General features: G+C 68.5%; 52 protein-coding genes and 1 tRNA gene (2 of these 53 cut by a window edge). 16 read left to right on the top strand and 37 right to left on the bottom strand.

Annotation, left to right across the window (positions count from 1 at the left end; translation table 11 throughout):
• Positions 1 to 751: the start of an NAD(P)/FAD-dependent oxidoreductase gene (locus tag AC5WS7_RS37255; protein WP_495959346.1), read on the bottom strand. The gene continues 923 nt to the left of window position 1, outside the view; the window shows 751 of its 1,674 coding nt (coding positions 1–751); the start codon lies at positions 749 to 751; its stop codon lies off the left edge, out of view.
• A gap of 148 nt (positions 752 to 899) precedes the next feature.
• On the bottom strand, positions 900 to 1,091 hold the full coding sequence (locus AC5WS7_RS37250) for a hypothetical protein (protein WP_495959345.1): 192 nt from the start codon (positions 1,089 to 1,091) through the stop codon (positions 900 to 902).
• Between the two features lie 236 nt (positions 1,092 to 1,327).
• On the opposite strand from AC5WS7_RS37250, the gene AC5WS7_RS37245 reads away from it, so the two are divergent.
• Together AC5WS7_RS37245 and AC5WS7_RS37240 are read left to right on the top strand one after the other, a co-directional pair.
• Entirely contained in the window at positions 1,328 to 1,774 is a 447-nt protein-coding gene (locus AC5WS7_RS37245; protein ID WP_495959344.1) for an SRPBCC family protein, read from the top strand.
• A 61-nt stretch (positions 1,775 to 1,835) separates the two neighbouring features.
• Complete coding sequence (locus AC5WS7_RS37240; protein WP_495959343.1) at positions 1,836 to 2,537, top strand: SIMPL domain-containing protein; 702 nt, start codon at positions 1,836 to 1,838, stop codon at positions 2,535 to 2,537.
• 84 nt (positions 2,538 to 2,621) lie between these two features.
• Here AC5WS7_RS37240 and AC5WS7_RS37235 read toward each other — a convergent pair whose 3' ends face one another.
• Complete coding sequence (locus AC5WS7_RS37235; RefSeq protein ID WP_495959342.1) at positions 2,622 to 3,650, bottom strand: beta-ketoacyl-ACP synthase III; 1,029 nt, start codon at positions 3,648 to 3,650, stop codon at positions 2,622 to 2,624.
• Positions 3,651 to 3,918: 268 nt separating this feature from the next.
• On the opposite strand from AC5WS7_RS37235, the gene AC5WS7_RS37230 reads away from it, so the two are divergent.
• Both AC5WS7_RS37230 and AC5WS7_RS37225 read left to right on the top strand, forming a co-directional pair.
• Entirely contained in the window at positions 3,919 to 4,635 is a 717-nt protein-coding gene (locus tag AC5WS7_RS37230) for a phosphatidylserine decarboxylase (RefSeq protein WP_495959341.1), read from the top strand.
• Positions 4,632 to 5,531, top strand: coding sequence for a CDP-alcohol phosphatidyltransferase family protein (locus tag AC5WS7_RS37225; RefSeq protein ID WP_495959340.1), 900 nt, complete (start codon positions 4,632 to 4,634; stop codon positions 5,529 to 5,531). Before AC5WS7_RS37230 ends, AC5WS7_RS37225 begins: the two co-directional genes overlap by 4 nt.
• 264 nt (positions 5,532 to 5,795) lie before the next feature.
• Here the strand turns inward: AC5WS7_RS37225 and mnhG are convergent, their stop codons facing one another.
• The 13 genes from mnhG to napA form a co-directional block, all read right to left on the bottom strand.
• Entirely contained in the window at positions 5,796 to 6,143 is a 348-nt protein-coding gene (gene mnhG, locus AC5WS7_RS37220; RefSeq protein ID WP_495959339.1) for a monovalent cation/H(+) antiporter subunit G, read from the bottom strand.
• Positions 6,140 to 6,400 (bottom strand): monovalent cation/H+ antiporter complex subunit F, encoded by a 261-nt coding sequence (locus tag AC5WS7_RS37215; RefSeq protein WP_495959338.1) that lies wholly within the window; start codon positions 6,398 to 6,400, stop codon positions 6,140 to 6,142. The genes mnhG and AC5WS7_RS37215 overlap by 4 nt, the downstream gene beginning before the upstream one ends.
• Before the next feature lie 56 nt (positions 6,401 to 6,456).
• Positions 6,457 to 7,008 carry a Na+/H+ antiporter subunit E gene (locus AC5WS7_RS37210; RefSeq protein ID WP_495959365.1) on the bottom strand — a complete coding sequence of 184 codons (552 nt, stop codon included), beginning with the start codon at positions 7,006 to 7,008 and terminating at the stop codon, positions 6,457 to 6,459.
• A 14-nt stretch (positions 7,009 to 7,022) separates the two neighbouring features.
• Positions 7,023 to 8,639, bottom strand: a complete 1,617-nt coding sequence (locus AC5WS7_RS37205; protein ID WP_495959337.1) for a Na+/H+ antiporter subunit D — start codon at positions 8,637 to 8,639, stop codon at positions 7,023 to 7,025.
• Complete coding sequence (locus tag AC5WS7_RS37200; protein ID WP_495959336.1) at positions 8,636 to 9,019, bottom strand: Na(+)/H(+) antiporter subunit C; 384 nt, start codon at positions 9,017 to 9,019, stop codon at positions 8,636 to 8,638. Before AC5WS7_RS37200 ends, AC5WS7_RS37205 begins: the two co-directional genes overlap by 4 nt.
• On the bottom strand, positions 9,016 to 11,907 hold the full coding sequence (locus AC5WS7_RS37195) for a Na+/H+ antiporter subunit A (RefSeq protein WP_495959335.1): 2,892 nt from the start codon (positions 11,905 to 11,907) through the stop codon (positions 9,016 to 9,018). The genes AC5WS7_RS37200 and AC5WS7_RS37195 overlap by 4 nt, the downstream gene beginning before the upstream one ends.
• Before the next feature lie 104 nt (positions 11,908 to 12,011).
• Complete coding sequence (locus AC5WS7_RS37190) at positions 12,012 to 13,337, bottom strand: hypothetical protein (protein WP_495959334.1); 1,326 nt, start codon at positions 13,335 to 13,337, stop codon at positions 12,012 to 12,014.
• Between the two features lie 654 nt (positions 13,338 to 13,991).
• Positions 13,992 to 16,214, bottom strand: coding sequence for an AAA family ATPase (locus tag AC5WS7_RS37185; protein ID WP_495959333.1), 2,223 nt, complete (start codon positions 16,212 to 16,214; stop codon positions 13,992 to 13,994).
• A gap of 266 nt (positions 16,215 to 16,480) precedes the next feature.
• The gene (locus tag AC5WS7_RS37180) at positions 16,481 to 17,872 is read right to left on the bottom strand and encodes a phosphatase PAP2 family protein (protein WP_495959332.1); all 1,392 of its coding nucleotides are present in this window, start codon (positions 17,870 to 17,872) and stop codon (positions 16,481 to 16,483) included.
• Between the two features lie 84 nt (positions 17,873 to 17,956).
• Positions 17,957 to 19,102 carry a glutamate--cysteine ligase gene (locus tag AC5WS7_RS37175; protein WP_495959331.1) on the bottom strand — a complete coding sequence of 382 codons (1,146 nt, stop codon included), beginning with the start codon at positions 19,100 to 19,102 and terminating at the stop codon, positions 17,957 to 17,959.
• A 10-nt stretch (positions 19,103 to 19,112) separates the two neighbouring features.
• Complete coding sequence (gene sodC / locus AC5WS7_RS37170; RefSeq protein ID WP_495959330.1) at positions 19,113 to 19,796, bottom strand: superoxide dismutase[Cu-Zn]; 684 nt, start codon at positions 19,794 to 19,796, stop codon at positions 19,113 to 19,115.
• Positions 19,797 to 19,940: 144 nt separating this feature from the next.
• Positions 19,941 to 20,501 carry a LytR C-terminal domain-containing protein gene (locus AC5WS7_RS37165; protein ID WP_495959329.1) on the bottom strand — a complete coding sequence of 187 codons (561 nt, stop codon included), beginning with the start codon at positions 20,499 to 20,501 and terminating at the stop codon, positions 19,941 to 19,943.
• Positions 20,502 to 20,540: 39 nt separating this feature from the next.
• Positions 20,541 to 20,885, bottom strand: coding sequence for a nucleoid-associated protein NapA (gene napA, locus AC5WS7_RS37160; protein ID WP_495959328.1), 345 nt, complete (start codon positions 20,883 to 20,885; stop codon positions 20,541 to 20,543).
• Positions 20,886 to 21,011: 126 nt separating this feature from the next.
• Between napA and AC5WS7_RS37155 the strand changes: the two genes are divergently transcribed.
• Genes AC5WS7_RS37155 through AC5WS7_RS37145 form a run of 3 tightly spaced genes read left to right on the top strand, consistent with a single transcriptional unit; the run spans position 21,012 to position 23,419 of the window.
• Positions 21,012 to 21,602, top strand: coding sequence for a peptide deformylase (locus tag AC5WS7_RS37155; protein ID WP_495959327.1), 591 nt, complete (start codon positions 21,012 to 21,014; stop codon positions 21,600 to 21,602).
• Positions 21,592 to 22,554, top strand: a complete 963-nt coding sequence (locus AC5WS7_RS37150; RefSeq protein WP_495959326.1) for an N-acetylglutamate synthase, CG3035 family — start codon at positions 21,592 to 21,594, stop codon at positions 22,552 to 22,554. Before AC5WS7_RS37155 ends, AC5WS7_RS37150 begins: the two co-directional genes overlap by 11 nt.
• Positions 22,555 to 22,603: 49 nt before the next feature.
• Positions 22,604 to 23,419 carry an exodeoxyribonuclease III gene (locus AC5WS7_RS37145; RefSeq protein WP_495959325.1) on the top strand — a complete coding sequence of 272 codons (816 nt, stop codon included), beginning with the start codon at positions 22,604 to 22,606 and terminating at the stop codon, positions 23,417 to 23,419.
• A 10-nt stretch (positions 23,420 to 23,429) separates the two neighbouring features.
• Here the strand turns inward: AC5WS7_RS37145 and AC5WS7_RS37140 are convergent, their stop codons facing one another.
• The 3 genes from AC5WS7_RS37140 to AC5WS7_RS37130 form a co-directional block, all read right to left on the bottom strand.
• The gene (locus AC5WS7_RS37140) at positions 23,430 to 24,068 is read right to left on the bottom strand and encodes a hypothetical protein (RefSeq protein ID WP_495959324.1); all 639 of its coding nucleotides are present in this window, start codon (positions 24,066 to 24,068) and stop codon (positions 23,430 to 23,432) included.
• Positions 24,069 to 24,246: 178 nt separating this feature from the next.
• On the bottom strand, positions 24,247 to 26,073 hold the full coding sequence (locus AC5WS7_RS37135; protein ID WP_495959323.1) for an acyl-CoA dehydrogenase: 1,827 nt from the start codon (positions 26,071 to 26,073) through the stop codon (positions 24,247 to 24,249).
• A 292-nt stretch (positions 26,074 to 26,365) separates the two neighbouring features.
• Entirely contained in the window at positions 26,366 to 27,049 is a 684-nt protein-coding gene (locus AC5WS7_RS37130) for a TetR/AcrR family transcriptional regulator (RefSeq protein ID WP_495959322.1), read from the bottom strand.
• Positions 27,050 to 27,296: 247 nt separating this feature from the next.
• Here AC5WS7_RS37130 and thiC point away from each other — a divergent pair, with 247 nt between their 5' ends.
• Together thiC and AC5WS7_RS37120 are read left to right on the top strand one after the other, a co-directional pair.
• On the top strand, positions 27,297 to 28,937 hold the full coding sequence (thiC, locus tag AC5WS7_RS37125) for a phosphomethylpyrimidine synthase ThiC (RefSeq protein WP_495959321.1): 1,641 nt from the start codon (positions 27,297 to 27,299) through the stop codon (positions 28,935 to 28,937).
• Between the two features lie 381 nt (positions 28,938 to 29,318).
• Positions 29,319 to 30,161 carry a DUF5995 family protein gene (locus tag AC5WS7_RS37120; protein WP_495959320.1) on the top strand — a complete coding sequence of 281 codons (843 nt, stop codon included), beginning with the start codon at positions 29,319 to 29,321 and terminating at the stop codon, positions 30,159 to 30,161.
• Positions 30,162 to 30,280: 119 nt separating this feature from the next.
• On the opposite strand, the gene AC5WS7_RS37115 is transcribed toward AC5WS7_RS37120, so the two are convergent.
• Positions 30,281 to 31,426 (bottom strand): GTP-binding protein, encoded by a 1,146-nt coding sequence (locus AC5WS7_RS37115; protein ID WP_495959319.1) that lies wholly within the window; start codon positions 31,424 to 31,426, stop codon positions 30,281 to 30,283.
• A gap of 73 nt (positions 31,427 to 31,499) precedes the next feature.
• Here AC5WS7_RS37115 and thiD point away from each other — a divergent pair, with 73 nt between their 5' ends.
• Both thiD and AC5WS7_RS37105 read left to right on the top strand, forming a co-directional pair.
• Positions 31,500 to 32,348 (top strand): bifunctional hydroxymethylpyrimidine kinase/phosphomethylpyrimidine kinase, encoded by an 849-nt coding sequence (thiD, locus tag AC5WS7_RS37110; RefSeq protein WP_495959318.1) that lies wholly within the window; start codon positions 31,500 to 31,502, stop codon positions 32,346 to 32,348.
• 116 nt (positions 32,349 to 32,464) lie between these two features.
• The gene (locus AC5WS7_RS37105; protein ID WP_495959317.1) at positions 32,465 to 33,712 is read left to right on the top strand and encodes a bifunctional glycosyltransferase family 2/GtrA family protein; all 1,248 of its coding nucleotides are present in this window, start codon (positions 32,465 to 32,467) and stop codon (positions 33,710 to 33,712) included.
• A gap of 91 nt (positions 33,713 to 33,803) precedes the next feature.
• Here the strand turns inward: AC5WS7_RS37105 and AC5WS7_RS37100 are convergent.
• The 8 genes from AC5WS7_RS37100 to AC5WS7_RS37065 all read right to left on the bottom strand — a co-directional run bounded on the left by AC5WS7_RS37100 (position 33,804) and on the right by AC5WS7_RS37065 (position 43,295).
• Positions 33,804 to 33,876, bottom strand: a tRNA-Glu gene (locus AC5WS7_RS37100).
• 150 nt (positions 33,877 to 34,026) lie between these two features.
• Entirely contained in the window at positions 34,027 to 34,656 is a 630-nt protein-coding gene (locus AC5WS7_RS37095) for a TetR/AcrR family transcriptional regulator (protein ID WP_495959316.1), read from the bottom strand.
• A gap of 6 nt (positions 34,657 to 34,662) precedes the next feature.
• Positions 34,663 to 35,451: an enoyl-CoA hydratase family protein gene (locus tag AC5WS7_RS37090; protein ID WP_495959315.1), complete on the bottom strand. Its 789-nt coding sequence runs from the start codon at positions 35,449 to 35,451 to the stop codon at positions 34,663 to 34,665.
• A 9-nt stretch (positions 35,452 to 35,460) separates the two neighbouring features.
• Positions 35,461 to 36,624: an acyl-CoA dehydrogenase family protein gene (locus AC5WS7_RS37085; RefSeq protein WP_495959314.1), complete on the bottom strand. Its 1,164-nt coding sequence runs from the start codon at positions 36,622 to 36,624 to the stop codon at positions 35,461 to 35,463.
• A 3-nt stretch (positions 36,625 to 36,627) separates the two neighbouring features.
• Positions 36,628 to 38,616 (bottom strand): acetyl/propionyl/methylcrotonyl-CoA carboxylase subunit alpha, encoded by a 1,989-nt coding sequence (locus AC5WS7_RS37080; RefSeq protein WP_495959313.1) that lies wholly within the window; start codon positions 38,614 to 38,616, stop codon positions 36,628 to 36,630.
• 8 nt (positions 38,617 to 38,624) lie between these two features.
• On the bottom strand, positions 38,625 to 40,250 hold the full coding sequence (locus tag AC5WS7_RS37075; RefSeq protein WP_495959312.1) for an acyl-CoA carboxylase subunit beta: 1,626 nt from the start codon (positions 40,248 to 40,250) through the stop codon (positions 38,625 to 38,627).
• Between the two features lie 20 nt (positions 40,251 to 40,270).
• Positions 40,271 to 41,419 carry an acyl-CoA dehydrogenase family protein gene (locus AC5WS7_RS37070; RefSeq protein ID WP_495959364.1) on the bottom strand — a complete coding sequence of 383 codons (1,149 nt, stop codon included), beginning with the start codon at positions 41,417 to 41,419 and terminating at the stop codon, positions 40,271 to 40,273.
• A gap of 160 nt (positions 41,420 to 41,579) precedes the next feature.
• Complete coding sequence (locus tag AC5WS7_RS37065) at positions 41,580 to 43,295, bottom strand: acyclic terpene utilization AtuA family protein (protein WP_495959311.1); 1,716 nt, start codon at positions 43,293 to 43,295, stop codon at positions 41,580 to 41,582.
• Positions 43,296 to 43,499: 204 nt separating this feature from the next.
• On the opposite strand from AC5WS7_RS37065, the gene AC5WS7_RS37060 reads away from it, so the two are divergent.
• Positions 43,500 to 43,658: a hypothetical protein gene (locus AC5WS7_RS37060; RefSeq protein WP_495959310.1), complete on the top strand. Its 159-nt coding sequence runs from the start codon at positions 43,500 to 43,502 to the stop codon at positions 43,656 to 43,658.
• A gap of 6 nt (positions 43,659 to 43,664) precedes the next feature.
• On the opposite strand, the gene AC5WS7_RS37055 is transcribed toward AC5WS7_RS37060, so the two are convergent.
• The 6 genes from AC5WS7_RS37055 to thiO form a co-directional block, all read right to left on the bottom strand.
• Positions 43,665 to 44,513: an adenylate/guanylate cyclase domain-containing protein gene (locus AC5WS7_RS37055; protein WP_495959363.1), complete on the bottom strand. Its 849-nt coding sequence runs from the start codon at positions 44,511 to 44,513 to the stop codon at positions 43,665 to 43,667.
• A gap of 509 nt (positions 44,514 to 45,022) precedes the next feature.
• Entirely contained in the window at positions 45,023 to 45,841 is an 819-nt protein-coding gene (locus AC5WS7_RS37050; RefSeq protein ID WP_495959309.1) for a DUF2705 family protein, read from the bottom strand.
• The gene (locus AC5WS7_RS37045) at positions 45,841 to 46,812 is read right to left on the bottom strand and encodes an ABC transporter ATP-binding protein (RefSeq protein WP_495959308.1); all 972 of its coding nucleotides are present in this window, start codon (positions 46,810 to 46,812) and stop codon (positions 45,841 to 45,843) included. The genes AC5WS7_RS37050 and AC5WS7_RS37045 overlap by 1 nt, the downstream gene beginning before the upstream one ends.
• Before the next feature lie 77 nt (positions 46,813 to 46,889).
• Positions 46,890 to 47,675, bottom strand: a complete 786-nt coding sequence (locus tag AC5WS7_RS37040) for a thiazole synthase (RefSeq protein ID WP_495959307.1) — start codon at positions 47,673 to 47,675, stop codon at positions 46,890 to 46,892.
• Positions 47,668 to 47,880 carry a sulfur carrier protein ThiS gene (gene thiS, locus AC5WS7_RS37035; RefSeq protein ID WP_495959306.1) on the bottom strand — a complete coding sequence of 71 codons (213 nt, stop codon included), beginning with the start codon at positions 47,878 to 47,880 and terminating at the stop codon, positions 47,668 to 47,670. The genes AC5WS7_RS37040 and thiS overlap by 8 nt, the downstream gene beginning before the upstream one ends.
• 3 nt (positions 47,881 to 47,883) lie before the next feature.
• Positions 47,884 to 48,996, bottom strand: a complete 1,113-nt coding sequence (thiO, locus tag AC5WS7_RS37030) for a glycine oxidase ThiO (protein WP_495959305.1) — start codon at positions 48,994 to 48,996, stop codon at positions 47,884 to 47,886.
• Between the two features lie 145 nt (positions 48,997 to 49,141).
• Here thiO and thiE point away from each other — a divergent pair, with 145 nt between their 5' ends.
• A complete protein-coding gene (thiE, locus tag AC5WS7_RS37025) occupies positions 49,142 to 49,846 on the top strand; it encodes a thiamine phosphate synthase (RefSeq protein ID WP_495959304.1) in 705 nt (234 codons plus the stop codon).
• Positions 49,847 to 50,012: 166 nt separating this feature from the next.
• Here the strand turns inward: thiE and AC5WS7_RS37020 are convergent, their stop codons facing one another.
• Positions 50,013 to 50,678 (bottom strand): NUDIX hydrolase, encoded by a 666-nt coding sequence (locus AC5WS7_RS37020; RefSeq protein ID WP_495959303.1) that lies wholly within the window; start codon positions 50,676 to 50,678, stop codon positions 50,013 to 50,015.
• A gap of 158 nt (positions 50,679 to 50,836) precedes the next feature.
• Here AC5WS7_RS37020 and AC5WS7_RS37015 point away from each other — a divergent pair, with 158 nt between their 5' ends.
• From AC5WS7_RS37015 to AC5WS7_RS37005, 3 genes are all read left to right on the top strand, one after another.
• Positions 50,837 to 52,177 (top strand): GlnX family signal transduction membrane protein, encoded by a 1,341-nt coding sequence (locus AC5WS7_RS37015; RefSeq protein ID WP_495959302.1) that lies wholly within the window; start codon positions 50,837 to 50,839, stop codon positions 52,175 to 52,177.
• Complete coding sequence (locus AC5WS7_RS37010) at positions 52,174 to 53,199, top strand: glutamate ABC transporter substrate-binding protein (RefSeq protein ID WP_495959301.1); 1,026 nt, start codon at positions 52,174 to 52,176, stop codon at positions 53,197 to 53,199. Before AC5WS7_RS37015 ends, AC5WS7_RS37010 begins: the two co-directional genes overlap by 4 nt.
• 872 nt (positions 53,200 to 54,071) lie before the next feature.
• Positions 54,072 to 56,357 carry a serine/threonine-protein kinase gene (locus AC5WS7_RS37005; RefSeq protein ID WP_495959362.1) on the top strand — a complete coding sequence of 762 codons (2,286 nt, stop codon included), beginning with the start codon at positions 54,072 to 54,074 and terminating at the stop codon, positions 56,355 to 56,357.
• 16 nt (positions 56,358 to 56,373) lie between these two features.
• On the opposite strand, the gene AC5WS7_RS37000 is transcribed toward AC5WS7_RS37005, so the two are convergent.
• Both AC5WS7_RS37000 and pta read right to left on the bottom strand, forming a co-directional pair.
• Positions 56,374 to 57,570, bottom strand: a complete 1,197-nt coding sequence (locus AC5WS7_RS37000; protein ID WP_495959361.1) for an acetate kinase — start codon at positions 57,568 to 57,570, stop codon at positions 56,374 to 56,376.
• 29 nt (positions 57,571 to 57,599) lie between these two features.
• Positions 57,600 to 57,671: the end of a phosphate acetyltransferase gene (gene pta / locus AC5WS7_RS36995; protein ID WP_495959300.1), read on the bottom strand. It continues 2,004 nt past the right edge of the window; only the last 72 of its 2,076 coding nucleotides appear in the window; its start codon lies off the right edge, out of view; its stop codon occupies positions 57,600 to 57,602.

The following is a 57,671-nucleotide window of genomic DNA, read 5'->3' as shown; positions in this document are numbered from 1 at the left end:
CGCCGTAGACGGCCGCGCCGAGTCCGGCCGGGCCGCCGCCGATCACGATCAGATCGTAGAATTCGCCGGTCGGGTCGGTATTGAGCCCGACGCTCGCGGCCAATTCGCTGTCCGAGGGAGCCAGCAGCGCGTTCCCGGCCGCGTCGATGATCACCGGGCAGTTGTCCGCGGACGCGCCCGCGGCCTGCAACAGCCGCGAGCCCTCCGGCTCGTCGGCCAGATACCAGCGATAGGGCAGCTGATTGCGGGCCAGGAATTCCCGCACCTGCGAACTGCGCGCGGACCAGCGGTGACCGATCACCTTGGTCTCGTGCACCGGGCGATGTTCATCGCCGCGCCAGGCCTCGAGCAGCGCGTCGACCACCGGATACAGCTTCTCCTCCGGCGGATCCCACGGCTTGAGCAGGTAATGGTCCAGATCGACGACATTGATCGCCTCGATGGCGGCGTTGGTGTCGGCGTACGCGGTCAGCAATACGCGCCGCGCGTGCGGATGCAGGTCCATGGCCTGCTCCAGGAATTCGATGCCGTCCATTCCCGGCATCCGGTAGTCGGCGATCAGCACGGCGACCGGCTGACCGCGCAGCTTCAACTCACGAAGCGCGTCGAGTGCCGAGGCGCCCGATTCCGCGCGCAGAATCCGGTAGTCCCCGCCGTACCGTCGCCGCAGATCACGCACGACCGCCCGGGAGACGCCCGGGTCGTCGTCGACACTGAGGATTGCCGGTTTGGCGGCAGCTGGTGAAGTCACTGGATCTTTGGCCTCCGCTTCGCTCCGGCTGTTCTTCCGCGCGGAGTGTCCTGCCGAGCCTATCGCTTCGCCGGCGACTTTCAGCCGACGGAGACGCTTCGCCGCCGGGCACCCTGGGGGTCGTATCGACTACGACGGCTTCGTCCGGCTACGACGATCCTCGACGGGGCTGCCGGACGATATCGAGTTCGGTCGGCGTGAGCAGTCGCTCGAGTCGTTCTTCCAGATCGGCCCGCGCCCGTTTGCCGTGCATGCGCGGAAGATGGATGTGCTCGGTCTCGGAAACCGGAAGTAGCGGAACGGAATCCGCCTGTCGGTGCAGGAGGGTACGCAAATTCACGGCCGATCACCTCACATGAGACGGGACATACTCCGGTCGGTTGCTTCGTTGCCTGCCGCTATCTCTATCTGCCATTGTGCGTCGGTTATTACCGATTGGGACAGCGTTCACATCGGAATGTGATCCAGCTGATCTTCACCCTGGAAGTGGCCGTCGTCACCGATTGCGGCCGCACGCCGCGCCAGTAGGATTTTGCCGGTACCGACAGTCACACCGTCACACGCCCGGAGGCGACGTTGCCGAAACCCCTGGAAGCCACCATCGAGATCGCCGCGCCGCCGGAGCGGGTCTGGGCGGTGCTGACCGACCTGAAGCGGATGCCGGAATTCAGCCCGAACACCGTCCGGATGATCCCGCTCGGCGCCGTTCGCGCGGGCACCTGGACGGTCAACCTCAACCACGACACGTACTACTACCCGACCACCTCCCGCATCGTGCGCTTCGAGCCCGACCGGGCATTCGCGTTCCGGATGAACGAGAACCGCACGGTCTGGAGCTACACCCTGGAACCCACCGCGTCGGGCACTCGCCTCACCGAGCGCCGCGACGTTCCCGACGGCGTCCGCAAGCCGGTCCGGGTCCTGATCGACACCTTCCTGGGCGGTGAGGAGAAGTTCGAAACCCATTTGATCGCCGGTATGAACGAAACCCTGACCAAGATCAAGAACGTCGTCGAGAGCTGAACCTCCGCGTTGCCCAGCTGAAGCGAAGCGGCGCGACCCGCGCTCAGCGTAAGTTTCGTGGATGCGACGACGAATTATCGGCCCGGTTGCCGTGCTGACAGCGGCTGTTGCCCTCGTAGCGGGTTGCGGGAGTTCGGATTCCGCGCCCGCGCCCGGCCGGGACGTCACCGTGATCGGGTCCGGCCAGGTGCAGGGAACGCCCGACACGCTGAACTCCGATCTCGGTGTCGAGGTGACCGCGCCGGACGTGTCCACGGCGATCTCGACGGCGAGCAGCAAGGCCGCGGCGGTCGCCGACGCCATGGTCGGCGCGGGAGCCAAGCGGGAGGACATCCGCACCACCGACGTCTCGGTGCAGCCGCAGTACGGCGCCGACCAGACGATCACCGGTTACCGATCCGGCAATACCGTGCACGTCGTGGTCCGCGATCTGACCAAGGCCTCGGCCATCCTCGGCGCGGCGACGCAGGCCGGCGGCAACGACACCCGCGTCGACTCGGTCTCCTTCGCGCTGGACGACAACGCCAAACTGCTCGCCGACGCGCGCGCCCGCGCCTTCGCCGACGCGAAGTCGCGCGCCGAGCAGTACGCGGTGCTGTCCGGGCTGAAGCTGGGGACGGTGAAGACCATCCACGAAACCAGCAGCGGCGACACAAGTCCCGCACCCTCACTGCACAAACAGGCTGCGGTGCCGGACATTCCGCTGGAACCGGGAACGCAGACGGTGACATTCACGGTCACAGTCACCTGGAACCTGAACTGAACCGAACAGAAAGGAGGCCACCAAGTTCCGCCCACCTCCTGCAACCCCGCCGCAGCGAAGCGGAGGCCGAAATTCCAGCCGAAATTACTGCCAGTTGGGCAGTTTCACGACCTGTGCGGCATAGGACAATCCGGCGCCGAAGGCGACCAGCAGCGCGTCGGCTCCGGGTTTGGTCTCTCCCGACCGCAGCAGGGCCTCCATCGCCAGCGGGATCGAGGCGGCCGAGGTGTTCCCGGTGTGCTCGATATCGTTGGCCAGCGCGGTGTCCTGCGGCAGTTTGAGCTCGCGGGCCATGATCTCGATGATGCGCCCGTTGGCCTGATGCGGGACCATCGCGTCGATATCGCCCGGGGTGAGTCCGGCGCGGCCGATGGCGTCCAGGCAGACGGTCTTCAAAGAGTGTGCGGCCCAACGGAATACCGCGGTGCCCTCCATCGCCAGATAGGGCCGCGCCGCGTCGGCGCCCTTCTCCTCGATCTCGTGGAAGAACTCCATCCAGTCCTTGTCCTGCCGGATCGCGTGATGCTGGGTGCCGTCCGAACCCCAGACCGTCGGGCCGATCCCCGGCTCGTCGGACGGGCCGATCACCACCGCGCCCGCGCCGTCGGCGAACAGGAAGGCGGTGCCGCGGTCGGCCGGGTTGATCGCATCGGTGAGCCGTTCCACGCCGATCACCAGCGCGTGCCGGGCGGTACCCCCCTTGACCAGGTCCGAAGCCACCGCGACGGCGTGACAGAACCCGGCGCATCCGGCGGAGATGTCGAAGGCGGCGGGATGGTTCATCCCCAGTTCGGTCGCGATCTGCGGGGCCGCGGCGGGGGTGAGCAGCAACCAGGTGGACGTCGCCACGATGACGCAGTCGACCTGTTCCGGCGAGACGCCGGCCGCGGCCAGCGCATCGCGTCCGGCGGCGGCGCTCATGCCGATGATGGTCTCCGCATCCGAGGCGAATCGCCTGGTCCGGATGCCGGAACGGCTGTGTATCCATTCGTCGCTGGAGTCGATCGGTCCGGCGACCTCGTCATTGGTGACGACGCGGGCTGGGCGGTACACGCCGAGCCCGAGCATCGCCGTGTGCTCAGCCCCTTCGACCTGGGCGAGTCGAGCAGCCATCGTGCTTCTCCTCCGTGTACCTGCGTGGCTTCCTTCGTCGGGCCTCGGACAACCGATCGCAAGGCGGTAGACATGAGGCCCCCTCATATTATCCCGAACTGTAGCGCCACGTTGAGAAAAGGCACAATCGATTCCGGTAAGTCCCGGTCGCCGTGGATTCGCGGCCTGCCACGGGGCGGACCTGTTCCCGTAAGGTGTGAGCGCGGTCCGAGACCGAATGCGTCCCGGATACCCGCGACACCCCTGTCCATGCACGAAAGAGGAGCCCGTGGCCCGCCGCCCCACCCCGCCCGGCACGCCCGAACAATCCGGCCTCGGCCATATCGCCGACCTGGTTCGCGCTGCGATTCCGCCGCTGCACCCCGCCGGCCTGCCCTTCGTGGCGACGCCGCTGGCGGTGGCGCTGGTGGCGCGGCGGCGCAAGTGGGTGCGTCGCGCGGGGATCACCGTGGCCGCCGCCTCGGCCGCGTTCTTCCGGCATCCGCACCGGATCCCGCCGAACCGGCCCGGCGTCGTGGTCGCACCGGCCGACGGTGAGGTCGCCCTGGTGGATACCGCCGTTCCACCCGCCGAACTGCATCTGGGCGAGGGCGAGGTGCCGCGCGTCAGCATCTTCCTGTCCGTGCTGGACGTGCACGTGCAGCGCATGCCGGTTTCCGGGATCGTGCGCGAGATCGCTTATCGGCGTGGGAAATTCCACTCCGCGGATCTGCCCGAGGCGAGTTCGGAGAACGAGCGCAACACGATGGTCGTCGAAACCGCGACCGGGCAGTTGATCACGGTCGTGCAGATCGCCGGACTGCTGGCCCGGCGGATCGTGTGCGATGCCAAGGCCGGTGACAAGCTCACCATCGGCGAGACCTACGGGCTGATCCGCTTCGGCTCCCGCGTCGACACCTATTTCCCGGCCGGAACCCGGCTGCTCGTCGAACCCGGGCAGCGCACGATCGGCGGGGAGACGGTGCTGGCAGAACTGCTGTCATGATCGAGAAGGACGCGATCGTCCAGGGACGACGCAGAACGGTTCGGCTACTGCCAAGCATCGTCACCATCCTGGCGCTGTGCGCCGGACTGTCGGCGGTGAAATTCGCCCTGGACGGCTCTCGTGAGGTCGCGCTGGCGATGATCGGCGCCGCCGCGGTGCTGGACACGCTCGACGGACGCCTGGCGCGCCTGCTCGACGCCACCACCAAGATGGGCGCGGAACTCGATTCGCTGGCCGACGCGATCTCCTTCGGCGTCGCGCCCGCGCTGGTGCTGTACGTGTCGTTCCTGCAGAAGAACAGCGTCGGGTGGATCATCGCGCTGATCTACACGGTCAGCCTCGTGCTGCGGCTGGCGCGGTTCAACACCCTGCTGGACGACGACACCCGCCCGGATTGGCAGCGCGAATACTTCACCGGCGTCCCCGCGCCCGCGGCCGCGCTGATCGCCCTGCTTCCGGTCGCGGTGCACGAGCAGTTCGGCAACGGCTGGTGGAACACGCTGCCGGCGATCGCGGTCTGGATGGTGTTCACCGCGCTGCTGGCCGTGAGCACCATCCCGACGCTGGCGATGAAGTCCGTTTCGGTCGCGCCCCAGGCCGCGGCCATGCTGCTGGTCCTGGTCGCGCTGATCGCCGCCGCGCTGGTCACCTATCCGCTGATCCTGCTGATGGTGCTGGTCGTGGTCTATCTGGTGCACATCCCGTTCGCCTGGCGTTCGGCCCGCTGGGTCGCCGCGCGTCCGGAAACCTGGCACCACAAACCGTCCGAACGCCGCGCCCAGCGCCGCGCGACCCGTCGACGTCCGGCGCTGCCGCCGCTGCGCGGTTCCAACGCCCGGCTCCGGCTGCGCCGCCCCGGCGGCCGCAACTTCCCGGAGGACCTGCCGCCCCGCTGAGCGTCGAGTCGCGGGCGCCGGGACTTCCGAAGCGGGGCGAAAACCTCTCGGAGACAATGCCGCACGGCGGCCGGCGCCGACTCGCGAACACCGGGACGACGCGGTCGATACCGCCCAGCGCGGGGTGAAAGCCATTCGGACGAAAGCGATTACGGGCTGCCCGCACCTACCCGCAGACGCCCGGAAGACCGGGTCCACGTCGCCCGGCGGGTATCGAACCGTTCGGAGGCAAGGGTTCACAGGTTCACACGAGGCCGTGCGCGGTCACTCCGTATCGTCGTCGCCGAGTTCGTTGATCAAGAGCAGTCCGTCGCGGCCGCGCTGTTCGCGATAGGCGGTGCGGCCGATCAGGTGGGCCACGGCGGGCGCGGTCAGCAGGGTGAACAGGCCGACCAGCACGAGCATCCAGATGTTGCCGTGGCCGCGCAGTTGGATGGATGCGCCGATCAGGATCAGGATCAGGCCGACGACCTGCGGTTTCGTCGCGGCGTGCATGCGGGACAGGGTGTCGGGGAAGCGCACGATCGCGATCGCCGCGGTCAGGGCCAGGGCCGACCCCAGCAGGATCAGCACGCAGGAGGACCAGCGCAGGACGGTGTCGAACCAGCTCATCGGTCGTCCCGGACGCGGAAGCGGGAGACCGCGGCGGAGCCGAGGAAGCCGACCAGGGCCAGCGCGACGATGCCGGGCAGCACGGTGGCGTCGTTGCCGTAGGCCGCCCAGACCGCCAGGCCCGAGGCGGTGATGGCGACCAGGGAGTCGACCCCGACCACGCGGTCCAGCGTGCTGGGCCCGGCCACGACCCGATATCCGGTGAGCACGGCCGCACCCGCCAGCAGTATCCCCGCCACGATCGCGACGATCGTCATGATTTCTCCTGTCTCGCTGCTCCCGGACGGTGCGCTGCGGCGTTTCGCGCGGCCATTCAGCGCTCCTCGGGAGGCAGGGGTTCGGGACGCATGGTCTCGTGCCATTCCCCGGGACGTTCGAAGGACCGGATCAGCAACCGCTCCAGCCGCCGGGTGGTGAAGTAGAACCGCTCCACGGCCTCGTCACTGCCCACGTCGAGGACATGGACCCAGATGGCGTGCGTGGCCCGGTCGATCTCCAGGACCATGGTGCCGGGAATCAGATTCAGCACGTCGGCGCACAACACCATCACCAGCGGTGAGCGGATCGACATCCGCACCCGCAGCACGCCCGAGACCGGTGCGCCGGACGGCCGCACCGCGAACCAGGCGATCTGCACACTGGATTCCAGCGCGTAGTACACGCCCACGACCACCAATTCCAGCAGCGAGAGCGGATGCAGCCGTCCCGAGACCGGCACCCGCGGCAACGGCAGCAACACCATGATCAGCGTGCCGATCACAAGTCCGGCCACGATATTGCCGACGGTGAAATCACCCCACAGCGCGGTGTAGACGATCGCCAGCCAGACCAGTCCGCCCAGCCGGACCAGCCGCTCGCGGCTCAACAGCGTGGACAGGCTCATCGCGCAGCACCCGCCCCCGCCGGATCGGGAGAATGCAGAACCGTTGTGAGATAGGCGTTTCGGTCCAACAGGTCACCCGCGGTGCGGGTGGCGATGTTCAGGATCGGCCCGGCGAATACGGTCAGGGCCAGGCCGACGGCGATCAGCGCGATCGTGGGCATTACCATCAGCCGCGGCATGCGGCCCGGGTCGGGACGTTCGTCGAACGGCATGTCGACCGATTCGTCGATCAGGGCCGACGGCGCGGCGTCGGCGAGTTCCCCCTCGGGGGCCTGGGCGCGCGGCCGCCAGAACGCCTTACTCCACACCCGCGCCATCGCGTACAGCGTCAACAGGCTGGTCAGCACCGATCCGGCGACCAGCACCCAGGACAGCGCACTTCCGTCGGCGGCACCGGCCTCGAGCAGCGTCATCTTGCCCAGAAACCCCGAAAGCGGTGGAATACCACCGAGATTCAGCGCCGGAATGCCGAACAGCACGGCCAGTGCGGGACTCGCCGCGAGCAGCCCGCCCAGGCGTTCCAGCGACGCCGACCCGGCCTGCCGCTCGATCAGGCCGACCACGAGGAACAAGGTGGTCTGCACCAGAATGTGGTGTGCCACATAGTAAACCGTTCCGCCCAGACTCAGCGCGGTGTTGAGCCCGATGCCGAACATCAGATAGCCGATATGGCTGACCAGCGTGAACGACAGCAATCGTTTGATATCGCTCTGCGCGATCGCGCCCAGAATGCCCAGCACCATGGTCAGCAGACCGCAGATCAGCAGGATCCGGTCGAAGTGCGCGGCCGGGAACAACAGCGTGTGCAGCCGGATGATCGCGTACACACCGACTTTCGTCAGCAAACCGGCGAAGACCGCGGTCACCGGCGCGGGCGCGGTCGGATAGGAATCGGGCAGCCAGTTCGACAGCGGGAACACCGCGGCCTTGATCCCGAACGCCACCAGCAGCACCGCGTAGATCGCACCGCGCGTTCCGGCGGGCACCGAACCCATCCGCTCGGCCATCTGCGCCAGATTCAACGTCCCGGTCGCGGCGTAGGCCAGGGCGATACCGGTCAGGAAGATCAGCGAGGAGACCATCGAGACCATCACGTAGGACACCCCGGCGCGTACGCGTTCCACACTAGCGCCGAGGGTCAGCAGGACGAACGAGGCGGCCAGCAGCACCTCGAATCCGACGAACAGATTGAACAGGTCCCCCGCCAGGAAGGCGATCGAAACCCCCGCGCTCAGAATGAGATACGTCGGCTGGAAGATCGAGGTCGGCTGGCGTTCGGTGCCGTCGCTGATACCCTGCCCGACCGCGAAGACGAGGACCGCGAGCAGCACGATCGAGGACACCAGCAGCATCGTCGCGGACAACCGGTCCACCACCAGGGTGATTCCGACCGGGGTGTGCCAGTTGCCGACCTGCAACGCGGCCATCCCGTTCCGGTCGGCGAGATACAGCAACATCCCCGCGACGCCCACCACCGCGCTCAGGCCGATCACCGAGATGATCTGCTGCACCCGGGGGCGGCGTCCCGCGATCAGCGTGACCGCCGCGGTGAGCAGCGGAATCAGGACGGGCAGCGGCGCCAGACGCAGGATCAGGTCGTGGGGCGGAGTCACTGTTCGGGATCCTCCCCTTCGCGACGCTTGGCCACCTTCACGTCCTCCGGATCGTCCTCGACCTGTTCGGTGGTGGTCAGGGCGTAGGAGCGGTAGGCCAGCGCGAGCACGAAGGCGGACAGGCCCATGGTGATCACGATCGAGGTCAGCACCATGGCCTGGGCCAGCGGATCGGAGGTGCCGTGATGCACCCGGTCGGTCTCGCCGAGGATCGGCGGCCGACCGTCCGCGCCGCCGACGGTCAGGATCAGCAGATTCACCGCGTTGCCGAACAGGATCATCCCCAGCAGCATCTTCGACACGGCCCGCTCGAGCAGCATGTAGACCGCGCAGGCGACGGTGACGCCGATGAGGACCAGCAGGGTGATGTTCGCGGTCATCGGGCCTCCGGCGCCGGGGCGGAGGAGAGCACCGCGGCGCTGTCGTCGACGTGCGGGGACGCGGACCCGACGGTCGGTTCCTCGGTGTCCAGTCGCGCGCCGAGACTGCGCAGCACATCCAGCACCAGCCCGACCACGATCAGGTAGACGCCCAGGTCGAACAACATCGCGGTGACCAATTTGACGTGTCCGAACAGCGGCACGGTCACCTGGATGATCGCCGAGGACAGCGGCGGGGCGCCCAGCAGCAGCGATCCGGTCGCGGTTCCGGCGGCCAGGGCCAGGCCCGCGCCGAGCAGATGTCCGGCGTCCACCGGCAGCGCCTCGGCCAATTCGTACCGCCCGCCCGCGAGGTAACGCAGTACCAGGGCCAATCCGGCGGTGAGGCCGCCGGCGAAGCCGCCGCCGGGGGCGTTGTGGCCGGAGAAGAAGAAGTACGCGGACAGGACCATGATCGTCGGGAACAGCAGCCGGGTGGTCATCGCCAGCACCATCGAACGATGCCGCCGCGCGACCAGCGGCGAGGCGGTGAGCCAGTAACTGCGATTGGGGTCGGGGGTGTAGCCGGGGGCGTCGGCCACCCGGGGCAGCGTGCCGAATCGGCGGCTGCGGAACATCAGCGAGGCGACGCCCGTCGCGGCGACCAGCAGGACCGAGATCTCACCGAGGGTGTCCCACGCGCGGATGTCGACCAGCAGGACGTTGACCGCGTTCTTACCGCCGCCGAATTCGTATGCGTACGAAGGGATCAGGTGCCAGATCGGATCGGTGTCGCGGGCGGCGACGGCGAAGGCGGCCAGGACCGAGACCGTGGCTCCGACCAGCGCCGCCAGAATCGCGCGCCGCACCTTGAATTTCGCGGCGCCGGCCGGCGGGACCTCCGCGGGGAATTTGCGCAGCACCAGCACGAAGATCACCAAAGTCAGTGTCTCGACCAGGAATTGGGTCAACGCGAGGTCGGGCGCGCCGTGCAGGGCGAAGATCGCACCGCAGCCGTAACCGGTCACCCCGACCAGCAGCACCGCGGCCAGGCGGTTGCGCATCACCGTCGCACCCAGCGCCATCATCACCATGATCCCGCCGATCACCAGCTGCCACGGCGAATCCCACAGGCGCAGCGAGACTTTCGATCGGGCGCTGGCGAAGAGCATGGCCACCGGCAGGATGATCAGGGTGATCAGGATCAGCGCCTGGTTCAGCGGAAGCGAACCGCGTTGGGTCGCACCGGTCATGCGCAGCGAGAGCTGATCCATCGCGCGCAAGGTGGCGTCGTAGACGCGGTCGGCGTTACCGAGTCGCGGCGTCGCGGATTCGCCGATGTGGTCGCGGATCTCGAACAGCAGCAGACCGCAGGCGATGGCGATCATGGACAGCGTGAGCGGTTGCCCCCAGCCGTGCCAGAGCGCCAGGTGCACGGGCTCGGGCCCCGGCAACGTCCGCGCGTAGGGCCGCAGCAGCCGGTCCAGCCAGGGCGCGCCGAGTGCGGCGGCCAGGCTGCCCAGCGCCAGCATGCTCGCGGGGGTGACGAATGCGAAACTCGGCCGGTGCCAGGCGTTCTCGGGCTCGGGAACGTCCTCGGGGTCGCCCGATCCGGACTTGGCGCCGAACGCGCCCCAGAGGAATCGGATGCTGTAGCCGACGGTGAACATCGACCCGATGACCACGCCCAGGGTTTCCGCGATCTTCACCGGCCCGGACAGATCGCTCGCTCCCATGATCGCCGCGAGCGCGCTCTCCTTGCCGACGAATCCGAACAGCGGCGGTATGCCCGCCATGCTCAGCGCGGCCAGGATCGCCGTCCCGCACAGCACCGGCGCGCGCCGGCCGAGTCCGGACAGTCTGCGCATATCGCGGGTCCCGGCGCTGTGATCGATGACGCCGACGACCATGAACAGGCAGGCCTTGAACATCGCGTGCGCCACGATCATCGTCGCACCGGCCAGGGCGGCGTCCGGCGTGCCGATACCGACCAGCACCATCATGAAACCCAGCTGACTGACCGTGCCGAAGGCCAGTACCAGCTTCAGGTCGTACACCTGGAGTGATCGCAGACCCGCGAGGATCATCGACAGCAGGCCGAGGGTGAGCAGGATCGGATGCCAGGGCGCGGCAACCGCGAACACCGGCGCCAAGCGCGCGACCAGGTACACACCGGCCTTCACCATGGCCGCGGCGTGCAGATAGGCGCTGACCGGCGTCGGCGCGGCCATCGCGCCGGGCAGCCAGAAGTGCAGCGGCACGATCGCCGATTTGCTCAACGCTCCGATCAGGATGAGCACCACCGCGACGCCGGTCGACCAGGAGTGCGGATCGGCCCGGTGCACCACCTCCGACAGGCGGTAGCTGCCGCAACTCTCGCCGATCATGATCAGCCCGACCAGCATCGTGAGCCCGCCCGCGGCGGTCACCAGCAGCGCCTGCAGGGCCGCGCGGCGGCCCGTGATCTGTTCGGCGTGATGACCGACCAGCAGGAAGGACAGCACCGTCGTCAGCTCCCAGAAGGTGAACATCAGAACCATGTTGTCGCTGGTGACCAGGCCGAACATCGCTCCGGAGAAGCCGACCATGTACCCGGCGAAGATGCCCAGGCGCTGCCGGTCGTCATCGTCGAAATAACTTGCGCAATAGGCCAGGATCAACGTCCCGATGCCGAGGACCAGCACCGACAGGATGCAGGCCAGCGAGTCGAGGCGCAGGTCGACGTCCAGATGGATGCTCGGGGCCCACTCGATGCGCACGACCTGTCCGTCGTTCCAGTGCGCGATCAACCAGAGCAGGCTGCCCAACGGTGCCAGGGCCAGTGCGTAGAAGCCGCGTCTGCCGAGGAGCCGGACACACGGCGGCGCGACGAAAGCGGCTGCGGCGTGTGCGAGCAGAACGGCGAGCAAACATCACTCCGTCGGTCGGGGGCGGGGTGGAGTGCGGTCGAGTTTACTTGGCGTCACAGGCACCCCTCCGCCACGACCGGCGGCAATCCGACCTGATATGCGCTTTAGCTATCTTCAGGCAATTCTTCCGGGCCGGTCGATTGCTGCGCCGGCCAGGCCGGTTGGCGCCAATGCCGCAGAGCCAGCAACGCCACCGCGCAGCAGGCCGTGATGGCCAGCGCCATCCAGTACGCCAGGGCCGACTGCGCCATCGGCGCGGGAGCCGAACTCCAGTGCGTGCCGCCGATGATCGCGGCGCCGAATTCCCCGCGCCCGCGCATCGCCAGCACGACCGAGGACCCCAGGATGATCGCGACGCCCAGAACCCGGGTCGGGTTGTAGCGCGGCGCCGCGCAACCGAAGCTGAATCCGGCGATGAGCGCCAGGGCCGCGCCGATCGCCACGACGTGCATGCGGCCGTGCTCACCGGAGCTCAGCGCACCCCCGAGCGCGAGCGCCGCCAGTGCGGCCATCGCCAGCATCGGCGCCGGACGCCGGAAACCCAGCAGGATCCCCACCGCGAGCAGAACCACCAGAATCCACGCCGACCAGCCCGGGATCCGAGTCGGGACGATCGCGCTGCCGACGGAGGACAGCGCCACCGCGAGCAGGACCAGGGTGCCGTCTCGACGTGGCAGCAACATGGCCGCGATCATCGCGGTGACGGCCGTTATCGCGACGGCGAGCACGATATCGACCGCCGTCGCGTTGCGCCCGGCCAGCCACTGCGCGCCGAACAGGGCCACGCCGATGTAGAGCATGCCCGCCACGATCGGCGCCATCGGCAGCTCGACCGCGCGTCGCTCGATACCGGTGCGCCGCCGGTTGACCAGGGTGCCGATGGCGACCAGCACCAGCGTCGCCTCGATCAGCCACAACGGCGGGTAGTCCACCGACGACCAGTGCGCCGGAACGGGTTCGAACGGGTTCGAGGCATGCCTCACGGGCAGGGCCGCGGAGACCACCATGCTGGTCAACGCGCCCAGCGTCCAGCCGAACACCTGCATCCGCCCGCGCAGCACCGCCGCGGCGATCCCGCCCAGCAGCAAGCCGCCCGCGATCGAATCCACGAAGTACAAGGTGGACAGCGGCGCGACCGGACTCGCGGCATGGCCCGCGAGATGGTTGATCAGCATGATCACGACACCGGCCAGGGCCGAGCCCCAGGCCGCGAGCGCGTGATTGATCGTCGTCGCGAACACCGCGACGACCACCGCGATGATGGCTCCGACCGCGATCGCCCGCGGCACGCTGAACGCGAGCATATCCAGTTGCAACGGTGTCGACTCCGATGACCACGCGAAGTCGATCGGCAGTAACAGCGACATCCCGGCAACCAGCGTGGACACGAAGGCCGTGACCATCTCCACCGCCGCATGAGGAGTGCGCACCAGGCAAAACTACCTGTGATGGGAATCATGTCCGCGAGTGGTCTGCCGGATACGCACGGTTCGCGCCGTCCGGGCGGGATGTCGCCCGCGTCCCGCACTCGGCGTCCGGCCGGTGACGCACCGTGCCGCGCCCCAGCCCACCCGCGCACAGCCGATCGGACGCCGCATGCTCACTCGGGTGTGGCGCGCCGCGACCCGACGGGCTCGCCGGGCGCAAGCCCGCGCGCCTGCGGCGGCACTCGCACCACGTCGCGGAAATCGCGCAGGCCGATTCCGACACTCGCCTCGGCTCGGACCACGCCCCCTCAGCACCGCACAGCCCCGGTAGCCCCTCGCGCCGACATCTCGCGCCGAGCCCGAACAGCGCGCGCCCGCGGGAGAGCGCCGGTTCCGGGCGTCGATTCGGGCTCGGCACCACCACCGCACGACGACTCGGGGACTCTCGAACGACACCTACACCAGCACGCATGCCGACCGCGGAGCATCTCAATTCCAACGTCGGAGATCTCGGCATGCGCGCCGCACGCAGCCCAGCACGGGCCCGGCGATCAGGCCGCCGACGGGCAGGAACGGGATTCGGTCGCCAGAACTGTCGGCGGCCCTGCGCGGTGACGCATCACACCGGCGTGGACAGTGCCGCGGCACTGGGGCAGGTCAGATATCGGTTGCGCGGCGTTCGGCGTAGGCGCGCAGGGATTCGACCTGGGCCGCGTCGAGGGAGGGATGGACCGACGCGCGGGCCGTGGCGACGTCGGCGGCGGTGACGTCGGCGGCGTCGACGTCGCGGCGCATGGCCGCCATGGCCGCTTCGCGCAGCAGGGCGGAACAGTCCGCGGCGGAGTAGCCGTCCAGCGTCACCGCCAGTTCGGTGAGGTTCACGTCGGCGGCGAGCGGGACCGAGCGGCCGGCGGTGCGCAGGATGTCGGCGCGGCCGGCGGCGTCCGGGGGCGGGACGAAGACCAGGCGTTCGAGGCGGCCCGGGCGCATGAGGGCGGGATCGATCAGTTCGGGGCGGTTGGTCGCGCCGACCACGACGACCTCGCGCAGCGGTTCCACGCCGTCCAGTTCGGTGAGCAGCGCCGCGACGACTCGGTCGCCGACACCGGAATCGCCGCTCTGCCCGCGGCGCGGCGCGAGGGCGTCCACCTCGTCCAGGAAGATCAGCGAGGGCGCGGAATCGCGGGCGCGCTGGAACAATTCGCGGACCGCGCGTTCGGACGAGCCGACCCACTTGTCCATCAGCTCCGCGCCCTTGACCGCGTGCACGCTGAGCTGGCCGCTCCCGGCCAGGGCGCGCACCAGGAAGGTCTTACCGCAGCCGGGCGGGCCGTAGAGCAGCACACCGCGCGGCGGGTCGATGCCGAGCCGGGCGAAGGAGTCCGGGTGCCGCAGCGGCCACAGCACCGATTCGGTCAGCGCCTGTTTGGTCTCGGCCATATCGCCGACGTCGTCCAGGCTGAGGCTGCCGATCGCCAATTCCTCCGCGCCCGAACGGGACAGCGGCCGGATCACCTCCAGCGCGCCGAGCAGGTCCGGCTGGGTCAGCACCGGATCGGACTTCTCCCGGCTGGCCCGCGAGGCCGCCCGCAGCGCCGCCTCCCGGCACAGCGCAGCCAAATCGGACGCCACGAAACCCGGTGTGCGCGAGGCGATCTCGTCCAGCGCCAGACCGTCGGTGGGCACCTTGCGCAGTAGTTGCGCCAGCAGATCCTTGCGGACGACCGCGGTCGGCAGGGTCAGCGCCACCTCGCGATCGCACAGTTCCGGTGCGCGCAAACGGGAATCGATACCCGCCGGATGAGAGGTGGTGGCCAGGAAGGCTACTCCGGGCGTGGCGACCGCGCCCCGGAGCTGATCCAGGATCAACGTCGCCACCGGTTCACGATCGGCCGGAAGCAGCGCGTCGATATCGGTGATCAACAGCACACCGCCGGCGCCGGAACCGATCTCGGATACCGCGAGCGCGACCTCACGCAGCCGGGTGCCGCTCTCGGTCGCCCCCACCGCGGGACCGTCGAGTTCCACGATGCGGCGCGGCGTGGACACCGCGCGGGCCAGTGTCGCCTTACCGGCTCCGGCAGGCCCGGTGATCAGGGCGCCGAGATGTGGTGGCGCACCGAGGGTTTTCAGCAGTTCGGGCTCGTCCAGGGCGAGGCTGAGCCATTCGGTCAGCTTCGCGGCCTGCGCCCGCACGCCCGCGAGTTCGGCCACCGGAACGACGGAAGGACGCTCCCGCACCGTGATTCGCGTCCCCGGCTCGGCGGACGATTCGCGCGCACCACCCGGATCGTGCGAAGCCTCCGCCGACGGAACGCCGGTGCCCCAGACGACGGCGCTGTTGGGCTGCACACTCACCGGCCGGTCGCCCGGATCCGTCGTGGTGACCGTGAGCAGCTCCGAGGTCCACGCGATGCCGAAGGTCCGGGACAGCGCCTGCGAGGCGGCCGCGGTGCTGGTGCCCGGCCCGAGATCGCGCGGCAGCAGCGAGACCGTATCCCCCACCGTGACCACCTTGCCCAGCAGAGCCTGCCGCAGCGTCGCCTCGGCAACCGACCGCATCGCCTGCGCCGATCCGGTCACCGAGATCCGGCGCGCCCCGAAAACCGTTGCGGGAGAGACCACCACGGTCGCATCCTCACGCACCCCCGCATTGGACAACGTCACGTCGTCCAGCAACAGCGCCCCCGCCGGAGTCCCCGCCGGAGCCAGACCCGCCACCGCCGCGGTCCGCCGCGACCCGATCACCGTGATCCCGTCCCACTCGCGCAACCCCAGCGCCGCCAGCGCCTCCGGATGGACCCGAACCACCCCCCGCCGCGCATCCGCGGCCGAACGATTCAGTCGGGCGGTCAGGCTGAGTTCAGGAACATCCGTCACCGTGCCATTCTGCCCCCGCTCGGCCGTGGCGGGCCGGGACCCCGGGCGCCGATTTCGCCCGCCCCGGTCCGCGGTTCCGAATCGCTCCGTCCTGTGCTCCGACGGGATGCGGCCACCCGACACTCCGGTCGTGTCCTGATCTGCGCCCTCGATCCGGAACCGCCGACGCACGCCGTGGTCGAGGCCGGTTTGTATCGGAGCGGACGAAACCCGGTTATTTCGTGGCGTCAGGAGGCCGGTAGTGATCGGCCGTACCGGACGAGGACCTACGGGCGCGAATCGGATCGACCGAGTGCGGCGTCATCCACGCCCGCGGCCGCGCCGACCGCCGGGGTGCGGGCGAACCAGACGTTGTGGAAGGCGGCGGCGTATGCGGCCACGAACAGCAGCAGGATCAGGCCCGCGGGTACGGTGTGTTGCGCCATCCACAGGGCCAGGTAGCGGAAGCTCAGCAGCAGACCGGCGAACAGGGCGGCGCCCGCGGCGACGAGTTGGACCCGGGTGCGGTCCCAGCCGCGTTCGGGGGCGCGCAGGGCCGATTCGACGGTCAGGCACAGCACCGCGCCCGCGACCAGGTCCGAGCCGTAGTGGTAGCCGAACCCCAGGGTTGCCGTCAGCGTCGCCAGCACCCAGAACGTACCGCCCCAGCGCAGCCAGCGCGGTGCGGGCGAACCGTCGGCATCGCGGCGCGAATGCAGGAATATCGATGTCGACCAGGCCGCGTGCATGGAGGGCATGCAGTTGCGCGGCGTGAACGCGTCGAACCGCAGCGCGGCGGGCGCGTGATCGAACGGCGGCGCATGATGCGGCCAGAAATCGCCGATCTGCAACCCGTGACCGTCCGGGGCGAAGGCGAACATCGGGCCCACCACGGGAAACAGCACATAGCCGATCGGCCCGACCAGCCCGAGCACCAGGAAGGTCCGGACCAGATAGTGGCTCGGCCACACCCCCGCGCGATTGGACGCCGCGGCCACGTGCCGCAGCTGCCACACCGCGATCACCATCGCCGCGACGGGCAGTTCGATATAGACCCAGTGCAGCACCGCGGGCGGCACCGAACCGAGCGAATCGAGCAGCCGCGCCACCGTCCACGCGGGCTCACCCAGTGCGCGATCGGTCAGCGCCACATAGCGGTCCAGCACATCCGGCCCGGCCATCACCGTGATGTGCAGCCAGACGTCGCCGACCTTCGTCGCCAGGATCAGCAGCGCACCGAGGGCGGCCGCGTGCAGCGCGTTGCGCTGTTCGCGCCCCTCCCAGCCCAGCCAGGCCACCAGGGCGAGCCCGGTCAGCGCGATCACCGCGCCGTTGCCGAAGGTGAACGGCCCGCCGAAAGCCACACGCGCCCCGGCGATCACCGCGTCCAGCACGAACGCGATCGCGAATGTCACGAAGCGCCGCCGCCAAGACAATCCGACCAGCGCCAGCGCGAGCCCGGCCCACGGCATCGACATCGACTTGGGCGTGCCGAAGTAGTCGTGCCACACACTCTGCAGCGGGCCTTCGAAACCATTGCGGGAGGCCACGATCTGCAAGACGAGCAACAGCAGCGGAACCGCCGCCACCGCGGCGACCGTGCGGGTCCGGCTCGACGGCCATCGGAACCGGCTGCGGCGCGAATCGCCGTCGTAACCGGCGCGATGATCGAGAAGCACCGAACCATAGTAAACACACGATGAACGCCACCCCCCTGGCCAGCTGAATCAGCGGCGTCTGGTAAGCGAAAGCCGCAGCGTCGCTCAGGTGTCGAGTTCGCGGACCAGCGCGTCCACCACGGCCACCAGATCCCCCTGCGCGGCGGCCGCCACCCGCCGTTGACGCTGATAGGACGCGCCACGCCGGGGAATGTCTGCGACCGTGGCGAGTTCGCGTTCGCAGCCCAGCAGTGCGGCCGTCGGCCGGAGCCGCTCGAGCATGTCGGACAGGTCGTCGGTCACCAGACGCTCATTGCTGTCGGCATCGGTGATGATGATCGCGTCGAGACCGTAACGGGCTGCGCGCCACTTGTTCTCCTGCACATGCCAGGGCGGCAGCACCGGCAGCGTCTCACCGGCCTCGACCCGCCGATCGATATCCACGATCAGGCAGTGGATGAGCGCCACCATCGCGGAAAGCTCGGCGCGATTGGTGATTCCGTCACAGACCCGGACCTCGATGGTGCCCCACTTCGGGGCGGGCCGGATATCCCAGTGCATTCCGCCGAGCTGTTCGAAGACGCCGGTCTTGGTCTCGTCCCGTACGAAAGCCTCGAACTGCGACCAGTTCTCGAACTGGAACGGCAGTCCCGCGGTGGGCAGCTGCTGGAACATCATCGCCCGGTTGCTGGCATAGCCGGTGTCCACCCCCGTCCACATCGGCGAGGAGGCCGACAGCGCGAGCAGATGCGGATAGGACAGCAGCAGCGTGTTCAGGATCGGAAAGACCTTCTCCGGGTGCGAAACCCCCACGTGCACATGCACACCCCAGATCAGCATCTGCCGCCCCCACCACTGGGTGCGATCGATCAGCTCGTCGTAATGCTCTGTGCGAGTGAGCAATTGGGCCGACCACTGGGCGAACGGATGGGTTCCGGCGCAGAACAGATCCACACCCAGCCGGTTCGCGGCGCGACGCACCGTATCCATGGTGCCGTGCAGATCGTCGACGACCTCACCGACGGTGTCGTGCACCCCGCTGATGATCTCGACGGTATTGCGCAGAAGTTCCTTGGTGACCTGGGGCCTGCCGTCGTGCGCGCGCAGGTCGCCGACCTCGTCGAAGACGGCCGCGGCGGTATTCGACAGATTGCGGGTCTGCTTGTCGACGAGTGCGATCTCCCACTCGACGCCGAGCGTCGGGCGAGGCGAGCCGTTCCAGGGAACCCGAGTGATGCTTGCCTCGCCCATGGCGACCTACCTAGCCGCCGATGACACCGCAGGCGACACGCGCACCCGCGTCGCCGGTCGACTGCGACTCGGCGTCCGGGCCCGGAGTGCCGTTGGCGCTGTACCGACTCGGGATGTTGCCGAAGTTGTCCGCACCCGCGTGGATGATCAGAGCCTTGCCCTTGATCTGATCCAGCGTCACCGCGTCGGTCGTGGTGACCAGGTGGGCGGTGCCGTCCTTGCGAACCTGCAGCGAGGTCAGGTCACCGCTGGCCGGCATCGCGTGCGCGTCGCCGACCTGCAGATGCCCGCCCGCGGACAGGAAGTTGCCGGGTGCGCCGCCCGCGGGGGCGACCGAATTCGCCTCGCACTTGCCGACCGAGTGGATGTGCAGGCCGTGGAATCCCGGCTGCAGGCCGTGCGCGTCGACGGTCAACTCCAGGTGATCACCGGCTTTGACGAACTTGGCCGAGCCGATACTCGCGCGGAAGGGATCCCGGAGTTCCACCGTCACCGAATCACCCGCGTTCGCGGGAGTCTCGGTGGCGTTCGCGCCGCCGTTCTGGCCCGCCGTACCTGTCCACACCGGCGGCGTCGTCCCCTTCACGTCGCTCGACTCCTGACTGTTGGTGCAGGCTGCCAGGCCCAAGGCCGCGACCGCCAGCACCGGGATCGCGATCCGCCGGGACGGGCGACGTGTCGTGAACGGGGCCATCGGGGAACTCCTTTACGAGTACCGAGTTTACGAGTAAAGCTGGGTGGACGAATTCGTTACCGCTCAAGATGATGCCAGAGCCGCCACGCGGTTCCGGCGCGGGGCTACTACACAATGTAGGCGCGAGCCGTTGTGCCACCGGACTCAGCCGCCGGTGACGATGACGATGATGCCCGGAGCCGAACCGGCCAGGGCCGCGGTCCGGGGCTCCGCGATCCCGCCGAGCTGACCGGCGATCGCCTCCGCGGTCGCTTGCTGATGTGGTGAATTCTCGTAGAACACAGTGGTTTTCGACAGCACGCTGGTCGCGTAGTTACCCGTCGAGGTGACTTTCCAGCCGTTCGCGGTGAGCTTGGCCCCGGTCTTGGCGGCCAGGCCCGCGACGGTGCTGTTGTTGAGCACCCGCACCGGAATCGACTTGTCGACTCCGGCGGCCGCGGTCGTGGTGGGCGCGGTCGTGGTGGTCGTCGTTTCGGCCGCGGCGGACGCGGTGTCCTGCGCCGCGGCCGAGGCGGCGGGCTGCGCCGAGGTGGCCGCGGCCTGCGCGGTCGTCGAGGTGGCCGAATCCGGGGACGCCGAACTGTCGGCCTGCGATCGCGACAGGGACATCGCGCCGAGGCCGGCGAAGACTATGGCCACCGCGATCAACACCATGGCGAGCGCACGCAGCGGCAGTCCACCCGGGGCCGGATTCTGGTTGCTCACGGTTGCAACCCTAACCGTCCGCGCATCCGAACGCGCGGATCACACCTGAAAGCCCATTCGCCGTGCCGCTCTGGCCTTCTGACGGCTCGCCCGCAACCGGCGCAGGCGTTTGACCAGCATCGGGTCGGCGACCAGGGCCTCGGGCTTGTCGACGACGGCGTTGAGCACCTGGTAGTAGCGGGTGGCGGACATGCCGAACAGTTCACGGATGGCCTCTTCCTTGGCTCCCGCGTACTTCCACCATTTACGTTCGAAATCGAGGATCTCGAGCTCGCGACGGTCGAGGCCGTCGACCGACTGTTCCGCACCCGGTGGGCCGAGGACCTCGCTCGCGGAAGAGCTGTCCTCGCTTGCGGAAAGGTTCCGGGCCGCTGCGCTGTCCATAATGCTCCCTCGCCGAGTAACCACCAGACGATACGTCGTCGCTCATTGAACCACGGATGCCGGAGATACAAGATGTGTCACACGGCGTGTCGGGACCCGCCACGACGCCGCGTAAAGTGTGCGACCATGGCGATTCTCCCCATTCGCATCGTCGGCGATCCGGTGCTGCACAATCCGACCGAACCGGTCACCCAGTCACCGGACGAGCTCGCCGAGCTGATCGCGGACATGTACGAGACGCTCGACGCGGCCAATGGTGTTGGCCTGGCGGCGAATCAGGTCGGCGTGGCGTTACGCCTGTTCGTCTACGACTGCCCCGACGTCGACGCGGACGGCACGGTGAATCGTCGTCGCGGCGCGGTGATCAATCCGGTGCTGGAAACCTCGGAGATCCCGGAGACCATGCCCGACCCCGATGACGACGAGGAGGGCTGCCTGTCGGTTCCCGGTGAGCAGTTCCCCACCGGCCGCGCCGAGTGGGCGCGGGTGACCGGCACCGATGAGAAGGGCGATCCGGTCACCATCGAGGGCAAGGGCTTCTTCGCCCGCATGCTGCAACACGAGGTGGGCCATCTGGACGGCTTCCTCTATGTAGACGTGCTGATCGGCCGCAACGCCCGGGCGGCGAAGAGGGCGATCAAGCGAAACGGTTGGGGCACACCGGGTTCGAGCTGGCTGCCCGGATCGGTCGCGGACCCGTTCGGACATGACGACTGAGCCCGACGACCTGGTTCCCGGACGGCGGGTCGTGGTCCGCTACCGCCTGCCCGCCGACGATGCACACCAGTTCACCGACATCATCGGCGAACTCGTGACGCTCGACCCGCTGGCCGTGCGGATCCCGGACGGGAGCACCGTGACCATCCCCGCCGAACGGGTCGTCGCGGCCAGGACGTTGTCCCCCAGGCCGATTCGCACTCGCGAGATCCGAGCGCTGGAGTCCGCGGCGGCGGACGGCTGGCCGGGCGTGGAACGCGCCTGGATCGACGGCTGGCTGGTGCGCGCCGGGAACGGCTACACCCGCCGGGCGAATTCGGCTCTGCCGCTGGGGACCGTGGACGGTCCGGTGCAACTGACTCCGGGCGCGCTGACCCGGATCGCCGAGTGGTACGCCGCGCGCGGCCTGCCGGTGCAGCTGGCGCTGCCGGATCGGCTGGTTCCGGAACTGCCCGGCTACCGCACCTGGTGCGAGGTGGTGGTTCTCGGCATCGATATCAACAATATCGTTCTGCCGCAGGGTCCTTCGATGGTGCGCATCGATACCGAACCGAATGCGGCATGGCTGGACCTGCACAGATTCAAGGGCGAGGACACCACGCCGGTCGCGCCGGTGGAACCGGATCGCGACGTGCTGACCGCCGTCCACCAGGGCGAAGTGGGTTTCGCCGCGCTGGGTATGCCCAGCGTCCTGGCGATCGGGCGCGGTGCGGTCACCGTCGCGCCGGACGGACGGCACTGGGTCGGGTTGAGCAGCGTCGCGGTCGCCGCGCCGCACCGCCGCCACGGACTGGGCACGCTGGTCTGCGCCGAGCTGATCCGCTGGGGCCAGCGGCGCGGCGCCACCCACGCCTATCTCCAAGTGGAGGTGGAGAATACCGGGGCGTTGGCGCTGTACCGGGAGATGGGTTTCATCGAGCACCATCGGTACCGGTACGCCGTGCCCGACTGAAAATACGCGCGGCCGCGCCGGGCCGGGGAGCGAAAGAGGTGAGCCGGCAGTGCGTCTGGCGACATGGAACGTGAATTCGATTCGGTCCCGGGTGGACCGGGTGGTCGGCTGGCTCGACCGCGCCGACATCGACGTGCTGGCGATCCAGGAGACCAAGTGCCGGGACGACCAATTCCCTTCCGAGCGTTTCGAAGACGCCGGTTACGAGGTCGCGCACGTCGGATTCAACCAGTGGAACGGGGTGGCGATCGCCTCGCGCGTCGGGCTGGACGAGGTGGAGATCGGCTTTCCCGGGCAACCCGGTTTCGACAAGGACGCCGAGGCCTCCCTGCTGGCCGCGCCGGTCGTCGAGGCCCGCGCACTCGGCGCCACCTGCGGCGGGGTCCGGGTGTGGAGCCTGTACGTACCCAACGGCCGCGCCCTGCACGATCCGCACTATACCTACAAACTGCAATGGCTTGGCGCGCTGCGTGATTCGGCCGCTCGCTGGCTGGCCGAGCGTCCCGGCGCGCAGATCGCCCTGGTCGGCGACTGGAATATCGCGCCCACCGACGACGACGTGTGGTCGATGGATTTCTTCGACGGCAAAACCCATGTCTCCCAACCGGAACGCGCGGCCTTCACGGCCATCACCGAGGCCGGTTTCACCGACGTCATGCGGCCCTTCGCCCCAGGGCCGGGCGTCTACACCTACTGGGACTACACCCAATTGCGTTTCCCCCGTAAGGAGGGCATGCGCATCGACTTCATCCTCGCTTCCCCAGCCCTGTCCGCACGGGTCACCGACGCGGGCGTCGACCGCGAGGAACGCAAGGGCAAGGGCGCCTCAGACCACGCCCCGGTGGTGGCCGAAATCGCCGAGTGACGGCTCTCGGCTATGCCGGGCGGGTCTTGATGGCGTCCTGGGAGATGAAGACGTCGTACGCGCCGGGGGTGGCGATGACGGCGTTGCCGTAGGCGGAGCGGACGAAGGGATGGGTGTACCAGGTGTGATTCTGCATGTCCGCGAAGAAGTCCCGGTCGCTGCCGTTGAGGAAGATCTGGTTCTGTTTCACCGCGGTACCGTCCTGGCGTTCGCCGAGCAGGCGGGTGAGTTTGTAGCCGGAGTGGAAACCCAGGGCGTTGACCCACGGTTCGAGTTCGACGATATCGGCCTGCAGGGCCCACATATCGCCCTCGACCAGGTAGGTGGCGTGCGTGTCGGCGTGGTCGCGATCGCCGTAGACGGTGACCTCCACATCGAGGGTATGCGGGCTGTTGGCAACGGATTTCGCGATGACGTGCGCGGCCTTCACCTCACCGGTCAGCCCGAGGTAGGCGCGCAGCAGCGTGGTCACCCACAGGATCAGCACCGCGATCAGGACCAGAACCAGTGCGCTGCTGCCCCTTCGGGCCAGCACGCGCCAGCCGGCCCGGCGCGCTTTGAACAGCGCGGTGACGAGCAGGACGACGGCGACCGCGAACAGCAGCCCCAGCAGCACTTGAATCCAGCCGAACTCCACCGGGAACACCATGGGCTAGTTGTACCCCTGTTCCGCCTGTCCGCAACTTCAGCGGGCCGTCGAGCACGGGGAGACTCTCGCTTCGGGCCGAGAGCGGCCCACCGGGTTGCCTTTCGGGCGTACCCGGTGAGTTACCCATGTCCGCACGAAATCGGTTGTCCCGCTTCCGCGTCCTTCGCCGGCCGGAAGCTCAGAAGGCGGCTTCCTCCAGCTGCATGATGTCGTTGTCCAGGTTCTCGATCACCGTGCGAACGCTGCTCAGCAGCGGCAGCTGATTCTTCGCGAACCACGAAGCGACAACGCTCTTTCCGGTGTAGAACAGCCGATCCTTCTCGGTCGGGCTGCCCTCGAGCGCGGTCTGCGCGATCATCGCCGCCTCCAGCAGCCGCCACCCGATCACCAGATCGCCGACCGCGTGCAGGAAGCGCACCGAACCGAGGCCGACCTTGTAGATCTCCTCCGGATTCTGCTGGGAGGCCATCAGATAACCGGTCAGCGCGGCGGCCATGGCCTGCACGTCGGCCAGCGCCGCGCCGAGCAGTTCACGCTCGGCCTTCAGCGCGGAGCCCTCGGCTTCGACGAACTTCCCGATCAGCCCGGCCACATGGCCCAGCGCCACGCCCTTGTCCCGAATGATCTTGCGGAAGAAGAAGTCCTGCGCCTGGATCGCGGTGGTGCCCTCGTACAGCGAGTCGATCTTCACATCGCGGATGTACTGCTCGACCGGATAGTCCTGCAAATAGCCCGAACCGCCGAAGGTCTGCAGCGACTCGGTCAGCGTCTCGTACGCGCGCTCGGAACCGACGCCCTTGACGATCGGCAGCAGCAGGTCGTTGACCCGCGCGGCCACATCGGCGTCCGCACCGAAATTGGCCTGTGCCACATCGGCATCCTGATACGCCGAGCAGTACAGGTACAGCGCGCGCAACCCCTCCGAATACGCCTTCTGCAACGCCAGGCTGCGGCGCACGTCCGGGTGGTGGGTGATGGTGACGCGCGGCGCGGACTTGTCGGCCATCTGGGTCAGGTCGGCGCCCTGTACGCGAGTCTTGGCGTATTCCAGGGCATTCAGGTATCCGGTCGAGAGCGTGCCCGCCGACAGCACGCCCACCATCATCCGGGCGTGCTCGATCACCTTGAACATCTGGGCGATGCCGTTGTGCACATCGCCGACCAGGTAGCCGATCGCGGGATGCTCTGCGCCGAAGGTCAATTCGCAGGTGGGCGAGGATTTGATCCCCATCTTGTGCTCGAGGTTGGTGACGTAGACCCCGTTGCGCTCACCCAATGCCAGTGTCTGCGGATCGAACAGGAATTTCGGGACGACGAACAGCGACAGTCCCTTGGTGCCCGGGCCCGCGCCCTCGGGGCGGGCCAGGGTGAGGTGGAAGATGTTGTCCGCGGTATCGCCGACGTCACCGCCGGAGATGAAGCGCTTGACCCCCTCGATGTGCCAGGTGCCGTCGGGCTGCTGAATCGCCTTGGTGCGGCCCATGCCGACATCCGAACCGGCGTCGGGCTCGGTGAGCACCATCGTTCCGCCCCAGCGGTTCTCCCACGCGTGGGACGCCCAGCGCTGCTGCTCCGGGGTGCCCTCGCGGAACAGCACCTCGTGCATGAGCGGGCCCATATTGAAGAAGCTCGCCGAATTATGCGCTGCCACAAGCATTTCCTGCGTCGCCCAGATCAGCGGGGAGGGGGCGGGAACGCCGCCCATCGCCTCGGGCATGCCCAGCGCGGACCAGCCCGCCTCGTTCACCGCGGCCACGGTCTTGCGCATCGAATCGGGGACCACGGCGGAGTGCGTGGCGGGGTCGAAGGTGACGGGGTTGCGGTCGGCGTCGACGAACGATTCGGCGACCGGCCCCTCCGCCAGGCGCAGCACCTCGCCCAGCATGCCCCGTGCGGTGTCGGCGTCCAGATCGCCGTAGGCGCCGCCGTCCAGCAGCGCTCCGATTCCCAGCACCTCGAACAAGTTGAACTCGATATCACGAACGTTCGCCTTGTAGTGCGACACGGACCGGCCTCCTCGGCGCAATTGCAGCGTGCGAGGGCGAAACATCGATCCGCGAATCCGGCCGCGCACACTGGTCGACAGTTACATCTGGAGGTTGCCGTACAACCGTCAGGCTACGCAACCGTAGGCTCCACGCCGCCCGAATCGTTAACTCGCCTACCTACCGAACAGGCTGTTATTTCCCGTGTCCGGGTGTACCGGACTTCACATCCGATAATTTGCCGGAAGTTATCCGAGAGCGACCGAGGATTCATCCCCCGGATACCGCGCGTACCTCACAGCGCTGCGGCTCTCACAGCAATCCGGCACGGCCCGCGCCCACCGCGGTGATATAGCGGTTGAGATCCGCGACCAAGGATTCCATCGTGTCCGGGCACCCGCCGTCGTCGTGGTGGAACAACCAATCGATGACGAGTTCGAACAGTCCCCCGATCGCACCGAGGGCCAGCGCCAGTCTGCGGCGCTGCCGCTCACCGTCTGGATCCGGCTCGCCGGCCCATTGAGCGTCCAGGAAGGCCGCGGCCCAGCGGCGATACCCGCGACGCTGCCGTTCCACGACCGGGGAGATGCCACCGGCCTGACCGAAACCGACCGCCGCGATTCGCGGATCGTCCGCGATGGCGTGCACGAAGGCGGCGATCACCACCGGCGCCCGCTCCGACCAGGGTAATTCGGCCACGGCGTCGGCTTGTTCGGCAACCTGTTGCTGAGTATGTGCCGTTACCTGATCGAGCAGAGCGGCGTAACAGGCCTCCTTACTCTCGAAATGTTCGTAGAAGGCTTTCGTGCCGACATAGGCGGATTGGCAGATCTGTTCGATCGACGTTCCCCAAAAGCCCTGACCGGCAAATAAATCCATCGAAGCATCCAGAATCTTGCGACGGCGCCGAACACTGCGCTGTTCCGCGTCCAGACCGCGGGTCCGGTGGTTGGCCGCCGCGGATTCTGTCCGCGCGGAGGATTTGCTGCGGGTCATCGCCCGACAATAATCGGTGCCGCGCGGCCGTGGTGTCGAATGTCCTCGCGGCGGCGGGCCGCCGCGAGATTTCCGCCCGGGTCCGCTGACGGGCCGGGCTTCGGGCATGTACTCTCGGCCGGGTACCACAACCGAACATGCGGGGGCTCGCACCAGCGGGCTGAGAGGACGGCTAGCCCATTCGGGCGGAACAGGGTCGTCGACCGTTCGAACCTGACCGGGTAATGCCGGCGTAGGGAGGCTTCACATGTCATCGAATCATGTCCAGGGCACGGTCGAGTCCGTGACCACAGGTCCTGTTCAGGGCAGTGTCAAGCACTATCAGCAGGTCGATGACCTGCGAATTCCGGTCCGCCGGATCAATCTGAGCAACGGTGAGCACTTCGACGTCTACGACACCTCGGGCCCGTACACCGACGATGCCGCGGTGATCGACCTCGAGGGCGGCCTGCCCAAGTTGCGGGACGGCTGGGCCAAACCCGACGTCGCCGGCCCGCCCACCCAGCTGGCCTGGGCCCGGCAGGGCATCATCACCAGTGAGATGCGGTATATCGCTGCGCGCGAAGGGGTTTCACCCGAGTTGGTGCGCGAGGAGGTCGCCGCGGGGCGCGCGGTGATTCCGGCCAACCACAACCATCCCGAGTCCGAGCCGATGATCATCGGCAAGCGGTTCGCGGTGAAAATCAATGCGAACATCGGCAATTCGGCCGTCACCTCCTCGATCGCCGAGGAGGTCGAGAAGATGGTGTGGGCCACCCGCTGGGGTGCGGACACCATCATGGATCTGTCCACCGGCAAGAACATTCACGAAACCCGCGAGTGGATTCTGCGCAATTCGCCGGTGCCGGTCGGCACCGTGCCGATCTATCAGGCGCTGGAGAAGGTGAACGGCGATCCGACGCAGTTGACCTGGGAACTCTACCGCGACACCGTGATCGAGCAGGCCGAGCAGGGCGTCGACTACATGACCGTGCACGCCGGGGTGCTGCTGCGCTACGTGCCGCTGACCGCCAAGCGGGTGACCGGAATCGTCTCGCGCGGCGGTTCGATCATGGCCGCGTGGTGCCTGGCGCATCACCAGGAATCGTTCCTGTACACGCATTTCGCCGAGTTGTGCGAGATTCTGGCGAAGTACGACATCACCTTCTCCCTCGGCGACGGCCTGCGCCCCGGTTCGATCGCCGATGCCAACGACGAGGCCCAGTTCGCCGAACTGCGCACCCTGGGCGAGCTGACGAAGATCGCGAAATCCCATGGCGTGCAGGTGATGATCGAAGGCCCGGGGCACGTGCCGATGCACAAGATCGTAGAGAACGTGCGGCTCGAGGAGGAGCTGTGCGAGGAGGCTCCCTTCTACACCCTGGGTCCGCTGGCCACCGATATCGCGCCCGGGTACGACCACATCACCTCCGGGATCGGCGCGGCGATCATCGCCCAGGCCGGTACCGCGATGCTGTGCTACGTCACGCCCAAGGAACACCTGGGCCTGCCCAACCGCGACGATGTGAAGACCGGCGTGATCACCTACAAGATCGCCGCGCACGCCGCGGACCTGGCCAAGGGCCTGCCGCACGCGCAGGACCGGGACGACGCGTTGTCCAAGGCGCGCTTCGAGTTCCGCTGGCACGACCAGTTCGCCCTGTCCCTGGATCCGGACACCGCCCGCGAATTCCACGACGAAACCCTCCCCGCCGAACCCGCGAAAACCGCCCACTTCTGCTCCATGTGCGGCCCGAAGTTCTGCTCCATGCGGATCTCCGCCGACGTCCGCGAATACGCCGAGCGCCACGGCCTCACCGATGTGGACGCGATAGCGGCGGGCATGGCGGAGAAGTCGGCCGAATTCACCGACTCCGGCAACCAGGTGTACCTCCCGGTCGTCTCGTAAAGCCTTCCCGCACAACCGATCCCGGGTCCGGCCTCCCAGCGGAGGCCGGGGTCCCGCCTGGCCCCGACCTCCTCCGGGACGACGGACCCGGGTCGTATGCGCGATTCGGCGGCGCGAAACGCGCTCGACCGTACTCGGACCACGCAGTTTCTTCTCGGGACGAATCCAGCGACACGCCGACCGCTGAACCCTGACCCCAACCCCCACCTCCGCTCGTCATGGCGTCGATCCGGTCCCGCCGCACGACCGCGCGGGCTCGGCGCGATGATCTAATTACCCGACGACAGTGGGCCCGCCATCGCACATGAGCGAACGGAAAGGACCGGCATGGTTCGGGTTGGGGTGCCGAGATGGATTCTGGTCGGGATAATCGGTGTCGCTGTGGCGTCCAGCGTCGCTCCGGCGAGCGCGGGGGTGCCGCCGGTCGCGACGGCAGGCTGCGGAAGCCCGCTGTCCGCCGGCGAGGTCGGCACGATTGCCGCGCTCACGGACACGACGACATTGTCGGGCACTCCTATGCAACGGCTGAGCGACGCCATCGAGCGACACCACCGCATCACCGACATTCTCGTGCGGCATCGAGATCGGCGCGGGCTGTTCTTGATCGGGCTCGATCTGTCCGAACAGCAGGCCGTGATGCCGCTGCAGCGTGATCCCTCGGCATTCGCCCACCCCGCCTACGCGCACGCGGTCAGCTTGGAGCTCGCCCGGCGGCTCTTGGTCGACCTTCACCTCGAATTCACCGGCGGTGACGTGGAACCGCATTGGGCGCAGTACTTTTCGCTGGCGGCGAGTTGCGGCGTATCCGGTGCCCGGGTGGCGATGGCCGGTTACAACGCCCATCTCACGGTCGATCTGGCGTATTCGGTCGCGGCGGTCGGCGCGCGGCCGGAGGACGCGGGCGACCACTTCGAAATCGTCGACGCGATCGCCGGGCAGGGGTTGCCGATCGTCGACCGCACCAAGGCCGCCTACGGCGTCGACCTCGGCCCGCTGTGGCGGTTCTATTTTCTCGGCGAGGGCTTGGATCTGGTTGTCGGACAAGGCGTTGCGACCGGCCCCATGCTCCGGGCCGCCGACGACGGCTACAACGTGATCGTGTTCGGCAACGGCCTGGCACTGCAGAGCCCGGCGACCCGCGACGCGACCGCGGGAGAGATCCGGACGCTGCACGAGTCCACCGAATCCGCCTTCGACGTCCTCACCCGGCTCGGCGGATTGTGAAGCCCGGACACCGGCACCCGTCCGACGACGCCGACGGTTCGTCCCCGTCCGGCATCGGGGACGAACCGCGGCGGTGCGCCGGACCTATCGGCGCGGCGTGAGCCGCACGAACAGGCCCCTCATGCGTGTTCGTGCAGGTCACCCCAGGACGGGAAGGGATCCGGGTATCGCGCCCACGCTCGGGGACCGGCGGCGAGTTCGGCGTCGGTGAGCAGGGCGGTGTTCAGGAGGTCACGGATGTGCGGGCGGTTCAGGCGGACGCCGATGAAGACGAGTTCCTGGCCGGGCGGCATTTCCAGCGCGGTCCAGTACGCGGCGGCCTCGAAGGTCAGGTTCGGGCCGGCCTGAGACCAGAGCGCGGCGACGTCGGGCCGGGACGCCAGCCAGCAGAAGCCCTTGCTGCGCAGCAGCCGGTTCAATTGCGCCAGAACCGCTTCCAGACGTGCGGGATGGAAGGGGCGGTCCGCGGTGAAGGTGAGGCTGCTGATCCCGTACTCCTCGGTCTCCGGGGTGTGCCCGCCGGCGAGTTCGCCGTCCCAGCCGTCGAATTGCGCTGCGATATCGGGGTTGTAGCGGCCGGTGCCGAGCACCTCCGCCAGCTCGACCACACCGCGCTCGGCCCGCACGATGTGCGCTGCCGGGTTGAGCCGCCTGATCGTCGCCTCCACGGTCCCGACGGCGTTCGCGCTCACCAGATCGATCTTGTTGAGTATCAGCACGTTCGCGAATTCGACCTGATCGATGAGCAGGTCGGCGATGGTGCGCTCGTCGCCGGGCGCGGCCTGCATATCCCGGTCGGCGAGGGTGTGCCCCTTCACCACCTCGGCCAGGAACGTGGAGGCGTCCACGACCGTGACCATGGTGTCCAGCCGAGCGATGTCGCCGAGCCGGAAGCCGTCCTCGAATTCCCATTCGAAGGTGGCAGCCACCGGCATGGGTTCGGAGATGCCGGTCGATTCGATCACCAACTGGTCGAAGTGTCCCGAGCGAGCCAGCTCGCCGACCGATTCGAGCAGATCCTCGCGCAGGGTGCAGCAGATGCAGCCGTTGGTGAGTTCGACCAGTTTCTCCTCGGTGCGGTTCAGGCCCGCCTGGCCCGCGACCAGGGCCGCGTCGATGTTCACCTCGCTCATATCGTTGACGATCACCGCCACCCGGCGGCCTTCGCGGTTGGCCAGGATGTGGTTGAGCAGGGTCGTCTTGCCCGCGCCGAGGAATCCGGACAGGACGGTCACGGGCAGCGGGACGTTCGGCGATGCGGTCACAGGATAATGATAACCGTTTTCATTAATGCGGTGCACTGCGGGCCCCGAACGGCAGGTCGTAGTGTCGTACCCCGTGAGACTTCTGCCGCTGCCCCCCGACGGCCGCACGCCGATCCGCGCGCTGACCATTGCCGGAACCGATTCCGGCGGCGGCGCGGGGATCCAGGCCGATTCACGCACGATGGCGATGCTCGGCGTGCACGCCTGCGTCGCCGTCGCGGCGGTGACAATACAGAATTCGGTGGGCGTCAGCGGATTTCACGAAATTCCGCCCGAGGTGGTCGCCGATCAGGTCCGCGTCGTGGTGGGCGATATCGGCATCGGCGCGGCCAAGACCGGCATGCTCGCCTCGACCGCGATCATCGAGGCGGTCGCGGGTGTGTGCCGGGAGCTGGGCATCGGCCGCGACGGATCGATTCCGCTGGTGGTCGATCCGGTCGCGGCCTCCATGCACGGCGATCCGCTGCTGCACGCCGAGGCCCTGGACGCGTTGCGGCACAGCTTGATTCCGTGCGCCACCCTGATCACTCCCAATCTGGACGAGGTGCGGTTGCTCACCGCAATCGACGTCGTCGACGATCGCACAGCGCACAAGGCGGCCGAGGCGCTGCACGCGCTGGGACCGCGCTGGGTGATCGTCAAGGGCGGACATCTGCGTTCGTCGTCGTCCAGCACCGATCTGCTCTACGACGGCGACACGTTCATCGAACTGTCCGCCCCGCGCATCGCCACCGGTAACGACCACGGCGGCGGCGACACCCTGGCCGCGGCCACCGCGTGCGCGCTCGCGCACGGTTACACCGTTCCCGAGGCGGTGGAATTCGGCAAGGAATGGACGACGCGCTGCCTGGCCGCGTCGTACGATCTGGGCGCTGGGCACGGGCCGGTTTCACCGCTGTGGCGGCTGCGTTCCCACGATTGAGGGGGCAAATATTCTTTGTTCGAAACTTCGATTACGCAACCCCGTCGGCCGCTCTCCCAGGAATCTCTCAGCTCCGCCGCAGCCAGAACCAAGGCTGGTCCTCGACGGTGGACCCCATGACCGACACCGCAACGGCGGCGCACGAGTGCGATCCGGACGATGCCGTACTGACGCCCGTGCTGGATGTGGTGATCCCGGTCTACAACGAGGAGCGCGACCTCGGCGTGTGCGTCCGTCGCCTGCACGAATTCCTCGGTGACGGGTTCCCGTTCAGCGCCCGGATCACCATAGCGGACAACGCGTCGACCGACACCACGCTGGCCGTGGCCCGGGGGCTGGCCGACGAACTGGACGACGTGCACGTGGTGCACCTGGATCGCAAGGGGCGCGGCCGGGCGTTGCGGGCGGCCTGGGAGGCGTCCGACGCGCAGGTCGTCGCCTACATGGACGTCGATCTGTCCACCGACCTCAACGCGTTGCTGCCGCTCGTCGCGCCGCTGGTGTCCGGACATTCGGATCTGGCGATCGGGACCAGGCTGGCCAAATCCTCGCGGGTGGTGCGCGGGCCCAAGCGGGAATTCATCTCCCGGTCGTACAACCTGATCCTGAAGGCTTCGCTGCGGGCTCGCTTCTCCGACGCGCAATGCGGGTTCAAGGCCATCCGCACCGACGTCGCCCAGCTGGTGTTGCCGCTGGTCCAGGACGGTGAGTGGTTCTTCGACACCGAACTGCTGGTGATCGCCGAACGCGCCGGACTGCGGATTCACGAGGTGCCGGTGGACTGGATCGACGATCCGGATTCGCGGGTGGACATCATCGACACCGCGCGCAAGGATCTGCGCGGGATCTGGCGCCTGGGCCGGGCCCTGGCGACCGGCCGACTGCCCATCAACGAGCTGCGCGCAGCGATCGGGCGGGAGCCGCTGGTGGAGGGCGTACCACTGGGCATGGTCGGGCAGGTGGTGCGATTCGGCATCGTCGGGGTGATCTCGACGCTCGCCTTCATGGCCCTGTACCTGGTGTTGCAGCCGCTCACCGGTGCGCAGGCGGCGAATTTCCTGGCGCTGCTGATCACGGCAATCGGTAATACGACGGCCAACCGGGCGTTCACCTTCGGTGTACGGGGTTCGAGCAAGGCCGTCTCGCATCAGGTGCAGGGTCTGTTGATCTTCGTCTTCACCTGGTGTCTGACCAGCGGTTCGCTGTTCGCCCTGCATCACTGGGCTCCCGGAGCGGCCGTGCACCTGCAACTGCTGGTGCTGGTGATCGCGAATCTGGTCGCCACGCTGATCCGGTTCATCGGATTGCGCTGGGTGTTCCGCAATGCGGTCGGTGGTTCCCGCGCCGCCGCGAACCTCGCGTGATCCGACGAGCCCCTTCAGCGAATCCGGCTGCGCGACAGACGGTTTCATCCGGACAGTGAAAAAGCCGCATGATCCATGCGGCTTTTCGAAGTAGCCCCGACGGGATTTGAACCCGCGCTACCGCCTTGAGAGGGCGGCGTCCTAGGCCGCTAGACGACGGGGCCAGAACAACTCGCCTAGCGTAACCGCCGCACGGCCATCGGCCAAATCAAGTCGGGTGGATCACAGCCGCCCGGCCCCATCGTCCCGTGCGCCACATCGAGCGGAGTGGGAATATCCTGCTCATTCACATTCGTCACCGGGACGGCTCGGGTTCACGCGGTCCGGGTGCCGGGGCGGGCATCCAGGGCCGCGTGCAGGGTGCTTGCCCACTGGGCGACGATTTCCTTCCGGCGGGCGGAGTCGTCGGTGAGGACGTCGGCCAGGCCGAGGCCGCGGGCCAGGTCCATGGTGGCCTGGACGAGGTGGTGAGCGACCGGATCGGAGTCGTCGACGCCCAGCGCGGCCACCGCCATGCGGTGCGAGACACGGCCGAACCGGGCCTCCAGCGGGACGATGCGCTCACGCAGGGCGGGATCGGCCGCGGCGTGCGTCCACACCTGCAGGGCCGCCTTGAACAGCGGGCTCGTATAGGACTCGACCAGCGAACCCACCACCGCCTCGGTGCGGCCGACGCCCTCGGCGATCCGGTGCAGACTGAGCGCCTCGGCCTCGGCCTGTGCCATGCGGATGTCGAACATGTACTCGAGTGCGGCGGTGATCAGATCCTCTCGAGTGGGGAAATGATGTTGCGCCGCACCGCGGGACACCCCGGCCCGTTCGGCCACCACGGCCACGGTGGCCGCCGCCCAACCGGTTTCGGCCAGCGCGTCGATGGTCGATTCGAGCAGCCGCTGCCGGGTGGCCCGGCTGCGGTCCTGCTTGGGTTCGTGCGGGGTAGCCATGATGGGCTATTCTGCCCAGCGCGGCGGCCGCCGCTCGAAGAAGGCCGTCATACCCTCGACGACCTCGGGCGTTCCGAAACAGGAGGCGGACCGCTTCGCCAACTCCTCGGCCGAGCGGTCGAACTCGGCGAGCAGGGCCGCGTTCACCAGCCGCTTGCTCTCGGCCAGCCCCTGCGGCGAGCCCTTGCGCAGTTCACCGCGCAGCCGGTTCACCTCGGCGACCGCATCATGCGCCGCGATGGTGATCAGGCCGACGCGTTCGGCCTCGGCCGCATCGAAGGTCTCGCCGGTCTGGTAATAGCGAGCGGCCGCGCGTGCGGTCAGGCGCGGCAGCAGCGTCAGCGAGATCATGAAGGGCGCCAGGCCGATTCGCGCCTCGGTGAGCGCGAAGCTGCTCGACGGGCCCGCGACGGCGATATCGCAGGCGGCGAGGATGCCCATGCCGCCGGCTCGGACATTGCCATCGATCTGTGCCACAACAGGTTTGCGGAGTTCCAGGATGTCCCGCAGCACCCGGATCATCCATCGGGTCCGGATATCCGCGGCGGCCGCCGGGTCGGCGTCCAGGGCTTCCTTCAGATCCGCACCGGCGCAGAAGGTGTTGCCGGTGTGGGCCAGCACGACGCCGCGCACGGATTCGTCGGCGGCGGCACGTTCGAGCCCTGCCAGCAGTTCACGCACCAACCGCGAGGACAGCGCGTTGCGGTTGTGCGGGGAGTCCAGGGTGAGCACGGCGAATCCGTCGCTCACCTCGTAACGCACGAAAGGCGCTTGCGCATCGGATGTTTCGCTCATGACCGCCTCTCAGTAGGACCGCGGCAGGCCCAGCGAATGCTGGGAGACGAAGTTCAGGATCATCTCGCGGCTGACCGGCGCGACGCGCGCGATCCGGGCGGCGGCGAGCATCCCGGCCAGGCCGACATCGCTGGTCAGGCCGGAGCCGCCGTGCGTCTGGATGGCCTGGTCCAGCGCCTTGATACTCGCCTCGGCCGCAGCGTATTTCGCCATGTTCGCCGCCTCGGCCGCACCGAAGTCGTCGCCGGAGTCGTAGAGCACCGCGGCCTTCTGCATCATCAGCTTGGCCAGCTCGAGCTCGATCTTCACCTGCGCGAGCGGATGCGAAAGGCCTTGGTGGGCACCGATCGGCACGCCCTTCCAGACCGCTCGTTCCTTGGCGTACTCGACCGCGCGATCGATGGCGTAGCGGCCCATGCCCACCGCCATCGCCGCACCCATGATGCGCTCGGGATTCAGACCGGCGAACAGCTGCGCGATGGCCGCGTCCTCCTGGCCGACCAACGCCGTGGCGGGCAGGCGCACGTCGTCGAGAAACAGGGTGAACTGATTGTCCGGCTCGATGATGTCCATCTCCTGGGCCGTCTTGACGAGGCCGGGGGCATCGGCCGGCACGATGAACAGCGCGGGCTGGAGGTTGCCGGTCTTGGCGTTCTCGGTGCGGGCCACGATCAGCACCGCCTCGGCCTGGTCCACACCGGAGATGAAGATCTTGCGGCCGTTGAGAATCCAGTCCGCGCCGTCGCGGCGTGCGGTGGTGGTGATCTTGTGCGAATTGGATCCGGCGTCGGGTTCGGTGATGCCGAAGACCATCTTCGACGAACCGTCGGCCAGGCGGGTGAGCCAGTACTTCTTCTGGTCCTCGGTGCCGTATTTGGTGATGATCGTGCCGCAGATGGCCGGGGATACCACCATCAGCAGCAGGCCGCAGCCGCGCGCGGAGAGTTCCTCCTGCACCAGGGCCAGTTCGTAGATACCCGCGCCACCGCCGCCGTACTCCTCGGGAAGATTCACGCCCAGGAAGCCGAGTTCGCCCGCCTCGGCCCACAATTCGTCGTACGGCTCGTTGCGGCGGGCCTTGGGTCCGGCGTAGTCGCGGAAGTTGTACTTCTCGGCCAGTGCTGCCACCGCGGCCCGCAGCGCCTTCTGCTCGTCGGATTCGATGAAACTCATTGGTTACTCCTGCTCTTCGCTGTGGACCACGGCGAGCACGGTGCCGACCTCGACCTGCTGCCCCGCGGTGACATTCAATTCGGCCAGCACGCCCGCGGCCGGGGCGGAGATGGTGTGCTCCATCTTCATCGCCTCCAGCCACAGGATCGGCTGCCCCTTGGCGACCAGGTCGCCCGCCTGCGCGCCGAGCCGGATGACCGCGCCGGGCATCGGCGCGAGCAGCGAGCCCTCGGCCACGTGATCGGCGGGATCGGAGAAACGCGGCAGCCGTCGGACCGCGACCGGGCCCAGCGGCGAGTCGATCGCCACCAGATCGCCGTAGCGCGCGATCTCGAAGCGACGGCGGACCCGGCCCCGTTCTCCGGGCACCGTGAGGATCACCGAATCGGGTGTGGCCTCGACCAGTTCGAGGCCGTCGAATCCGTCCGCCACCAGGCCCGTGCGGGTGAGGCGGTACCGGACGTCGTGACGACCGCTGACCCGGGATTCGTAGGATTTGGTTTGCGGTTGCGAGGGCAGGTTCCGCCACCCGCTCGGCAGGCCGGCGCCGGTGCGGGCCGCGGCACGGTTGGCCGCGGCGTCGGACAGCGCGGCGGCCAGGATGGAAAGCTTCTCCTCGTCCTCGGAAACCACTGGGGCGGACAGGTTTTCGAGTCCATGCGTGGCGAAGAACGCGGTATCGGTGTCGCCCGCGAGGAAGGCCGGATGCCGCAGCACCCGCACCAGCAGATCGCGGTTGGTCACCAGGCCGTGGATCTTCGCCCGCTGGAGCGCCGCGGCCAGCAGATGCGCGGCCTCGTCGCGGGTTTCGGCGTAGGAGATCACCTTGGCGAGCATCGGGTCGTAGTGCACCCCGACCACCGAGCCGTCCACCACACCGCTGTCCAGCCGCACGCCGGGTTCGGCGAGTACGGTGAATTGCCCTGTGGCGCTGGGAATGTCGAGCCGGTATACCGGACCGCTCTGCGGTTGCCAATCCTGTGCCGGATCCTCCGCGTAGAGACGCACCTCGATGGAATGTCCCCGCAGGCCCGGCTGCCGTGCGGGCAGCGGCCGTCCGGCGGCCACCTGCAACTGCAACCGGACCAGATCCAGGCCGGTGACCTGCTCGGTGACCGGATGTTCCACCTGCAGACGGGTATTCATCTCCAGGAAGAAGAAATCACCCTTCTCGTCGGCCAGGAATTCGACGGTGCCCGCACCCTCGTAGCCGATGGCCTGCGCGGCCAGCACGGCCGCGGTGAACAGGCGCTCGCGCATGCCGGCGATCTTCTCCACGAGCGGCGAGGGCGCCTCCTCAACGACCTTCTGATGCCGCCGCTGAATGGAGCACTCACGCTCGCCCACCGGCCACACCGTGCCGTGCGTATCGGCCATGACCTGCACTTCGATGTGTCGACCGGTCTCGAGATACCGCTCGCAGAACACGGTCGGATCGCCGAATGCCGATTCGGCCTCGCGCTGCGCGGCCTCGAGTTGCCAAGCCAGCTCGCCGACCTCGCGCACCACCCGCATGCCGCGGCCGCCGCCACCGGCGGAAGCCTTGATCAGCACCGGGAGCATGTCCTGGGTGACCTCGGCCGGATCGAGCTGTTTCAGCACCGGGACGCCGGCCGCGTCCATCATCTTCTTCGACTCGACCTTCGAGCCCATCTGCTCGATCGCCGCGACCGGCGGGCCGATCCAGGTCAGCCCGGCATCCTGCACGGCCTTCGCGAATCCGGCGTTCTCCGAGAGGAATCCGTAGCCCGGATGGATCGCGTCGGCGCCCGCGGCCCGTGCCGCCTCGATGATCAGTTCACCGCGCAGATAGGTCTCGCCCGGGGCGTTGCCGGGCAGCCGCACGGCCGAATCCGCCTCCGCCACATGGGGTGAGTTCGCGTCGGCGTCCGAATAGACGGCGGTCGTGGCGATTCCCATGCGGCGGCAGGTCGCGAAGACGCGCCGGGCGATCTCCCCGCGATTGGCGACCAGAACGTTCGTGATTTCCATGCCTCGCCTCACATCCGGAAGACGCCGAAGCCCGCGGCGCCCTCGATCGGGGCATTGTGGATGGCGGACAACGCCATTCCCAGTACCGTGCGGGTGTCGCGGGGGTCGATGACGCCGTCGTCGTACAGGCGGCCCGACATGAACATGGGCAGTGATTCGGCCTCGATCTGCGCCTCGATCATCGCGCGCATCCCCTTGTCGGCCTCCTCGTCGAAGGGCATCCCCTTGGCCTCGGCGGCCGCGCGGCCGACGATCGAGATGACACCCGCCAGCTGCGCACCGCCCATCACCGCGGATTTCGCACTGGGCCAGGCGAAGACGAAGCGCGGATCGTAGGCCCGCCCGCACATGCCGTAGTGGCCCGCGCCGTAGGACGCGCCCATCAGCACCGAGATGTGCGGCACCTTCGAATTGGAGACCGCGTTGATCATCATCGCGCCGTGCTTGATGATGCCCTTCTGTTCGTACTCCCGGCCGACCATGTACCCGGTCGTGTTGTGCAGGAACAACAGTGGCGTATCGGACTGATTCGCCAGCTGGATGAACTGCGTCGCCTTCTGCGCCTCCTCGGAGAACAGCACGCCGCGGGCGTTGGCGAGGATGCCGACCGGATAGCCGTGCAGCTCGGCCCATCCCGTCACCAGGCTGGATCCGTAGAGCGGTTTGAACTCGTCGAAATCAGAACCGTCCACCACCCGGGCGATCACCTCGCGCGGATCGAACGGAATCTTCAGATCCGTCGGCACGATGCCGAGCAGCTCTTCCTGGTCGTACAGCGGTTCGATCACCTCGGCCCGGGGCGCGGGACCGCGCTTGGTCCAGTTGAGGCGCTTGACGATCGAGCGGCCCAGCCGGATCGCATCCTGTTCGTCCGCGGCCAGGTAATCGGCCAGGCCCGAGACGCGCGCGTGCATTTCCGCGCCACCGAGGGATTCGTCGTCGGACTCCTCGCCGGTGGCCATCTTCACCAGTGGCGGACCGCCCAGGAAGACCTTGGAGCGCTCCTTGATCATCACCGTGTAATCGGACATGCCCGGGATGTACGCGCCGCCTGCGGTGGAGTTACCGAAAACCAGTGCGATCGTGGGTATTCCGGCCGCGGACAATCGGGTCAGATCCCGGAACATCCGGCCGCCGGGGACGAAGACCTCCTTCTGCGTCGGCAGGTCCGCGCCGCCGGATTCGACCAGTCCGATGACCGGGAGCCGGTTCTCCAGCGCGATATCGTTCATCCGCAGGTTCTTACGCAACGTCCACGGATTCGAGGTGCCGCCGCGCACGGTGGGATCCGGGGCCACGATCATGCATTCGACGCCCTCCACGATTCCGATACCCGCGATCACGCTCGCGCCCACGTGGAATTCGCTGCCCCAGGCCGCGAGCGGGGCCAGCTCCAGGAACGGCGAATCCTCGTCGATGAGCAGTTCGATGCGCTCGCGCGCGGTCAGCTTGCCGCGCTTGCGATGTCGCGCCAGCTTGTCCGGGCCGCCGCCGGCGATATTCTTGGCGTACTCGGCCTGCACCTCGGCCAGTTTCGCCGTCATGGCCTCAGCGGCGGTGGCGTAATCCGCCGACGCCGCGTCCAGGGAACTACGCAGGATACGCCCGCCCGTCGCCCGACCACCACCCCTCATCGAATCGCTCCACGATGCTGTCATTTCTGGAACCCCAATCGCTTGGCCGCGAGGCTGGTCAGGATCTCGTTCGTGCCGCCGCCGATACCGAGGATGCGCACATCGCGGTAATGCCGCTCGACCTCGGACTCGCGCATGTAACCCAGCCCGCCGAACAGTTGAACCGCCTGGTGCGCAACCCATTCCGCGGTTTCCACGGCGGTGTTCTTGGCGAAGCAGACCTCGGCGATCAGATCGGTGTCACCCGCCGCCGCCCGCTCGACCACGTGCCGGGTGTACACCCGCGCCACATCGATCCGGCGCGCCATCTCCGACAACGTGTTCTGCACCGCCTGACGGCTGATCAGCGGGCGGCCGAACGTCTCCCGGTCCCGGCACCACCGCAGCGTCAGATCCAGGCAGCGCTGCGCGTGCCCGTACGCCTGTGCGGCCAGTCCCGCCCGCTCGCTCACGAATGCCTGTGCGATCTGGGCGAACCCGCTGTTCTCCACGCCGACCAGATTCGAAACCGGAACGCGCACATCGACATACGACAACTCGGCGGTGTCCGAGGCCAGCCAGCCCATCTTCTCCAGTTTCCGGCTGACGGTGAATCCGGGAGTTCCCTTCTCCACCACCAGCAGCGACACACCGGACGCCCCCGGGCCGCCCGTGCGCACGGCCGTCACCACGTAGTCCGCGCGCACGCCCGAGGTGATGAACGTCTTCGAACCGTTCACCACGTATTCGTCGCCCTCGCGCACCGCGCTGGTGCGCAGATGCCCGACGTCCGAGCCGCCGCCGGGTTCGGTGATGGCCAGCGAGCCGATCTTCTCCCCCGCCAGCGTCGGTTTCACCCAGCGTTCGATCTGTTCGCGGTTGCCCGAGGCGATGATGTGCGGCACGGCGATACCGCAGGTGAACAGCGAGGCGAACAGGCCGCCCGAACATCCCGCGTAATGCATCTCCTCGCAGACGATCGCGGCATCGATGCCGTCGCCGCCGGAACCGCCCGCGGCTTCGGGGAACTGGATGCCGAGCAGGCCCAGCGCGCCGGCCTTCTTGTGCAGCTCGCGCGGGATCGCACCGTCGCGTTCCCACTCGTCCAGATTGGGCAGCACCTCACGTTCGGCGAAACCGCGCACAGTGGCGCGCAATTCACGTCGCTCGGGTGTCTCCCAAGGGTTCACATAGGTCATGGTTGCGTCCTCCCGGGCATGATCGAGCGCCCTCCTCGGTGACATCCCGCCGCTTCCCGCGAGCGCCGGCTGTTCACGGCTGTGTTCTCTCGGGCGGATGAGCGCAGGCCTGCGTGGTCACACTCCGCTGCCGCCTTCGGCCACCGACTTCTCATGCCAGCAGCTCCACGGGGATATCGATGTGCCGGGCCCGGAGCCATTCCCCGAGCCCCTTGGCCTGCGGATCGAATCGGGCCTGATAGGCCACGCCCGCACCGAGCAGGCCCTCGACGATGAAGTTCACCGCCCGCAGATTCGGCAGGACGTGCCGGGTGACGGGCAGCTTCGCCGTCTCCGGCAGCAGCTCGCGCACGGTGTCGACGGTCAAAGTCTGTGCCAGCCAGGCGAATTGCTCCTCGGTGCGGACCCAGACGCCGATGTTGGCATTGCCGCCCTTGTCGCCGGACCGGGCCATGGCGATCGTGCCCAGTGGTCGGCGCTCGGTTTCGCCCGAGGTGACGAACCGCGGCACGGCGGGTTCGGGGACATCGGCGAGTTCGGTCGTCTCGGCGGCGGGCGCGATGGCGACCTCGGTACCGTCCGGCAGCACCGCGATGTGCGGCACCTGCGCGGCGTCCACATATCCGGCCGTGAACACCCCGTAGGGGCTGCCGTTACCCGGTGGCGCGGTAAGGGAGAAGCCGGGATAGCTCGCCAGCGCCAATTCCACTGCCACACTGGAGAATGCGCGGCCGACCTTGTTCGGGTCGGGGTCGCGGACCACACAGCGCAGCAGTGCGCTGGCCTGTTCCTCGGTGTCCGCGTCGGGCCGGTCCAGGCGGCTGAGTGTCCAGTCGAGTTCGGCCGGACGCACGGTCAGCCAGGATTCCAGCTGCCGGCGCGTGAGCGCGGCCTTCTCCTCGATGTCCAGACCGGTGAGGATGAAGGTCATCTCGTTGCGGAATCCGCCGATGGTGTTGAGCGAGACCTTGGTTCGCGACGGCGGCGCCTCACCGGTCACACCGTCGAGCAGCACCCGGTCCGGCCCTTCCTGGGCGAGCCGAATGCTGTCCAGCCGGGTGGTCACGTCCGGCCCGGCGTATCGCGCGCTCTGGATCTCGTACATAAGTTGTGCGGCAACGGTATCCACGGTGACCGCGCCGTCCGTCCCGGCATGCTTGGTGATGACGCTGCTGCCGTCGCGCCGCACCTCGGCGATCGGGAATCCCGGACGGCCCAGATCGCCGAGTTCGGTGAAGAACGCGAAATTGCCGCCGGTGGCCTGTGTTCCGCATTCGATCACGTGGCCGGCCGCAACCGCACCGGCCAGCGCGTCGTAATCGGTACGCCCCCAATCGAAATGGGCCGCAGCCGGACCGACGACCAGCGACGCGTCGGTCACCCGGCCGGTGACCACGATGTCCGCGTCCGCGCGCAACGCCTCGGCGATACCCCACGCCCCCAGATAGGCATTCGCGGTCAGCGGCGACCCGAGCCCGAGTTCGCTCGCCCGCGACAGCAGATCGTCACCTGCCACGTAGGCGATTCTCGGTGCGAGCCCGAGCTTTTCGGCCAGCTCACCGACCCGCAGCGCCAATCCGGCCGGATTCAGCCCGCCCGCGTTGGCGACGATCCGCACGCCGCGTTCCAGCGCTGCGCCCAGGCAGTCCTCCAACTGCCGCAGAAAGGTCTTGGCATATCCGAGCGAAGGGTCCTTCAGCCGATCCCGTCCCAGGATCAACATGGTCAGTTCTGCGAGATAATCGCCGGTCAGCACGTCGAGCCGGCCGCCGTCGAGCATCTCTCGCATCGCACCGGCCCGGTCGCCGTAGAACCCGGAACAGTTCCCGATCCGGATCATCTCCGCATCACTCGCCACACCGCTCATCCGCGTGCCGCCTCCCAACCTGAGCCGCGCGATACGGCATCCTCGCCGCACCGGTTACAGGGTCACATCGGGCCCAGAAAAAATCAAGCCTGCGTGCTTGTTAATTGGACGCGCCTTCGGCCTCCGCTTCGCTGCCGGGTTGAGCATGCCCGTCTTCGTGGGGCTGCGGACCCGCGCCGGCGAAGCGGAGGCAAAATAGCGCCCGTGTCGCACTCCGTGATCGTGGTCGTCCTCTTGGCCCTCGCCGGTTTCCTGATCGGCGGGGCCTTCACCACCTGGAAGAACGGCAGCAGACTGCTATCCGGCCTGCTGGCCGTCTGCGCCGTGCTGGCGGTGGCCGGTGCGGTGCTGTGGTGGCGGTAGCCGCGGTCAGTTCCCGTCCAGGCGGAAGATCCGCAGGTCCTCCGGGACGCCGCTGAGTGGTGCGGCGAACAGGCCGCGGCGATACGGCCGCGCGGTGTAGCCGAGGTCGGCGAGGGTGTCCGGACGCAGCGCGTCCAGCGTGGTCTGCGAAATCATCGTGTTGCCGTTGCCACCGGCCTCCATCACGCGGGCCGCGATGGTCACGTCGACGCCCAGCCAGTCGCCGCCGAACTCGCGCGGGGACCCGGTGTGCAGGCCGATCCGCATCTGCGGCCGGTAACCCGGCACGTCCAGCGCGGTCAGCTGGCGTTTCGCGGCCAGCGCGGCGCGCACGGCGGCATCGGGACTCAGGAAGACCGCCATCACGCCGTCACCCATGCGCTTGATCACCCGGCCGCCGCGGTCCACGATCGGCGGTTCGACCGCCGTCGCGACCCGGCGCAGGAATTCCAGCGTCGCCTCGTCGCCGGCGGTCAGCGACCAGCGGGAGAACGACACCAGATCGGTGAACATCACAGTTACCGGCTCGCTACCTTTTCCGCGGCCGACCCGCTCCAACATCGCCTGCCAGACCTGCAGCGCGCCGAGACCGATCTCCTTGGCCGCGCTGGGCGTATCGCCCACCAATTTATCCGCCGCGCGTGCCACCACCTGCGGCCCGCCGGGCCCCGAGACCGACAGCGGATCGCCGAAAGCCGGGTCACCGGGCAGGTTTTCGCGCGCCTTGCGGATCACGCCGATCAGATCGGTCCGCTGATTCGCCGCGGCCATCAGCGCGGACAGTTGTCCGGCTCGCAGCCGGGCGCTCGATCGGCGACCGCTCGGCTCGGCATCGACCGGCGTGAGCGGAATCACCACCTCCGGACCGGTTTCCGCACGCCCGTCCCGGGACGTCGATTCGCCGTCCACGACTTCGTCACTCTCGCCGCCCCGCTGCGACCGCCCTCGCTCGCGACGGCCGGAGGAATTACCGGCATCGCCGGCACGACGCGCGTTTTCGCCGTCGGCGGAGGGAGATTCACTCACGCTCCGAGGGTATCTCAGACGCCCCCCGGCAGATAGATCGTCGATTATCGCCACCGTGCACCTCTCTATCGGACGGAGCGAACACGGCACTGGGTCCGCCGATGGATAGCGTGTGGTTGCTGTCCCGATGCTACGCACCGGTATTTCAGGGTGGAAGAGCAGGCGTCAACAGTTAACCGAGGATTTCCATATGCCACCGGCCCGATGCGCCGGAACGCAACGGGCCGGTGGTTGTCACGCCGAACGGGCAGTGTCCGCCGTGACCGGGTGCGGCGGCCGCCCGACGCGGCCGCTTCCCGTCCCGGGCAGCGAGGGAGCTCCCGGGGAGTCGTGCGGGCTCAGGCGTCGCGTTTGTTCACCACGAACAGAGCCGCGCCGAAGATGATCGCCACGATCACCGCGAAATACGCCAGCCCGCCCCACGGACCCCAGTGCCAGGGCAGATCGCCGCCGCCCGCGGTGCCCAGGAATCGTCCGGCGTTCTGGAACGGCAGGAAGACCTCGATATCGCGCCCGACCTTGCCGAACGCGCCGACGATCGGCTCGATCAACACCGGCCACACGATCAGCAGCGACAGCGCGCCGGCCGACTGCCGGATCAACGCGCCCACGCCGACCGCGAGGAAGACCACCAGCGCCACGAAGATCGGCACCGCGTAGAAAACATGCGCGTCGCCGTGCGCCAGGCTCATGTTCCGGCTCGCGTCCTGGGAGAGCATCAGCTTGAAGATCAGGAAGCTCAGGAAGGTCAGGACCACCGAGAGCACCGCGGCGGCCACCGCGATCAGCCCGGCTTTGGCCAGCAGGACGCCGGTGCGGTTCGGCGCGGCCAGGAACGTCGCGCGGATCGTCCCGAAGCGGTACTCACTGGTGATCGCCAGCGCGGCCAGGATCATGATCATGATGTAGCCGAATCCCGGCATGCCCTGCGAGGCTCCGGTGATCCCCAGTCCCGCAATGGAATTGCCCGGGGAGGGATCTTCGGCGATCATCGGATGCCCGCTGGCGATCTGCCGGTGGTACTCGTTGACGCTGACGTTGACCAACAGGCTGAACAGCGCCGCCATACCGAGCGCGAACACGACGGTCAGCGCCGTGCACCACATCGGCGACCGGGTCGAGGTGAGTTTGATCCGTTCCGCTGTCAATACGCCCATCAGAGCGCACCTCCCATCACCTGATCGAGGCCTTCGCCGTGGTACTGCACCGCACCACCGGTCAGCCGCATGAACGCTTCCTCGAGCGAGGCACGCTGCGGCGCGAGCTCGTACAGGACGATGCCGTTCGCACCGGCCAATTCGCCTACGGCATCGCTGGTTTCGCCGATGACCGTGAGGGCCGGGACCGGATCCACGGGCCGGCCGTCGGGGCTGACCCGCTCGTTCCCGTCCTCGCGCACCGTCATTCCCTTGGAGGTGAGCAGGCTGCGCAGCTGATCCAACTGCGGACTACGCACGCGCACAGTCGATTCCGAGGCGCGTTCGATGAAATCGGCGGTACTGGTGTCGGCGATGAGCTTGCCGCGGCCGATCACGATCAGATGATCGGCGGTCTGCGCCATCTCCGAGAGCAGATGACTCGACACCAGCACGGTGCGGCCCTCGGAGGCCAGCCGCTGCATGAACCGGCGGATCCACAGGATGCCCTCCGGGTCCAGGCCGTTCACCGGCTCGTCGAACAGCAGGATCTGCGGATCACCCAGCAGCGCCGCGGCCAGCCCCAGCCGCTGGGACATGCCGAGCGAGAACCCGCCGGCCTTCTTGTCCGCCGCCTCGGCGAGACCGACCAGTCGCAGCACCTCTTCCACCCGGGTGAAGGGCAGATCGTTGGAGGCGGCGAGCCAGCGCAGATGAGCCCGCGCCGACCGGTTCGGATGCACCCATTTCGCGTCCAGCAGCGCGCCCACGATGTGCAGCGGATGATCCAGCTGCTGATACGGCTTCCCGTCGACCAGCGCGACACCGGCCGTCGGCCGGTCCAACCCCAGGATCATCCGCATCGTGGTCGACTTACCCGCACCGTTCGGACCGAGGAATCCGGTCACCTGGCCGGGCTCGACCTTGAAGGACAGGTCGTCGACCGCGACGGTCGCACCGAACCGCTTGGTCAAGCCCTTGACTTCGATCATGCGACCAGTCTCGCCGACGATCCCCGGCTCAACCATCGCTCCGAGGTCGCGAGTCGGTCATCCCTGCGGATGATTTGTCAGACCGCGGGCGAGGACGCCTGTGCCCAGAATCGCTTGGGGATACGGCCCGCCTCCCGGGCGAGATACCCCGCTCTGACGGCGTCGGCCATGGCCGCGGCCATGAGCGCGGGGCGGCGGGCCCGGGTGACCGCGGTGGCCAGCAGGACGGCCGAGCAGCCCAGTTCCATGGCCAGGGCCGCGTCGCTGGCGGTGCCGATGCCGGCGTCGAGGATGACCGGGACGCCCGCGTCGGCGACGATCATCTCGATATTGTGCGGGTTGCCGATCCCCAGGCCGGTACCGATGGGTGCGCCCAGCGGCATGACCGCCGCGCAACCGGCCTCCTCGAGCCGGCGGGCCAGGATCGGATCATCGGTGGTGTAGGGCAGGACGGTGAATCCGTCGTCGACCAATTGCTCTGCGGCACTGACCAATTCGATGGCGTCGGGTAGCAGGGTGCGTTCGTCGGCGACGACTTCGAGTTTCACCCAGTCGGTGCCGAGCGCCTCGCGGGCCAGACGCGCGGTCAGCACCGCCTCGGCGGCGGTGCGGCATCCGGCGGTATTGGGCAGCGGGGCGATGTCGAGGCTGCGCAGCAGGTCCAGGACTCCGGTTCCGCCCGCGGCGTCCACGCGTCGCATCGCCACGGTCGTCAGCTCCGTGCCCGAGGCCACCAGCGCCTCGGACAGCACGGCCAGATTCTCGGCCCCGCCGGTGCCCATGATCAGGCGCGAGCCGAACTTCCGATCGGCGATCTGCAGTGGTTCGGTGGCCGGATGCGTGGCGGAAATCGTCTCAGCCACCCTGCACCGCCGTCAGCACCTCGATGGTCCAGCCGCGGCCGACCGGGGTGTCCCACGCCGATTTCGGGAACACCGCGCCGTCGACCGCGATCGCGATGCCCTGGCAGGGCAGGTCCAGCCGGGCCAGCAGTTCGCGCACGGTGAGTTCGTCGGCGAATTCGTGGTCCTCGCCGTTGACGGTCACACCGATCGGGATCGTGGTCATCGATTACCTCCTGCCGAGGGCGCCGGTGAGCTCGTCGGCGCCGGGGTGAGTGGGGGACGTCTGTGACGGAAAGCGTTGCGGGTCGGCCGCTTTCGCCTCGGGGAGTACATCGTCGGCGAGCAGGGCCAGCACCGCGTCGACGGTGAGCGGCACGCCCAGGATGCCGTTGCGGCCATGTCCGGTGGCCACCACGACGCGCTCACTCAACCGGCCGATCAGCGGCAGGTTGTCCGGGGTCGCGGGCCGCGATCCGGCGCTCGCCTCGGCCAGCTCGTATTCGCCGAGCGCGGGCAGTACGGCCTCGGCGTCGGCGATCAGGTCGCGCACACCGGCCACGGTCACCGCGGTGTCGAAACCGGCCTCGTACTGGGTCGCGCCGACGACGATGCCGTCCGCTCGCGGGACCAGATAGATCGGGCGGCCGTGCACGCGGGCGCGGATGACCCGCCGCGGCGGCGGCGGCGCGCCCGGACGATGCCGTAGCCGCAGGATTTCACCCTTGAGCGGGCGGACCGGGAGGCCGGGCCACAACCGGGCGGCAGCCGCACCCGCCGCGAGGACGATCCGGTCGAATTCCAGGTCGGCCAAGTTGTCCACAGCCGCCACTCTTATGTGGACACCAGACTGTTCACACGCCTGCCGCAGGGCTTCGACCACGATCCGGTTGTCCACAGCCGGCTCGGTGGGCGCGAGCAGTCCCGCGCGGGCGGTGCGGGCCAGGCCAGGCTCGGCCGCCCGGAGTCCGGCGCGGTCCAACAGTTCGACCCGATGGCCGTAGCCGCCGACGAAATCCGCGATGGTGCGCAGGTCGGCGGCGTCGGCGGCATCCAACGCGACGGTCACGGTCTCGTCGGCGACAAAGACCGGAACGCCCGTCACCGCCGCGAGCCGCGCACCGAATTCGGGCCAGCGCGCCAGGGAGGCCGCACCGAATTCCAGCGGCGCCTCCTCCCCGGGCCAGCCCTCGGACAACGGAGCCAGCATGCCCCCGGCTACCCAGGACGCACCGGATCCGGGCGCCGGATCGAAGACGGTGACCTCCCACCCGGCCTCGGCGGCGCGCCAGGCCACTGCCGAACCGATCACACCCCCACCCACGACGGCCAACGTTCGCATACCTTCACCTCGCTGGATTCCGCCTCGCGGAATCCGTACGCTGCGGGAACACCCGCATCGGATCGGCATCACCGCGCGGCCGCCTTCGCGGCGGAGATGCCGGACGTATTTCGTCTCCCACGGTAGCGCGGCTACGGTCGAGGGCGTGCAACCGTCCCACCAGTTCCGGCCCGTAGCCCCTCGCGAACGTCTCGCCTCCGCTCGGCTGTACCTGTGCACAGACGCCCGCCGCGAAAAGGGCGATCTGGCCGCATTCGCCGAAGCAGCGCTGGCAGGCGGAGTGGACATCATCCAGCTACGCGACAAGGGTTCCGCGGGCGAAAGACAGTTCGGGCCCCTGGAAGCGCGCGCGGAACTCGGCGCGCTGGCCGCGCTCAAGGCCGCCGCCCGGCGGCACGGCGCCCTGGTCGCGGTGAACGATCGCGCCGATGTCGCCTTCGCCGCGGGTGCGGACGTGCTGCACCTGGGCCAGGACGACCTGCCGCCCTGGTACGCCCGCCGCATTCTGGGCCCCGACGTCGTGATCGGCCGCTCCACCCACGATCCGGCGCAGGCGAGCAAGGCCACCACCGAGGAGCACATCGACTACTTCTGCACCGGGCCGGTCTGGACCACGCCGACCAAACCCGGCCGCAGCGCCGCCGGACTCGACCTGGTTCGCAGGGCCGCCGAGGCCGAACCGGTCCGGCCGTGGTTCGCCATCGGCGGCATCGACGAAGCCCGTCTGCCCGAGGTGCTCGACGCGGGCGCCACCCGCATCGTCGTCGTTCGCGCCATCACCGAGGCCGACGACCCCGAAGCCGCGGCCCGATCCCTCAAATCCCGTCTCGAGCAGAACATCTCCGCCTGATCCCCATCCGGGGCGACGAACTGCCGTGCGACGGAACGAGATCCGCACAACCTCGACATCGGTCCACCGGATGCGCGGCCGGCTCGCGTTCGTGCGACCGGAGGTGATGCCGCGGGCCACGCCACCGAAATCGGCCGGACACCAAGGCGCGGGATGCCCCGGCGGCTCAGGACAGAATCTGACTCAGGGTGAGATACAACACATCTGCGGGCGAATCGCCGTTCGGCCCGGCCGATCCGGTCACGCAGACCCGGCGACCCGCGCACTCCTCGGTGTGCAACCACAGAAAACCCTGGTCGGCGAGGTCCAGGGTGCGAGGCAGGATGGCGGCGAGTTCGGCGGCTTCGGGCAGGCCGTCCAGGCCGAGACGGGCGGGCTGGGCGCGCAGCAGCGGCCAGGCGGCGGCGAATCCGGGATGCAGGGGACGAGCGTCGACCTCGGCCTCGGGGACCCAGGCCAGCTCGGCGCTCTCCATATTCGCGATGGTCGCCACCGGCTCGGCGATATCGGCGACGACGGTGGTGTAGCTCCAGCCGCTGGGCGCGGTCGCGGTGATGCGGCTGCCGCGCACGCGGACCGCGTCCGGAACGATTCCGGCCTCCTCGTATGCCTCGCGCACCGCGGCGCTCTCGCTGGACTCGTGCGAATCGCGGGCTCCGCCGGGCAACGCCCAGGTGCCGCCCTGATGGCTCCACGGCGCGCGATGCTGCATCAACACCACCGCGCCGCCACCGGGCGCGGGCGCGCGGAGCAGAAGTCCGGCGGCCCCGAACAAGCCCCACTGCCGCGTCCCGTCGGGGCTGCTCACAAAGCCGTCTCCGTCACCACGCATACTCGCCTCGTCCCATCCTCGCCCGCGTCGATCGCGCGTCAGCCGGCCGCTCCGACGAAAAATGTCGGGTCGACTGGGCGATACACCCGCGCGACATCGCCACGACCACAATAAGCTCTACCGGCACGGCCCTCGTCGGCGATGGAACGGAGGTGACCATGACCCGGACCGCGCAACCGCGTTTGGACGAGCTGACCCCGCGCGCCGCGGCCGCCGCCGTACGCCGTCAGATCGACGCCAGCGATATGCGCTCCTTCGCCCGGTCCTCGCCCGCGAAACTCATTGCCATCGGCCTGATTCTGCTCGGCTCCTGCCTGATCGCCGGGGTGGTCACCGCCTCGGAGGTGAGCAACCGCCAGCACGCGCTGCAATATCTGCTCGACGACGCCGAGCCGGACGCGAATTCCGCTCAGCGCCTGTACACCTCGCTGTCGGTCGCCGATGCCGAGGCCGGCACCGCGTTCATCTTCGGCGGCCTGGAACCCGCGGACGTCCTGAACGCCTACAACCAGGCGATGGGCGACGCGGCGGCCGAACTGGTCGCGCAGTCCAGCCACGATTCGGCGGGCGCGAACGACCCGGACGCGGCGCTGCGCACCGGAATCGCCACCGAGATGCCGGTGTACACCGAGCTGGTCCAGACCGCGCGGACCAACAATCGCCTCGGACATCCGGTCGGCGCGGCGTATCTGAGTGAAGCGTCGAATCTGATGCAGACCAAGATGCTGCGGATGGCCCAAGAACTCCAGGAGCACCGCTCGACGGCGATCTCGGATACCCAGCGGCGGCATGTGCGTCCGCCGTGGCTGGCCATCATCCTGCCGGTGCTCGCGCTGGCGGCGCTGGTGGTGGCGCAGCTGTATCTGGCACGGCGCTGGCATCGGGTGCTCAATCCCGGTCTGCTGCTGGCCTCGGGCACGCTGGTCGTCTTGCTGGCGTGGACGGTGACGGCCGGGTCGATCTCGGCGTTGTCCACCACCGACGGCCGCGACGACGGCGCGGTGCCGACCTCCGAGCTGACCGACAGCCGCATTCTGACCCAGCAGGCGCGGGCCGCGGAAACCCTGAAGCTGGTGCGGCGCGACGACAGCGGTGATTACGACCGCATCTTCGACGACGCCACCAAGAAGCTCACCGACCTGCTGACGCGTTATCCGCACGGTGCGCCGGCCTCGGACGACGTCGCCACCGCCCGCGCGGCCCTGGACCGTTGGCGGCAAGCCCATCAGCGGATGACCGACGCACTCGGTCGCGGTGATTTCCCCGGTGCGGCCACCGTCGCGATCGGCCCCGGCCCCACCGAGGCGACGGCCAGCATGCAGGCGCTCGATCACGCCCTCGCCGATGGAATCGGCAAGGCCCGCAACACCTTACGCACCGACATCTCCGACGCCGCCCGCTCCCTGGACATCCTGTCCCCGGGGGCGCTGACCCTCGCGGTCCTGTCCGCCCTGTTCGTGGTGGCCGGGTTGTGGCCGCGGCTTCGGGAGTACCGATGAGGGACAACAGAATTCGCATCCGGGCATCGGCCGCGCGAGGAGGGGCCGGGCGGCGGGCGCTGACCGGGGCCTTGCTGGCCACCGCTCTGCTGCTGACCGGGTGCGCGCAGGACACCACATCTCCGCGCGGCAGCAGCGCGAGTTATACCGAGCCGCCATTGCCCGCGAATGCCGCTGTCGTGCGGACGAATACGCCGATTCCACCGGCCGCCGGGGAAGGGTGTGGAGATCTCACCGCGAGCCCGAGCCCGAGCCCGAACGGTACGACGCACGGGCCGGACGTGGATGCGATTCGCGCCCGGGGCCGGCTGATCGTCGGGCTGGACCCGGGGAGCAATCTGTTCAGCTTCCGCGATCCGGTCAGCGGCACGCTGGAGGGATTCGACGTCGACATCGCCGGGGAGATCGCGCGGGATCTGTTCGGCGATCCGCAGCGCGTGGAGTACCGGATTCTCGGGTCGGCCGACCGCGAGCGCGCCCTCGAGGACCACACCGTCGACGTGGTGGTCAAGACGATGACGATCACCTGCGCACGCAAACAGCAGGTGGCCTTCTCCACGCCGTATTTCATGGCGCACCAACGGATTCTGGCGATCAAGAATTCCGGTATCCGCAGTCTGGCCGATCTGGCGGGCAGGCGCGTGTGCATCGTCACCGGCACCACCTCGCTGGACCAGATCCGGCGCGGACAGCCCGCCGCGTCGATTCTCACCGTGCCGACCTGGGCCGACTGTCTGGTGGTGCTGCAGCAGCGTCAGGTGGACGCGGTCAGCACCGACAACACGATCCTGGCGGGCCTGTCGGTGCAGGACCCGTACTACGCCGAGATGGTCGGCCCCGATATCAGCGACGAGCCGTACGGCGTCGGAATCCCCAAGGGCCAGGACGATATGGTGCGCTTCGTCAACGGCACCCTGGACCGCATCCGCACCGACGGCACCTGGAACCGCCTCTACCAACGCTGGCTGCAAGCCGCTCTGGGCCCGTCCAGCGGACCGCCCCAACCGGACTACCAGGGTTGACGCCCATGCAGCACTCAGGCGAAACCGATTCCAGCACAGCGGAACCCACAGCGACGGCCGCCAACTTCGCCGAGCCCGAAGAAGGTTCCGAACCCTCGCACCCGAGAGCGGCCGCCTCTCCGGCCGATTCCTCGGACGCACCGAGCAAAGCCGACGGCTCCCGCACCTGCGCGGCACCCTCGGGCACGCGCGCGCTCCCCGCCACCGCCGCGGCCGGATCGCCGGATGCCCACCGGCCCAGTGGATCGGACACCGAACAACCGCCTACCCGAGCGGCGGCCGCAGGCTCTGCGGCGCAAACTCCGTACGCCCCAGGCCGTTCCGGCAGCCGTGACCACGGGCGGGACCACCTGGCCACACAGGCCGCCGCCGCGGCAACACCAGTTGTTTCCGCCGGCAATACCGGGCCGAGTACCGAACAACCGGCGCCCCAGGCAGCGGCCGCCGCCGAAACGACCAACGCCCCAGACGAATCGGGCAACCACGACGACCGAACACCCCCACCCACACAGGCCGCCGCCGCCACACCGGCCACCGTACCGGACGCCGATCGCGCCCACGAAACCGAAGCCGAGCAACCAGCGACCCGAGCAGCGGCCGCCGCCGAAACGACCAACGCCCCAGACGAATCGGGCAACCGCTACGACCGAACACCCCCACCCACACAGGCCGCCGCCACACCGGCCACCGCACCGGACGCCGATCGCGCCCACGAAACCGAAGCCGGACAACCGGCGGCGACCCGAGCGGTGGCCGGGGCCGGATCTCCGGCTGAATCTCCCGGCGAACCGGACGAATCCCGATCCGACGGCGACCGGGAACCCCTGGCCACACAGGCCGTCGCCGCGACCTCGGCCGCACCGCCCGGCGGGGTGGTCGGCACTTCCGCGGAGGATGAGGAGGCCACCGGGCTGCGGAGTCCGGCTACGCAGGCGGCGGATGCGCTGGGGCGCGGGCGGTCCGCGGGGTCGGGTGCGGCGAAGGCGGCTTCGACGCGGACTGCCGGGTCGGGGCCGACGGTGCGTAGTAGTGGACGGACCGTCCGCAGCCGGCCCGCAGTGCGGCGGCTCGGGGCCGGACTGGTGGAGATTCCGGTTGTGCCGCCGATCGATCCGCGGTCGGTGGTGCTCACCGATCCGATGGTGAGTGAGGCGCGGCGATTCTGCTGGAGGTGCGGTAAGCCGGTCGGGCGGGCCCGGGCGGGGCATCCGGCGCAGGCCACCGGAACGTGCGAAACCTGCGGTGCGCCTTATGATTTCCGTCCGTTCCTGGGTTCGGGCGATATAGTCGCCGGGCAGTACGAGATCCAGGGATGCATCGCGCACGGCGGGTTGGGGTGGATCTACCTGGCCATCGACTGCAATGTGAACGATCGTTGGGTCGTACTCAAGGGCCTGCTGCACGGCGGGGATGCCGAGGCACAGGCGGTCGCGGTCACCGAGCGGCGGTACCTGGCCGAGCTGGCGCATCCGAGCGTGGTCAAGATCCACAACTTCGTCGAGCATCCGGGTCCGGGCGGCACCCCGATCGGGTACATCGTCATGGAGTACGTGGGCGGCAGGTCGTTGCGCGACATGCTGGACACCTATACCCGGCCCGAGCGCATGCCGGTCGCCGAGGCCATCGCCTACCTGCTGGAAATCCTTCCGGCGCTGGAATATCTGCATTCCCAGGAACTGGCCTACAACGATCTCAAGCCCGACAACATCATGGTCACCGAGGACCAGGTGAAATTGATCGACCTGGGCGCCGTCGCGGCCTTCGAATCATACGGAAATCTCTACGGCACCAGAGGTTTTCAGGCCCCCGAGATCGCCCGGACCGGCCCCACCGCGGCCTCGGACATCTACACGGTCGGACGCACGCTGGCCGTCCTCACCCTGAACATGCCGACCGACAAAGGCCGCTACCTCGACGGAATCCCCGCTCCGGCAAACGAACCCACGCTGATGCGGTACGAATTCCTGCATCGGCTGCTGTTGCGGGCCACCGACCCGGACCCGGAACGCCGTTTCGTCTCCGCCCGGATCATGGCCACGCAACTCGCGGGCGTGTTGCGCGAAATACTCTCCGCCGACACCGGAACCGAACATCCACAGCTGTCCACACTCTTCAGCGCGCCCCGGACCAGCTTCGGCACCGAGGAGCTGCTCGCGCAGACCGATGCCTATACCGACGGCATCGAACGCAGCAAGAACCTGCGCGCCCACGATGTGGCCGCGGCACTGCCGGTTCCGCTGATCGATCCGGCGGACCCGTCCGCGGCGCTGCTGGCCGGGACGGTGCACCCCGAACCGCTGCACGCCCTCGAGGCGGTCCGCATCGCTCGCGCCCGCGCGGAGGCGGGCTCGGCCGAGATGCCCGAAACCTTCGAGGTCGAATGCACACTCGCCGAGGTCCGCATCCAGCTCGTGCTGGGACAGCCCGAATCGGCCCGTCAGCTGCTGAGCCGCCTGGACCGCGCCGATTGGCGCGTCGAGTGGTACCGCGGTCTGGCCGGATTGCTCGAATTCGAGTACGAGCAGGCGTTCGACCGGTTCGACGCGGTCCTGCAAGCGCTGCCCGGTGAGATCGCACCCAAACTGGCTCTTGCCGCGACAGCGGAACTCGTTCTGCAACAGTGGGATTCACCCGATCCCGAACAATGGCGCGGCTATGCCGAGAAGTTCTACGCGACCGTCTGGCGAACCGATCGCGGCGTGGTCAGCGCGGCATTCGGCCTGGCCCGCCAACTCGCCGCCGACGCGCGAGTGCAGGCGGCGGTGGATGCGCTGGACCAGGTCCCGCCGGCCTCACGCCACTACGACGAGGCTCGCCTCACCGCGGTGTTGCTGCTGCTCACCGCCGCCCCGGTCGCCGAATTGGACGAGGACGCATTACATGTCGCCGCTTACCGCGTAGATCGCGTGCCGGCCGGCGAGCACCGCGCGAGCCAGATGCGGGTCCTGGTTCTCGGCACCGCACTGGCCTGGCTGCAGGCCGGAAACAGGCCCAGGAATCCGGACGCCACCCTCTTCGGCGAACCGTTCACCGAACGCGCCCTGCGCAACGGAGCCGAGGCCGGCCTGCGCGGCCTGGCCCGGACCGCCCCCGGCCGCACGCACCGCTACGCCCTGGTCGACCTGGCCAACGCCCTGCGCGCCAAAACCTGGTTCTGAGAATGTATCCGCCGAACTAGCTGACCAGTGCGGCGGCGGCACGGGCGATCGCCAGCTCCTCGTTGGTGGGGACGACGAGTACCGGGATCTCGGCGCCGGGAGGTGAGATGTACCGGGCGGCACGGTCTTTCGCGGTGTTGCGAGCCGGGTCGACGGCGATGCCGAAGCGGGTCAGTCCGGCCAGGGCGTCGGCGCGCACCTGGGGGCTGTTCTCGCCGACTCCGGCGGTGAAGGTGATCGCGTCGACCTCGCCCAATTCCACGAGGTACGCACCGATGTAGCGACGCAGGCGGTGGATGTAGACCTCGTAGGCCAGGCTCGCGGCGCGGTCTCCGGAGTCGATCAGGCGTTGCAGTTCGCGGAAGTCGTTCACCCCGGACAGGCCCTTGATGCCCGAATTCCGGTTCAGCAGCTCGTCCACGGCGTCGATGTCGAATCCGGCGGTGCGCATCAGATGCGCGATGATGCCCGGATCGATATCTCCCGAACGGGTGCCCATCACCAGACCCTCGAGCGGGGTCAGCCCCATACTGGTGTCCACCGCCCGGCCGCGGCGGATCGCCGAGGCCGATGCGCCGTTACCCAGGTGCAGCACGATCTGGTTCACCGCCGAGGCGTCCCGCCCGAGCAGCTCGGCCACTCGCCCGGAGACGTACTCGTGCGAGGTGCCGTGGAACCCGTACCGCCGAATGCCGTGCGCAGCAGCAACTTTCGCATCGATGGCGTAGGTCTTCGCGGCATCGGGCAGCCCGTGGAAGAAGGCGGTGTCGAACACCGCGACCTGCGGGACGCCGGGCAGCAGCCGCCGAGCGGATTCGATGCCGATCACATTGGCCGGATTGTGCAGCGGCGCAAGGGTGGACAGCTCGTCGATCGAGGACACCACCGCGTCGGTGACGAGCGTCGGCCGGTAGAACACCTCCCCGCCGTGCACCACCCGATGCCCGACCGCGCGCAGACCCTCGCCGGTCAGGTCGTGCCCGCTGCGCGCGAACAGGTCGAACACCACCCGCAGCCCGGCCGCGTGGTCGGCAATCGGACCGTCGTGCTCGAGGGTGCGCCCATCGCTGTCGTGCTGGACGGTCGGCGTCCCCGGCTCGACCCGCTCACCGATCCGCGAGACCATGCCGGAGGCCGCGACTTCGCCCGAACTCGGTTCCAGCAGTTGGTATTTGATCGACGACGACCCGGAATTGATCACCAGGACCCGCATCATGCCTCCCTGTACGTCGCGCACGCCGCTCATTCGAGTCCGGTCTGCGCCTGGATGGCGGTGATCGCCACGGTATTGACGATATCGGCGACCAGCGCACC

It is taken from the genome of Nocardia sp. PLKS1-43, from assembly GCF_059510335.1.
The sequence above is the reverse complement of the archived record's forward strand: the minus strand, read 5'-3'. Positions and strand labels throughout refer to the sequence as shown.

Coding starts and splice junctions, on each gene's coding strand:
- AC5WS7_RS37240 (WP_495959343.1), top strand. CDS start 1,836: ATGCGACGACGAATTATCGGCCCGGTTGCCGTGCTGACAGCGGCTGTT.
- AC5WS7_RS37235 (WP_495959342.1), bottom strand. CDS start 3,650: ATGGCTGCTCGACTCGCCCAGGTCGAAGGGGCTGAGCACACGGCGATG.
- AC5WS7_RS37225 (WP_495959340.1), top strand. CDS start 4,632: ATGATCGAGAAGGACGCGATCGTCCAGGGACGACGCAGAACGGTTCGG.
- mnhG (WP_495959339.1), bottom strand. CDS start 6,143: ATGAGCTGGTTCGACACCGTCCTGCGCTGGTCCTCCTGCGTGCTGATC.
- AC5WS7_RS37215 (WP_495959338.1), bottom strand. CDS start 6,400: ATGACGATCGTCGCGATCGTGGCGGGGATACTGCTGGCGGGTGCGGCC.
- AC5WS7_RS37200 (WP_495959336.1), bottom strand. CDS start 9,019: ATGACCGCGAACATCACCCTGCTGGTCCTCATCGGCGTCACCGTCGCC.
- AC5WS7_RS37175 (WP_495959331.1), bottom strand. CDS start 19,102: ATGGGCGAGGCAAGCATCACTCGGGTTCCCTGGAACGGCTCGCCTCGC.
- sodC (WP_495959330.1), bottom strand. CDS start 19,796: ATGGCCCCGTTCACGACACGTCGCCCGTCCCGGCGGATCGCGATCCCG.
- napA (WP_495959328.1), bottom strand. CDS start 20,885: ATGGACAGCGCAGCGGCCCGGAACCTTTCCGCAAGCGAGGACAGCTCT.
- AC5WS7_RS37155 (WP_495959327.1), top strand. CDS start 21,012: ATGGCGATTCTCCCCATTCGCATCGTCGGCGATCCGGTGCTGCACAAT.
- AC5WS7_RS37150 (WP_495959326.1), top strand. CDS start 21,592: ATGACGACTGAGCCCGACGACCTGGTTCCCGGACGGCGGGTCGTGGTC.
- AC5WS7_RS37140 (WP_495959324.1), bottom strand. CDS start 24,068: ATGGTGTTCCCGGTGGAGTTCGGCTGGATTCAAGTGCTGCTGGGGCTG.
- AC5WS7_RS37130 (WP_495959322.1), bottom strand. CDS start 27,049: ATGACCCGCAGCAAATCCTCCGCGCGGACAGAATCCGCGGCGGCCAAC.
- thiC (WP_495959321.1), top strand. CDS start 27,297: ATGTCATCGAATCATGTCCAGGGCACGGTCGAGTCCGTGACCACAGGT.
- AC5WS7_RS37105 (WP_495959317.1), top strand. CDS start 32,465: ATGACCGACACCGCAACGGCGGCGCACGAGTGCGATCCGGACGATGCC.
- AC5WS7_RS37095 (WP_495959316.1), bottom strand. CDS start 34,656: ATGGCTACCCCGCACGAACCCAAGCAGGACCGCAGCCGGGCCACCCGG.
- AC5WS7_RS37090 (WP_495959315.1), bottom strand. CDS start 35,451: ATGAGCGAAACATCCGATGCGCAAGCGCCTTTCGTGCGTTACGAGGTG.
- AC5WS7_RS37085 (WP_495959314.1), bottom strand. CDS start 36,624: ATGAGTTTCATCGAATCCGACGAGCAGAAGGCGCTGCGGGCCGCGGTG.
- AC5WS7_RS37080 (WP_495959313.1), bottom strand. CDS start 38,616: ATGGAAATCACGAACGTTCTGGTCGCCAATCGCGGGGAGATCGCCCGG.
- AC5WS7_RS37075 (WP_495959312.1), bottom strand. CDS start 40,250: ATGAGGGGTGGTGGTCGGGCGACGGGCGGGCGTATCCTGCGTAGTTCC.
- AC5WS7_RS37065 (WP_495959311.1), bottom strand. CDS start 43,295: ATGAGCGGTGTGGCGAGTGATGCGGAGATGATCCGGATCGGGAACTGT.
- AC5WS7_RS37050 (WP_495959309.1), bottom strand. CDS start 45,841: ATGGGCGTATTGACAGCGGAACGGATCAAACTCACCTCGACCCGGTCG.
- AC5WS7_RS37045 (WP_495959308.1), bottom strand. CDS start 46,812: ATGATCGAAGTCAAGGGCTTGACCAAGCGGTTCGGTGCGACCGTCGCG.
- thiS (WP_495959306.1), bottom strand. CDS start 47,880: ATGACCACGATCCCGATCGGTGTGACCGTCAACGGCGAGGACCACGAA.
- thiO (WP_495959305.1), bottom strand. CDS start 48,996: ATGCGAACGTTGGCCGTCGTGGGTGGGGGTGTGATCGGTTCGGCAGTG.
- AC5WS7_RS37020 (WP_495959303.1), bottom strand. CDS start 50,678: ATGCGTGGTGACGGAGACGGCTTTGTGAGCAGCCCCGACGGGACGCGG.
- AC5WS7_RS37015 (WP_495959302.1), top strand. CDS start 50,837: ATGACCCGGACCGCGCAACCGCGTTTGGACGAGCTGACCCCGCGCGCC.
- AC5WS7_RS37010 (WP_495959301.1), top strand. CDS start 52,174: ATGAGGGACAACAGAATTCGCATCCGGGCATCGGCCGCGCGAGGAGGG.
- AC5WS7_RS37000 (WP_495959361.1), bottom strand. CDS start 57,570: ATGCGGGTCCTGGTGATCAATTCCGGGTCGTCGTCGATCAAATACCAA.